This window comes from Bradyrhizobium barranii subsp. barranii (assembly GCF_017565645.3).
GTDB lineage: Bacteria > Pseudomonadota > Alphaproteobacteria > Rhizobiales > Xanthobacteraceae > Bradyrhizobium > Bradyrhizobium barranii.
In genome coordinates, this window is record NZ_CP086139.1 from 1 (window position 1) to 56125 (window position 56125).

Annotated in this window: 50 protein-coding genes and 11 pseudogenes (1 of these 61 cut by a window edge); 34 read left to right on the top strand and 27 right to left on the bottom strand. The window is 61.8% G+C overall.

Annotated elements, in window-relative coordinates; all coding sequences use genetic code 11:
- Complete coding sequence (istB, locus tag J4G43_RS54445; protein WP_011090937.1) at positions 1–762, top strand: IS21-like element ISFK1 family helper ATPase IstB; 762 nt, start codon at positions 1–3, stop codon at positions 760–762.
- 96 nt (positions 763–858) lie between these two features.
- Here the strand turns inward: istB and J4G43_RS54450 are convergent.
- Positions 859–1002, bottom strand: a pseudogene (locus J4G43_RS54450) (WGR domain-containing protein); the annotation flags it as partial.
- A 493-nt stretch (positions 1003–1495) separates the two neighbouring features.
- Positions 1496–2875: pseudogene (gene istA, locus J4G43_RS54455) on the bottom strand (IS21-like element IS1631 family transposase); the annotation flags it as partial.
- Positions 2876–4168: 1293 nt separating this feature from the next.
- On the opposite strand from istA (J4G43_RS54455), the gene J4G43_RS54460 reads away from it, so the two are divergent.
- The 4 genes from J4G43_RS54460 to J4G43_RS54475 all read left to right on the top strand — a co-directional run bounded on the left by J4G43_RS54460 (position 4169) and on the right by J4G43_RS54475 (position 6142).
- Complete coding sequence (locus J4G43_RS54460) at positions 4169–4312, top strand: hypothetical protein (protein ID WP_155258293.1); 144 nt, start codon at positions 4169–4171, stop codon at positions 4310–4312.
- A gap of 119 nt (positions 4313–4431) precedes the next feature.
- A complete protein-coding gene (locus J4G43_RS54465) occupies positions 4432–4581 on the top strand; it encodes an integrase core domain-containing protein (RefSeq protein ID WP_370167449.1) in 150 nt (49 codons plus the stop codon).
- A 217-nt stretch (positions 4582–4798) separates the two neighbouring features.
- Positions 4799–5155 carry an RNA-dependent RNA polymerase family protein gene (locus J4G43_RS54470; RefSeq protein ID WP_028154558.1) on the top strand — a complete coding sequence of 119 codons (357 nt, stop codon included), beginning with the start codon at positions 4799–4801 and terminating at the stop codon, positions 5153–5155.
- A gap of 303 nt (positions 5156–5458) precedes the next feature.
- Positions 5459–6142 carry a C48 family peptidase gene (locus J4G43_RS54475; RefSeq protein WP_208089831.1) on the top strand — a complete coding sequence of 228 codons (684 nt, stop codon included), beginning with the start codon at positions 5459–5461 and terminating at the stop codon, positions 6140–6142.
- Between the two features lie 82 nt (positions 6143–6224).
- On the opposite strand, the pseudogene J4G43_RS54480 reads toward J4G43_RS54475, so the two are convergent.
- The 4 genes and pseudogenes from J4G43_RS54480 to J4G43_RS54495 all read right to left on the bottom strand — a co-directional run.
- Positions 6225–6476 (bottom strand): annotated as a pseudogene (locus J4G43_RS54480) (IS5/IS1182 family transposase); the annotation flags it as partial.
- Positions 6477–7010: 534 nt separating this feature from the next.
- Positions 7011–7496, bottom strand: a complete 486-nt coding sequence (locus J4G43_RS54485) for a hypothetical protein (protein ID WP_028154266.1) — start codon at positions 7494–7496, stop codon at positions 7011–7013.
- A 311-nt stretch (positions 7497–7807) separates the two neighbouring features.
- The gene (locus J4G43_RS55815; protein ID WP_309249060.1) at positions 7808–8260 is read right to left on the bottom strand and encodes a DUF2188 domain-containing protein; all 453 of its coding nucleotides are present in this window, start codon (positions 8258–8260) and stop codon (positions 7808–7810) included.
- A gap of 354 nt (positions 8261–8614) precedes the next feature.
- Positions 8615–9526 (bottom strand): hypothetical protein, encoded by a 912-nt coding sequence (locus J4G43_RS54495; protein WP_049807992.1) that lies wholly within the window; start codon positions 9524–9526, stop codon positions 8615–8617.
- Positions 9527–10024: 498 nt separating this feature from the next.
- Here J4G43_RS54495 and J4G43_RS56475 point away from each other — a divergent pair.
- The 4 genes and pseudogenes from J4G43_RS56475 to J4G43_RS54505 all read left to right on the top strand — a co-directional run.
- Positions 10025–10189, top strand: a pseudogene (locus tag J4G43_RS56475) (AAA family ATPase); the annotation flags it as partial.
- A gap of 67 nt (positions 10190–10256) precedes the next feature.
- Positions 10257–10634: pseudogene (locus J4G43_RS55235) on the top strand (hypothetical protein); the annotation flags it as partial.
- Positions 10635–10663: 29 nt separating this feature from the next.
- Complete coding sequence (locus J4G43_RS56480; RefSeq protein ID WP_353558832.1) at positions 10664–10927, top strand: AAA family ATPase; 264 nt, start codon at positions 10664–10666, stop codon at positions 10925–10927.
- Positions 10906–11157, top strand: a complete 252-nt coding sequence (locus tag J4G43_RS54505) for a hypothetical protein (protein WP_028154263.1) — start codon at positions 10906–10908, stop codon at positions 11155–11157. Before J4G43_RS56480 ends, J4G43_RS54505 begins: the two co-directional genes overlap by 22 nt.
- Here the strand turns inward: J4G43_RS54505 and J4G43_RS54510 are convergent.
- Positions 11142–11603: pseudogene (locus J4G43_RS54510) on the bottom strand (hypothetical protein); the annotation flags it as partial. The gene J4G43_RS54505 and the pseudogene J4G43_RS54510 overlap by 16 nt on opposite strands.
- A gap of 893 nt (positions 11604–12496) precedes the next feature.
- A complete protein-coding gene (locus tag J4G43_RS56485) occupies positions 12497–12910 on the bottom strand; it encodes a ParB/Srx family N-terminal domain-containing protein (RefSeq protein WP_049807993.1) in 414 nt (137 codons plus the stop codon).
- An 896-nt stretch (positions 12911–13806) separates the two neighbouring features.
- Here J4G43_RS56485 and J4G43_RS54520 point away from each other — a divergent pair.
- From J4G43_RS54520 to J4G43_RS54540, 5 genes and pseudogenes are all read left to right on the top strand, one after another.
- On the top strand, positions 13807–13995 hold the full coding sequence (locus tag J4G43_RS54520; protein ID WP_060913273.1) for a hypothetical protein: 189 nt from the start codon (positions 13807–13809) through the stop codon (positions 13993–13995).
- A gap of 21 nt (positions 13996–14016) precedes the next feature.
- Positions 14017–14607, top strand: a complete 591-nt coding sequence (locus tag J4G43_RS54525) for a hypothetical protein (RefSeq protein ID WP_038975248.1) — start codon at positions 14017–14019, stop codon at positions 14605–14607.
- A gap of 353 nt (positions 14608–14960) precedes the next feature.
- On the top strand, positions 14961–16193 hold the full coding sequence (locus J4G43_RS54530; protein ID WP_028154428.1) for an ABC transporter substrate-binding protein: 1233 nt from the start codon (positions 14961–14963) through the stop codon (positions 16191–16193).
- A 304-nt stretch (positions 16194–16497) separates the two neighbouring features.
- Entirely contained in the window at positions 16498–17559 is a 1062-nt protein-coding gene (locus J4G43_RS54535) for an IS110 family RNA-guided transposase (RefSeq protein WP_373565453.1), read from the top strand.
- A pseudogene (locus J4G43_RS54540) lies at positions 17451–18199 on the top strand (tRNA-uridine aminocarboxypropyltransferase). Before J4G43_RS54535 ends, J4G43_RS54540 begins: the two are co-directional and overlap by 109 nt.
- On the opposite strand, the pseudogene J4G43_RS54545 reads toward J4G43_RS54540, so the two are convergent.
- Positions 18081–18581: pseudogene (locus J4G43_RS54545) on the bottom strand (transposase); the annotation flags it as partial. The pseudogenes J4G43_RS54540 and J4G43_RS54545 overlap by 119 nt on opposite strands.
- 41 nt (positions 18582–18622) lie before the next feature.
- Between J4G43_RS54545 and J4G43_RS54550 the strand changes: the two are divergent.
- Positions 18623–18931 (top strand): hypothetical protein, encoded by a 309-nt coding sequence (locus tag J4G43_RS54550; protein WP_028154658.1) that lies wholly within the window; start codon positions 18623–18625, stop codon positions 18929–18931.
- A 33-nt stretch (positions 18932–18964) separates the two neighbouring features.
- On the opposite strand, the gene J4G43_RS54555 is transcribed toward J4G43_RS54550, so the two are convergent.
- From J4G43_RS54555 to tnpA (J4G43_RS54580), 6 genes and pseudogenes are all read right to left on the bottom strand, one after another.
- Entirely contained in the window at positions 18965–19732 is a 768-nt protein-coding gene (locus tag J4G43_RS54555) for a tetratricopeptide repeat protein (RefSeq protein ID WP_038945163.1), read from the bottom strand.
- 89 nt (positions 19733–19821) lie between these two features.
- Positions 19822–21006 (bottom strand): annotated as a pseudogene (gene istA, locus J4G43_RS54560) (IS21-like element IS1631 family transposase); the annotation flags it as partial.
- 156 nt (positions 21007–21162) lie between these two features.
- A complete protein-coding gene (locus J4G43_RS54565) occupies positions 21163–22227 on the bottom strand; it encodes an IS630-like element ISRj1 family transposase (RefSeq protein WP_225006049.1) in 1065 nt (354 codons plus the stop codon).
- Positions 22228–22246: 19 nt separating this feature from the next.
- Positions 22247–22840 carry a YecA family protein gene (locus J4G43_RS54570; protein WP_080587093.1) on the bottom strand — a complete coding sequence of 198 codons (594 nt, stop codon included), beginning with the start codon at positions 22838–22840 and terminating at the stop codon, positions 22247–22249.
- 205 nt (positions 22841–23045) lie between these two features.
- A pseudogene (locus tag J4G43_RS54575) lies at positions 23046–24244 on the bottom strand (IS1380-like element ISBdi2 family transposase); the annotation flags it as partial.
- A gap of 312 nt (positions 24245–24556) precedes the next feature.
- Positions 24557–24985: an IS66-like element accessory protein TnpA gene (gene tnpA / locus J4G43_RS54580; protein ID WP_035680217.1), complete on the bottom strand. Its 429-nt coding sequence runs from the start codon at positions 24983–24985 to the stop codon at positions 24557–24559.
- A 181-nt stretch (positions 24986–25166) separates the two neighbouring features.
- Here tnpA (J4G43_RS54580) and J4G43_RS54585 point away from each other — a divergent pair, with 181 nt between their 5' ends.
- On the top strand, positions 25167–25493 hold the full coding sequence (locus J4G43_RS54585; protein ID WP_225006052.1) for a hypothetical protein: 327 nt from the start codon (positions 25167–25169) through the stop codon (positions 25491–25493).
- Between the two features lie 1415 nt (positions 25494–26908).
- Here J4G43_RS54585 and J4G43_RS54590 read toward each other — a convergent pair.
- The 5 genes from J4G43_RS54590 to tnpC (J4G43_RS54610) form a co-directional block, all read right to left on the bottom strand.
- On the bottom strand, positions 26909–27559 hold the full coding sequence (locus J4G43_RS54590) for a UPF0149 family protein (RefSeq protein ID WP_063712394.1): 651 nt from the start codon (positions 27557–27559) through the stop codon (positions 26909–26911).
- Positions 27556–29106 (bottom strand): IS66 family transposase, encoded by a 1551-nt coding sequence (gene tnpC, locus J4G43_RS54595; RefSeq protein ID WP_035681142.1) that lies wholly within the window; start codon positions 29104–29106, stop codon positions 27556–27558. The genes J4G43_RS54590 and tnpC (J4G43_RS54595) overlap by 4 nt, the downstream gene beginning before the upstream one ends.
- Positions 29107–29156: 50 nt before the next feature.
- Positions 29157–29513 (bottom strand): IS66 family insertion sequence element accessory protein TnpB, encoded by a 357-nt coding sequence (gene tnpB, locus J4G43_RS54600; protein ID WP_018273742.1) that lies wholly within the window; start codon positions 29511–29513, stop codon positions 29157–29159.
- On the bottom strand, positions 29510–29932 hold the full coding sequence (tnpA, locus tag J4G43_RS55565; RefSeq protein WP_018273743.1) for an IS66-like element accessory protein TnpA: 423 nt from the start codon (positions 29930–29932) through the stop codon (positions 29510–29512). The genes tnpB (J4G43_RS54600) and tnpA (J4G43_RS55565) overlap by 4 nt, the downstream gene beginning before the upstream one ends.
- Positions 29933–30391: 459 nt before the next feature.
- Complete coding sequence (tnpC, locus tag J4G43_RS54610) at positions 30392–31936, bottom strand: IS66 family transposase (protein WP_224517700.1); 1545 nt, start codon at positions 31934–31936, stop codon at positions 30392–30394.
- A 588-nt stretch (positions 31937–32524) separates the two neighbouring features.
- Between tnpC (J4G43_RS54610) and J4G43_RS54615 the strand changes: the two genes are divergently transcribed.
- On the top strand, positions 32525–34612 hold the full coding sequence (locus J4G43_RS54615) for a recombinase family protein (protein ID WP_049810452.1): 2088 nt from the start codon (positions 32525–32527) through the stop codon (positions 34610–34612).
- Here the strand turns inward: J4G43_RS54615 and tnpB (J4G43_RS54620) are convergent.
- The 4 genes from tnpB (J4G43_RS54620) to J4G43_RS54635 all read right to left on the bottom strand — a co-directional run bounded on the left by tnpB (J4G43_RS54620) (position 34600) and on the right by J4G43_RS54635 (position 37105).
- Positions 34600–34908, bottom strand: coding sequence for an IS66 family insertion sequence element accessory protein TnpB (tnpB, locus tag J4G43_RS54620; RefSeq protein WP_060907863.1), 309 nt, complete (start codon positions 34906–34908; stop codon positions 34600–34602). The genes J4G43_RS54615 and tnpB (J4G43_RS54620) overlap by 13 nt on opposite strands.
- On the bottom strand, positions 34905–35303 hold the full coding sequence (locus tag J4G43_RS54625) for a transposase (protein ID WP_026192391.1): 399 nt from the start codon (positions 35301–35303) through the stop codon (positions 34905–34907). Before J4G43_RS54625 ends, tnpB (J4G43_RS54620) begins: the two co-directional genes overlap by 4 nt.
- A 177-nt stretch (positions 35304–35480) precedes the next feature.
- A complete protein-coding gene (gene scpB, locus J4G43_RS54630) occupies positions 35481–36167 on the bottom strand; it encodes an SMC-Scp complex subunit ScpB (RefSeq protein WP_038946061.1) in 687 nt (228 codons plus the stop codon).
- A 17-nt stretch (positions 36168–36184) separates the two neighbouring features.
- Positions 36185–37105 (bottom strand): DUF1403 family protein, encoded by a 921-nt coding sequence (locus J4G43_RS54635; RefSeq protein WP_225006054.1) that lies wholly within the window; start codon positions 37103–37105, stop codon positions 36185–36187.
- A gap of 329 nt (positions 37106–37434) precedes the next feature.
- Here J4G43_RS54635 and J4G43_RS54640 point away from each other — a divergent pair, with 329 nt between their 5' ends.
- The 5 genes from J4G43_RS54640 (at position 37435) to J4G43_RS54660 (ending at position 40020) form a co-directional block, all read left to right on the top strand.
- Entirely contained in the window at positions 37435–37689 is a 255-nt protein-coding gene (locus J4G43_RS54640; protein WP_208089682.1) for a type II toxin-antitoxin system Phd/YefM family antitoxin, read from the top strand.
- Positions 37689–38096, top strand: a complete 408-nt coding sequence (locus J4G43_RS54645; RefSeq protein ID WP_208089683.1) for a type II toxin-antitoxin system VapC family toxin — start codon at positions 37689–37691, stop codon at positions 38094–38096. Before J4G43_RS54640 ends, J4G43_RS54645 begins: the two co-directional genes overlap by 1 nt.
- Positions 38093–39190, top strand: coding sequence for a tyrosine-type recombinase/integrase (locus tag J4G43_RS54650; protein WP_208089684.1), 1098 nt, complete (start codon positions 38093–38095; stop codon positions 39188–39190). The genes J4G43_RS54645 and J4G43_RS54650 overlap by 4 nt, the downstream gene beginning before the upstream one ends.
- A 141-nt stretch (positions 39191–39331) precedes the next feature.
- Entirely contained in the window at positions 39332–39598 is a 267-nt protein-coding gene (locus J4G43_RS54655; RefSeq protein WP_035679268.1) for a type II toxin-antitoxin system VapB family antitoxin, read from the top strand.
- Entirely contained in the window at positions 39598–40020 is a 423-nt protein-coding gene (locus J4G43_RS54660; protein WP_035679271.1) for a type II toxin-antitoxin system VapC family toxin, read from the top strand. The genes J4G43_RS54655 and J4G43_RS54660 overlap by 1 nt, the downstream gene beginning before the upstream one ends.
- A gap of 209 nt (positions 40021–40229) precedes the next feature.
- Here J4G43_RS54660 and repC read toward each other — a convergent pair whose 3' ends face one another.
- The 3 genes from repC to repA form a co-directional block, all read right to left on the bottom strand.
- Positions 40230–41549, bottom strand: coding sequence for a plasmid replication protein RepC (gene repC, locus J4G43_RS54665; protein ID WP_038381010.1), 1320 nt, complete (start codon positions 41547–41549; stop codon positions 40230–40232).
- 169 nt (positions 41550–41718) lie between these two features.
- Positions 41719–42738: a plasmid partitioning protein RepB gene (gene repB / locus J4G43_RS54670; RefSeq protein WP_208089685.1), complete on the bottom strand. Its 1020-nt coding sequence runs from the start codon at positions 42736–42738 to the stop codon at positions 41719–41721.
- A gap of 72 nt (positions 42739–42810) precedes the next feature.
- Entirely contained in the window at positions 42811–43998 is a 1188-nt protein-coding gene (gene repA, locus J4G43_RS54675; RefSeq protein WP_035679254.1) for a plasmid partitioning protein RepA, read from the bottom strand.
- Positions 43999–44410: 412 nt separating this feature from the next.
- On the opposite strand from repA, the gene traI reads away from it, so the two are divergent.
- The 12 genes and pseudogenes from traI to J4G43_RS54735 all read left to right on the top strand — a co-directional run.
- Positions 44411–45037 carry an acyl-homoserine-lactone synthase gene (traI, locus tag J4G43_RS54680; RefSeq protein ID WP_208089669.1) on the top strand — a complete coding sequence of 209 codons (627 nt, stop codon included), beginning with the start codon at positions 44411–44413 and terminating at the stop codon, positions 45035–45037.
- 5 nt (positions 45038–45042) lie between these two features.
- A pseudogene (gene trbB / locus J4G43_RS54685) lies at positions 45043–46015 on the top strand (P-type conjugative transfer ATPase TrbB).
- Positions 46005–46385, top strand: a complete 381-nt coding sequence (locus J4G43_RS54690) for a TrbC/VirB2 family protein (RefSeq protein ID WP_028152998.1) — start codon at positions 46005–46007, stop codon at positions 46383–46385. Before trbB ends, J4G43_RS54690 begins: the two are co-directional and overlap by 11 nt.
- On the top strand, positions 46378–46677 hold the full coding sequence (locus tag J4G43_RS54695) for a conjugal transfer protein TrbD (protein ID WP_028152997.1): 300 nt from the start codon (positions 46378–46380) through the stop codon (positions 46675–46677). The genes J4G43_RS54690 and J4G43_RS54695 overlap by 8 nt, the downstream gene beginning before the upstream one ends.
- 9 nt (positions 46678–46686) lie before the next feature.
- Positions 46687–49140 carry a conjugal transfer protein TrbE gene (locus J4G43_RS54700; protein WP_208089668.1) on the top strand — a complete coding sequence of 818 codons (2454 nt, stop codon included), beginning with the start codon at positions 46687–46689 and terminating at the stop codon, positions 49138–49140.
- Positions 49112–49909 carry a P-type conjugative transfer protein TrbJ gene (gene trbJ / locus J4G43_RS54705; RefSeq protein ID WP_028152995.1) on the top strand — a complete coding sequence of 266 codons (798 nt, stop codon included), beginning with the start codon at positions 49112–49114 and terminating at the stop codon, positions 49907–49909. The genes J4G43_RS54700 and trbJ overlap by 29 nt, the downstream gene beginning before the upstream one ends.
- Entirely contained in the window at positions 49906–50091 is a 186-nt protein-coding gene (locus J4G43_RS54710) for a DUF2749 domain-containing protein (protein WP_208089667.1), read from the top strand. Before trbJ ends, J4G43_RS54710 begins: the two co-directional genes overlap by 4 nt.
- Positions 50092–50107: 16 nt before the next feature.
- A complete protein-coding gene (gene trbL / locus J4G43_RS54715; RefSeq protein WP_208089686.1) occupies positions 50108–51370 on the top strand; it encodes a P-type conjugative transfer protein TrbL in 1263 nt (420 codons plus the stop codon).
- 434 nt (positions 51371–51804) lie between these two features.
- Complete coding sequence (locus J4G43_RS54720) at positions 51805–52257, top strand: multiubiquitin domain-containing protein (protein ID WP_060913253.1); 453 nt, start codon at positions 51805–51807, stop codon at positions 52255–52257.
- Positions 52217–53401: a ThiF family adenylyltransferase gene (locus tag J4G43_RS54725; RefSeq protein ID WP_208089687.1), complete on the top strand. Its 1185-nt coding sequence runs from the start codon at positions 52217–52219 to the stop codon at positions 53399–53401. The genes J4G43_RS54720 and J4G43_RS54725 overlap by 41 nt, the downstream gene beginning before the upstream one ends.
- Positions 53402–53406: 5 nt before the next feature.
- Positions 53407–53817, top strand: coding sequence for a ubiquitination-like system serine protease family protein (locus tag J4G43_RS54730; RefSeq protein ID WP_060913255.1), 411 nt, complete (start codon positions 53407–53409; stop codon positions 53815–53817).
- 228 nt (positions 53818–54045) lie between these two features.
- Positions 54046–56125, top strand: the 5' portion of a protein-coding gene (locus tag J4G43_RS54735) for a DEAD/DEAH box helicase (RefSeq protein WP_060913256.1). 938 nt of this gene lie beyond the right edge of the window; the window shows 2080 of its 3018 coding nt (coding positions 1–2080); its start codon is at positions 54046–54048; its stop codon lies beyond the right edge, outside the window.

The window sequence follows — 56125 nt, forward strand, 5'->3', positions numbered from 1 at the left end:
ATGCTTAACCACCCAACCCACGAACGGCTGATCGAGCTTGGCCTGACCGGAATGGCCAAGGCCTTCGAGGAGCAGCGCCGATCGCCCGATCTCGAAGCCCTGCCGTTCGAAGATCGCATCGGCCTGTTGGTCGACCGCGAAGCCGCCGAACGCGACACCAGGCGGCTCACCACGCGCCTCAAGATCGCCGCACTGCGCCAGACTGCTTGCGTCGAGGACGTCGATCTGCGCACCCCGCGGGGCATCGACCGCGCCGTTTTCGCCAAACTCGTCGAAGGTCGCTGGATCGATCGCCACGAGAATTTGCTCGTCACCGGGGCAACCGGCCTGGGCAAAAGTTGGTTAGCCTGCGCGCTCGGCCACAAGGCCTGCCGCGACAACCGATCAGTCCTCTATCATCGCGTTCCAAGGCTGTTCGAGGCGCTCGCGCTCGCGCGCGGAGACGGACGTTACGCTCGGCTCCTCAAAAGCCTCGGCCGCGCTCAGCTTCTGATTTTGGATGATTGGGGACTATCGGTGCTCACCGCCGCGGAACGCCGCGATCTGCTCGAAATCCTCGAGGACCGCCATGGCCGCGCATCCACCATCGTCACAAGTCAGCTCCCCGTGGACACCTGGCATGGAGCCATTGGGGACCCCACGGTCGCCGACGCCATTCTCGATCGCCTCGTCCACAACGCCCACCGCCTCCAGCTCACCGGAGAAAGCATGCGAAAACGCAGCGCCAAAACCATCACCCTTGACGGCCAACCAGAACACTGACTCTATCTCCCATCGGCCGTAGCGGGCTGCTCACGATCGTCTGAATTCAGTGCTCACGATCGCGCGAAATCGATGCTCACGATCCGTGAAATCCGCAGTCGTGCCGATCCGGCCCCAGTTGCGGATCAGCGAGACCCCGCCGAACAAGGTCGGTTGGATCGAAAGCAAGTAAAACCGCCGCATGTTGCGGGTGGTGTCGATGCGGCGAAGGTGAAGCGGCCCTAGCTTGAGGTTCGGCATGCATGGATTCTCGCTTCCTGTGGAAGCGAGGTCCAATGCTTTCTATGAATCGATCAGGGCCAAACGATTCATTCTCTCGCTACATCAATTGCACCAGGCGGGTGTCTTCGGACTGTGGCGATGATGTGGAGGCTCCACGGCCCGATTTGAACCCCACCGTCTCGCGGCAAAACCGAGACCGCAGTCTGAACTGATCGAGAAGCTCACTGAATCGCGCCGGAGCTCGGTCCAAGCATTGTCGATCCAGCAGCCTCAGCAAGGTTTGAAAGCTGACTAGGTGACATCGGTGCAGCCGTTGAGGCGATCGACGGAGCAATTGCGGACGAACGGGAAATCGAAGTCCGGACACGGGTGAATTATGGAATGACACCCGGGCACTTCTTTGCCGGTGCTGCTGCAGAAAATCAAGCGCGCGATGTGGTCGGACATCGCCGACCTGCGTCTGGCAGCCCGACCAACCTTATGGGGTGTTGAAGAAGCGCGCGGCCTCTTAAACCAGCCGCGCCGAATACTTCCGGCCCAGCCCGACAATGCCCCACATCGCGCGCTGTCCGGGGCGCCCTTCGGTGTCGAACACCTGCTGGCACAAGGCCCTGGTCTGCGGTCCGATGCGCTCGGCGCTCGCCAGCAGCACGGCGGTTTGCCGCGACGGGTTGAACGGCCGTTCGCTGGTCGGCAGGACGACAGAACCGGGGTGCGCCATCCGGGAATGAACACGCAGCAGCGCACGGGTGTGGCGATCACGGATCTCGATCGTGGTGGTGTAGATGCGCACGACGACCTGGCTGCCGATCGGCGCGGGCCGCGCGGCGTAATAGCTGTTGTCGACGCGTACGGTGGTGTCGTCGCAGACAGTCCGGACGACTTCGGTGAAGATGCGGAAGGGAGCGACAGGCAGCGGCCGCAGGTGCGGCTTCTCTTCCTGGAACATCGCCTCGACCTGACGGCGCGTGCTGCCGTGGATGCGTTTGGAAGCCCAGTTCTCCTCCCAGTGCCTCAAGAACTCGTTTTGCGCCTCCAGCGTCTCGAAGCGCCGTCCGGCCAGCGCAGTGCCCTGGGTATGTTGAATCGCATTCTCGACGCATCCTTTCCGATTTGGATCGGCCACGCGCGCGGGATCGGCGACCACGGCGTAATGAGCCAGCATCGCGCTGTAAATCGGGTTGAGCTGGGGCTCGTACAAATCCGGCTTGAGGACGCCTTCCTTCAGGTTGTCGAGCACGACATAGCTGGGGACCCCGCCAAAATACCGGAACGCCTCTTCGTGGAGCTGCGCCCAGACTTGTTGGCTGGACTTCCAGACTACCCGCCGGAAGCTGCGCCGCGAGTAGCGTAGCGTCATCACGAACAGGCGGGGACGACGGTACCGCCCGTTCTTCGGATCAACCGTCGGCGCGCCCTCGCCATAGTCGACCTGAGCTTCCTCGCCGGGGAGAAACTCAAGACGATCAAACTGCTCAGGATCAGCGTGCCGCAACCGGCGCACAAACCGCTTGACACTCTGGTAGCTGGACGGAAAGCCAAATTGATCAACCAGGTCCTGGTAAATCGCCTGCGCGTTCCGCTTCAGCCGGACCTGTTCTTCGATCCACGTCCGATGCGCTTCGCAAGCCGAACGGGCCAGGCTGCTGGTGACCGTCGCTTCCGATGTCCCAAAAGCCGGTGGTCGGGGTGGAGGAATTTGGCCGTCCGCGCTCACCGAGCCGGTGGTCACTTCCCCGGGGGAATTTGCCTCCGCACCGGCCCGCAGCGCCTGATAACGCCGGATCGTCTTGCGATCGACACCCGTCAGCCGGTGAATCTCGCGCTGGCTGGTGTTGCGATCAAGTAATGTAAGTACGGTGCTTTGCAGATGTCGCTTCAAGACGTTCAACTCCCCGGCCCCTTGCTGGCTAAAGGGGTCGAACATAAACGTCCTGCCTGACCGGCTACTGCTGTTCAGCGGCGCTGACGGCGATCATCAGGTGGGGGAGTTTCAAGTGACCATACCCGGGGGATTTTGACCGACCCACGGGGCGTAGGTGCCGGACACAAATCTTCGTCGGACACCCCGCCACGACGGAGAGCCAGTGTCAGGTCAAGTGCATACTTTTACAGCGTAGCCAAATATGCCGATGGCCTGCCGCTTGACGGCCCCGGATCTCCCTCTCGATCGCGCAGAATGCGCCAACTTGCTTGATCACCTCGCTCGCCATCGCTCGCTAGGACGGCACCTGCGAGTTTGTAGACGTTGCATCGCATATTCAGCCAGGAGAATGCGAGCTCGATCTCGCCACGTTTCGGCAAGCTCAGGGTATCGCCCGTCGTCGGGTCAATCCCGACACCCAGGTCAGGTTCGCTCCGGCGCGCTGCTAGTGGAGATAGCGGACGGAATATTCCTGTTTGTTGCAGTAACAGGTTACGTGAAACTGATCATCCAAAGTTAGGCTGATCCGCAAATGCCAAGAACATTTCCCTTAATATGCCCCTTGCTTGCGGTGAGGCGCCTGGCAACTATCCCGCCGAAGCCTGGACGGCGGACGAGGCCTTCGACCTCGTCACCGCCGCCCGCGATGATGCACCGAACGCCGTCCCCTTGCCCGGCTTATTGTGATAGACTCAGTCCGCGACCTGCCCACGCGACAGCACCCGCTCGACCACGAACTGGAATGTTCAGGAGGAGGCAACAATGGCATTTTCCCTCATCGAGAGTATCGCAACGAGGTACCTTGCTTGATTGTCAGTTTAGAACGCTCTCCGCTTAGGCGTTTGTGTCGGACGAACGAAGTTGCGGCTGCGCGGGCGGCGGGAGAGCCATGCGCTGACGGTGTAAATTGTGCCGAAGACAGCGAAAGCGATCGACAGCAAAAAGAAGAATAGCATCGTTTGAACCCCTTAGTTGTTGAAGGTTGGTCTGGCTGCATGTGTGGACCGACGCGCGCAGCGCCGAATTGTAAGCCCAGAGGCCATTCTCCATACGACGTGACGTAACGTCAGGTTCAAGCGCCGGGCGAGGGAAACGACGTCCTGGCGGTTCGTCGTCACCTGATCGCCCGACTTCCTTGGAATCAGCGATGGCGCGTCGCTGGCGATCTGATGACGAGCCACAGAGCTGGCCCAGCCCTATGCGGCGATTTGCTGACCTTTGAGGTTTGCGCTCTGGATGGGAGCTTCCGCTGGCATTTTGATGCCAGTCGATGGCGCGCCGGAGCAGATCGACCGCATGACGCAGCATTTGCAAATTTTGTTACGTGGTGTCATGGCCGATGCGAGGCAGTCGGTCGGCCGCATCGACATTCTGCCGGCGACTGACCGCACGTATCTGCTGTAACGGCGGCCTTGAGATTATCTCGCAGATCACGAACTTCGGCACGGCGCCGAGATACCTGAACAGGTTGACATGCATGCCGATCCAGTCGGACAGGCTCCAGTGCGGCCTTCACCGGCGCGTTGGCGGGCGCAGGGATCAATATCTCCATGGATGGCCGCGGTCGCCGGATGGACAACGTCTTCATCGAGCGGCTGTGGCGGTCGCTCAAGCATGAGGACATCTATCTCAAGGGCTATACCGACGGCCGCGAGGCCAAGGCAGGGTTGTGAGCTGGATCGCCTTCTACGACGATCATCGCCTTCATCAGGCGCACGGGTATCGCACGCCGATGGCGGTCTGGCGCGAACGGATGCGGGCCGCGAAGGCTGTGGCAGACAGAGTCTGTGGCAGCGTGATAGAAAGGGATCAGGTGCAGTCAGTTTTCAACTAACGAACCGGTTCAAGCTGCGACGCCCATTCCCGCGCTATGCCGCGCTGGAACGGCGCGTGCTCCGTCTCCGCCGTAAAATTGAACGGCTCCGTGCCGAAGGCGCGGATCAGGCCGAGATCCACGCTGCACTCGCAGAGATCAAAGCCGTCAACAAGGAGAGACGGAAGGTGCCTTCCGTCGGTCCGATAAACCCCAACTTCAAAGGGCTCCACTCCTGCCGCTACGCGGACGACTTCCTCATCGGCGTGATCGGGAGCAAGCGGGAAGCGTGTGAGATCATGGCTGGCGTCGGACGGTTCTTGACGGACGCCTTGAAGCTCGCCGTGTCGCCCGAAAACAGTGGAGTTCACGCCGCTTCAAAGGGAGTGCCCTTCCTCAGCTATCGCATCTCGACATACACATCCTTGTACTAGACCCTATGTTCGCCCTCTGAGGTGACGGGCGGCCCGCCCCGCGGCAAGCTCCTATCGAGGGTTGCGCCGGATGGTCCGGCGCCGAGCCTCAAGCATGGGGAGCGGGCCTGATGAACGGTAGCATTTTCGTGGGGCTGGATGTGCACAAGGCGACGATTTCGGTTGCAGTGGCCGAAGCGATGCGCGGCGGAGAAGTTCGTAACTTGGGGATCATCCCCAATCGCGCCGATCAGATCGACAAGCTGGCAAAGAAGCTTGGCAAGGGTGACCGGCAGGTAAGTTTTTGCTACGAAGCCGGCCCCTGTGCCGGTGTTTCCGAGCACATCCGCCGATGCTCAGATCGTGGCGTTGAATCCGACAGCCTCGTCCCGCGGGCTGGTGCTCGACGACGAGCAATGGCTGGGCGACGAGCAATGGCTGGGCGACGAGCATATCCTCAGGGATTACCAGCTTCTGGAGCAGGATTTGCTGAGGCACCCTCTGGATATCCCCACCCTGGATATCGCCGCCCGGACGCGGTTGGTGGATCCTACTGTGGCCCATAATCTGCTGCGCTCTCCCAACGATACCGTCGTGGAACTCGCATTGCAGCGCATCGTCTATGATGACAACGGTAATGATACAGCCGACTTCCTGTTCCTGCCAGTGAACGACGCCGATCCTACAGATCCTCGTTGCCAAGGGAATCATTGGTCGCTGCTGTTCGTTGATCGTCGCGACCGGAACTCGCCGATTGCCTATCACTACGATTCCTTCTGGGGATTCAACGAGACGTCTGCAGACCATCTGGCAGGAAGGCTGGGCCTCCCCGGCGACTCGGTGCAAGCCGGCATGGCCCAGCAGCAGAACGGCTGGGATTGCGGCGTCTTTGTCGTGGACGGCACGCGAGCGCTGGTTAGGGGGTTGGTGGCAGGCCAGCGAGGCCTGCAGAACCTTAGCAACCTCAGCGTCAGTCGGCCGGCACTGCAAACCCGACTGAGGGGCTGATAAGGGGTCAACTGCTCCTATGAGAGCTATGCGGGAAACTGGGTGATGACGGATTGAGATAGGCGGCGTATCGAGTCGTCCGTTAAGAAGCCGGATTGATCGAGGCTGGCCGGGCGAGCGTGCGCCATAGCTGGGCCAGGAACAGGCACAAGAGATATCTCAGCCAGGCGAGGATGCGGCGGAAGTTGTGTCCGACGGCTGAGAGGACGACGTTGGCGGCATCGCCGGCGCGGCCTTTGAGGTAGCAGCGCCCGAGGTCCCATCTTCCATGCCACCGGAGGTGGAGTGCATCGGCAAGGCCAGCGCGCCTTACGAGTTCGGCGTGAAGGCCTCCACGCGCCGCCGCCGTCAGATTACTGCCTCCGATGGCGCTGCGTGCATGTCATTGGAGGTCGTCGTCGCTCATGAGCACCTAATCGCGACCACCGCCCGTATTGCCCAGTTGCAAGATCCCTGCATGGACATCGCTCGGATCTTATTCCCCGCCGGTTGCGCTCGACGATAGCTATAATCAATTCTTCGGTGGCAATCAGAGCCAGCTCCATTTTTTCCTCAACAATGGTCGACGTATCTCGACCGATACTGTCGAGGTGGTTCAGGGCCATCGCTTTGAAACTATGGGCTAGGCGCTCCTCGGCATCGTCGCGAGCATAGTCTATAATAGTATCCAGGTGGGCGACGATTTCAGCCCGTTGCTCGGTCGGTTTTGGTCCGTCAAGCAACGTTATCGCTCGAATAAAGGACTCCTCAATAGGGATCATATCAGGTTCCTTTGACTGTGATTGGAAGCAGTGATTCCAGCTCGCACCGTTGGTGCAGATACAGCGGATTGAAAGGCGGGGGACTTCAAGCGGCTTGCCGCTCCTCTTTAAGAAGTACCAGGCAGAGGGTATCTGTAGATTTCTTCGAATTTTCCGTCGACGACATGCCCCACGGCCCATTCCGTGAACAACACCGCGTCATCTAAAGCCACCTTTTCGGCTTTGCCCGTATCGATGTTGAAGTATTCACGGTGATGCCGATCTTGTTGACCTGCGACGAACGCCTTGTTCCCCACGCAGACCAAGGGCACGCCCGCTGCAGAACCTGGCACGGCAGCGCTCGACAGGGCCGGCCTCAGAAGCGCGGTCGGAAAGTGGATAAGTGTTCGGTGTGATATTCCGCCCTGCTGATGCCACGCGATTTGGTCTTGTGGGGCGGGCGTGGCGGGAACGGTAACGATGCCCTGATTGCCGTGGCCGTCCTCTACAAAAATGCCGAATGATCCGCCTTCAATTGAGATATCGAGCTTGATAAATGCACCGGGCGAGATGTTCTGAAACTTGGTAAGCACCGCCGCGAGATCGATGTTCATTGGCAATGCTCCATTCTTTTGGTGCTCACAGGGGAGTTTATGCTCAACCTATGCGGGCGCGATAGCTACCCGAAGGCCAATCGACTACTTCGGGGCTAGCCCGGGGCTCGCCAAAGGGCGCGGCTGATCCTCGATGTATGGACGGCCGCGCCATCAAAGCTGAGAAAAACGGCCAGCGCGGACGTGATTCGGCGCTCACGCCCCCGAAAGCACTTTCCCTACCACCAGCCGTCGCCCTCGGAGTTAGCAAGGCTGGCCACGTCGGCCCCCGGAGCCAGGATTGGTCGGCGCCGATCTCATGTGGTCCGCGATTAGCCGGCTGGTGGGTATGGGTCGTGGCCATATGTCCACTCCATTCTAAATTGGTGGTTTTCCCTTTGAACGAGAACCTGAGCGTCGTGCCCTGCCTTTCCGTCCGCGTGGGCGGCATCGACCGCGGCGCGGATTGCCTCCTTTTGAGTAGCGTATGGGGCGGAGTGCTTGCCATTTACGACGACCGTCCATTCGTCATTGTGGAGTGTGACGATATGTTGAATACGAGCCATAAGGTCCTTCTCCCCAGGTTGGAAACGCGTGTCCACGCCGGGAGGGAGTTTGCAACCTGACGCGGTCGCCTCAACTACCGGATTGGGTGGGAGCCGAGCTGGCCTCTTGCAGTACACATTTGTGTAGCAGGCTGAGCGCTCGATGATGGACCTGAAGCGCGCCCGAGATCGGGGGAATCGGCCGATGGATAAGGCGCTAGCAATCGCGTGGGCGTGCATTCTAATCGTCCTGGTGCTGTTCGCCGCGCTGTATCTTCCGTGGTCGTGAGTTCAAGGAAGCAGCCGATTGCCGCGCCGCGCCTGCTTGCCGCAGGCAAGCCGGCGGCAAGCGTTCGTATCAGGCCATCGCGAGTTGGCGCGGCGTCTCAGTCTCATTCCATTTGACGCCGCTTGGCGCGCCGAGAGCACCCGGCGCCTTAATCCGCTGCCGTCGTTGATGCGTCCTCTTGCCGAACACGGGCGTGTTTCCAGGCCAACCCGCCCCGGCGGCCACCAAATATACTTCGGGGATATCGAAATCGCCCTCTTGCGATCTAGATCGTCGGCGAAGTCTATCCAAGCGGTCTTGCCCACTCACAGAGAGCAGTAGGCGCCGGCCATGGCGGCGAACCCTTTCAGTACGATAAGCATGTCGTCGACGAAACCCGACAACTGGTTCGGTACGGAGGTCCCATAGGCGAGGTAGATGGCGTCCCGGTAGTTCGCCTTCCCGCGATAGCGCGACGCCTGGTGAAGGAAACTGATGCCGCGACGGGCGTACGAGATGTCGCGCAGTTCACGCGCCGCCTTCGTCCGGAAATCGGAAACTCCCAGCGCCTTGAACTGGGCCGTTTCCCTCACCCTCTCCTCGACGTTCGATCGCTCCCAGCCCGCCGTCCCGGAAAGATACTCCGCGCAACAGCCCCAGGCTTCCTGCGCAGTCGTGGGTTTGTTGACCAACGAGTGCTGCCCCCTTACCTTCACTGTCGCGAGTTCGGTCTCGACAGTTGCCGGAATGACGCTCGACAGGCAATCCGCGAAGGGATGCATCGCCAGGTTGTTGGCAGGGAAGCGCTCCTGCCACTTCCTGGCGGTCTCCGCGTGATTGTCCTGGAAGGAAGCGTCCATCGCTGCCGTCATGGCGGAAGCTGCGCTGTAGACACCGTAGTACCAGGCAACAATAGCCGTTCGCGCCACGTCCGCCTTGCTCGTCGTAGCCGTCAGCGCCTGCAGCGCAGCTATCTGGTTAAGGACGAACAAAAGCTGCTCACGCACGGTGTTGAGCTGGCGATCTGGCATCCCGCGCGCGTGAACATTCGCGTAGAACCTTCGACCGGCAGCGAAGTCGAGCTTTTGGTCGACAGTTAGGATCGCGAGCGCGCGCATCCAGTGGACAGTCGCCGGCAGCGCGAAGCGCGCGTCTGGCACGTCGCGCGGCGCTTCGGTCAGGGTGCCGTAGCTCTGCATTCGCGAGTAGAGGGATGCGGTTTTCGGATCGGCGGCCATGACGCGTTCGTCTCAAGTGTTACTTAGTCGGCCCCGATTTCTGCGCAAACAGGAGCACGCGCCTATCAAGATTTTCGAATCTGGTCCTGCATTATTTCTAATACTCTGTCGAATTGTATCCTCGGAGAGACCCGGCAGGCACCTACCAGGCTTGGTCGGTCACGCAGACGAACCGTGGCTAGTCGAGCACGCCGATCCAGGTCAGCACGAGATGCCGCATTGCCAGCGTCTGCTCCAAAGCCCCGGTACTACACCACCTCCGCGACGCCATGACCGAGGAAGAGCCGCCAGCAGGTCGGCGGAGACCAAGCGCGAAGGTGGATGACGAACCAATGGATCGACCTGATCCGGCCGCGGTGCAATGGAGATGCCGCCTTTTGGCAGGGTTGCCCCTCGTTACCACCTCAGATTGCGTGCCGGTAATCCTCTCTAGCCATAAGGGAGGCGGAGGCGGCCGTGGCGATCATCGAGAACATTCGTCTGCTCAAGGGCGCAGCCGTGTTGGCGGAGCGTAAAGCCACCACTCCAAGCCTTGATCTCAAGCGATACAATCTTTTCTACGGATTCAATGGCTCGGGAAAGTCAACGCTTTCCCGCATATTAGCGGCGCTTCAACACGGCAAAAAACAGGAGCGACTTCCCGAAGGCTGCACATTCGAAATCGAGTTGTCCAGCGGGGCGAAATTTACCTATCCTAAGGCACTCAGTGGCCTAGTGCGTCTGTGTTTTCAACGGCGATTTCATCGCCGAGAACCTCCGCTGGGAAGCTGGCGTGGCGAACCCTGTCTTTTATATTGGCGCCGACCAAGCCGAGGCAGCGGAGCAGTTGAAAGCGCTCGAAACTACCCTACCAGCGGCGAGAACGAAGCACGAAGGCGAGGCCAAGCTGCTCAAGGAACGCGAGAAGGCGTTCACCGAGTACAGGAAGGTTCTCGCGCGAACGGTCTCCGAGCGTTTACGCCAGCCCACTCGATACGAGGCACCGCAGTTTGTAGCCGACGTTGATAAGCTGGGGACTTTAGCGGGTGGCAAGCTCAGCGATGCGGATCTTGATGCGGCAGCCGCGACCTGTGCGCGATCCGAACCGCCCGCGAAGATCAAGCAATAGAGATTCCGGTCTCGGCGCTGTCGGAAACGATTAAGGCCGCCGTTGAGCTCGCTCCAAAATCCACTGGGAGCATCGCCCTCGAAGGGCTGGATGTGCATCCGCGAATGGTCCCTTGGGTCAAGCAAGGACATGAGTACCATGTCGAACACGATTTAAGGTCGTGCCTGCATTGCGGCCAAGCAATTACCGACCAGCGAAAAGCGCTGCTCACAGCGACTTTTGACGACAAGCTTTCCCAAGTTCGTCATCGAACTGAACACTGCCGCGCAACATGTTTGAAGCTGCCGTCCTAACGTTCACCGCATCATTGGATGATGTCAGCCCGCTGATGGTGACGGTATTAAGCGCGTTGCGGGAGCGAAAGGACACGCCGACCCGTCCAGTAACGATACCGCTCCCCCCGGTGATAGAGGTGATGGCTCGCATTAAGCTGCTCGAAGAGAGCTGTAACGCTCTTAATGCGATCTTCAAGCAGGATGCCAACATGGTCGACAGGTTCAACGAGCATCAGAAAAAGGCTTGAGAAGCAATTCGTCGCCATTTCGTAACTACCAGCGCCGACGAATATGCGAAACACGTCAGCGAGATTTCGAATGCTACAGCGAAGGAAGCTGCGGCTAAGGAGAAAGTCGAGAAGCTGGAAGGGGCCATAGCCGCGCTACGCTCCAAGGTCCAACAACACGGGGCCGCCGCCGACAAAATCAATGCGCTGGTTAAATCGTGTCCATCCTCGTTTGATGATGGTACGACAGACGAAGTCTGGCCATCATCTCGTAGCGCCGCCTCTATCGGCATGAATTGCGTGGCGCCTTTGCTATTCGCCTGGAACAGGCTGAGCGATTCCAGCTGATTTGGGCCAATAATCAGGGCGCAGCGGCTCTGCTCGATCATGAATGATGTACGCGATGCCGGTAACGATGGATCGAGCGGCAGGTATGTTGATCCGGCCTTCAAAATTGCGACGACCGCCGTCGCCCAATCGAGGTCCGCTCACCCCATTAGCCGACGCGCGCCCTGAGCGCCACGCTCTCGTAACGTTTTTACCAGGGCATCCGATCTTGATCGCGGCGCCTTGTAGGTGAGCTCATCTGCGCCGACCCTCAGCGCAACCCTCTCTGGATCCGATCTTGCAAGGCGATCGATCGCCGTGATCGCGTCGATCGGCTGACATTCCACCAACCGATTCTGGCCGGATCGATTCTCCGTAGCCATACGCGTCCCGCCATTCATCGCTCTGTGCTGCCCTTAGATCAGAAAATTGTTGGGAGCCCACCGCGTCCGATGCGACTGTCCGCCGGCAGTGACCGACGCGCGGTGAACTGAACCCACACCAGCTCTCAGCATCACACGTGCCAACTTTGCCAAAGAGACGAATTCGCATGCTTTGCGCCGGCCGGGCGGGGCGCCTCGCGTGTTTATTGTCTGGCCTCGAACATAAGCCGTCTTCAACCGAATGCAGTCATGTCAGGTCATTGCCAATCAATCCTGACTGGATAGGGCGACGGTATGAACACCTCGTCGTTTGCGCCAAAAGCGAATATGGTCGAGGCAGATCGCCAGATCGGCCATCGTCTCCTGGCGGGAAGATGGTCGAGCAGATACTCTCCATCACCTCAGCCGAATTGCGGCGGTGGTCAAAGGAAGGTCGCGTACCAGTTGCTGGCAACGCGTTTTTTAGTAGCGGTCGGAAGCAGGTCGGCGTCTTTTTGTATTCTCCCGATGTAATTAGAGAACTGGCGGCTCGCCCACTAAAAATCGCGGAGTCTGCGCCGCCCAGCAGATCGTGAACATCAGCGACATCCGGCCGTTTGGCGTGGCTAAACTGTCACATGTTGTGTCACTCAGCACTCGATTCACGCCCCTTATGACGGCTGGAAGAAGTCCACCAGCAGGCGCGCCGCGGCGTAGACACGTGCCATCACGCGGGCCGTCTCGACCCCGTCGAAGCGCCCGTATCCGACGAGCCGCCGGACCACCGGCAGCGGGATGCGGTTGTCGGCAAGGGCGAGCGCGCGACACTGCGCTTCGGAAAGACCGGTCAGCTCGATGACCGGCGCCTCGAGGAGACCGAGCTTTCGCGCGGCCAGGTATCGGCCTTCGCCCGCGATGATCGTGCCATCGCTGTCGACGAGCAGCGGATTGAGAAATCCGAATCGGCTGATCGAACGCGCAATCTCGGCGACCTGATTGTCGCTGTGCAGTCGCGCATTACGCGGGTTGAGCTTGAGCGAGCCGAGCAGCCGATACTCGATCTTGATGCGCGCGATCTCGGTCATGGCTCCGGCCAAAAAAGAACCGGCCATCTTGCGAGGCCGGTTCGAAGTCAGTTGCGTCATAAACCACGCCCGATGCCCGACACCAAAGCTGGGGGAGCTTCGGCATCACGCGGGCAAGCGTCAGGATGATTTCAACGCAGGGCGCGCGGCAGTGGTCAATTGCAACTTTTGGGAAAGCCAGTCGGTCCAGTCCAGACTCGGATTCAGTTCGCGTTCACGCTTGAACCTGATCGTCAGCGCGCGACGCTCTGCATTGGCAGCGTCTGGTAGTCGCTCACGATCTTTTGTCCGAGGCGCCGTCGTGTACTTGGTCGTCCCGTCGAAATCGTCACGACATGGCGTCGCCTTCCAGGGCGGAACGCGGATCTGAATACGCCGTCCCACCCCAGTATGCGCGGCTTGTCGAATTCGAGACGCGTGCCGCGATCCTGGGTTACCGGCGCGCCGGCGGAGGGAGGCCGGTCAACGACGGAATCCTGGCCGACTGCCATGCGGGCTACTTCGATCTGCGCGCCGTGGGATTCGGTCGTGAGACGGTCGACATGACCCTATCGTTCTTCCTGCGGCTCGTCGCGGGATCGTCCACCAAGGCGAGCGCGAAGGCGATCACGCTCACTCTACGAGAGGGACCACGACGACGTCGGCGCAGCGATCCCGCTTACGATCGAGAACAAGAGTGCGAAGGAAATGTTCGGGCTCTATCTGGACATGGAATTCACGAGTGCCAATCCGGCGAAATGCTCCGGCCGTATCCTGCACGGTGACGGCCTGCTGAGCGATCCGATCGCGCTGGATGTGACGGCGTTGAGACCCGAGACGAGAACCGAAGGTCTGGTGGTCAAGCTCGTCGGCTTGGGGCCGATGGCGGCGAGCAGGAGGGATTCCTGGAAGCGTCCATGTTGGCGTCGTCCCGGTCGGACCCCGGGCCGCTGCCGACCGCCGACTTCACCTTCGACTGGACCTTCACCGGAAAAGACCAGCCGCCCGAAGCCGCCATTTCCGAATCCGGATTGCGCTCGACGTTCGAGGCGCAGGCGCGACTCATCTACATGTCCGATCCAATCCCGATCGAATCTCTTGCGTGATCTGTCTCGGAGAACGTCCGCATGGCAAGCTTTTCCACTCTCACGCTCGGCACCCGCAAGGATACCGATTGGTGGCGGCGCGGCATGAAGGAAAAGGTCGGCTACACGGAGCGCGTTTGGGTGAAGCAACCCGAACCGACCATGCAGCAAATGAAGGAGGTGTTCAGCGGGCGCTTCTTCGGCGGACATTTCAGCGGTCCCTTTTCGCAATGGCTGCCCTGGCCCTACGATACTGAGAAGCGGCTCTACAACGATCTGGACAATGATCCGGAAACGGCGCCGACGAGAGAAGTTTTGACCCGCAAGGACAATGTTCTGTTGCGATCGAAGAAGGCCAACGGCACTTGGGAGGAGGCGCCTCTGAAGAAAGGCGTCGAGTTCAAACAAACAGGCGCCAATCGGGTGATACTGTGGAATGTGCCCGCGCCGCCAACTACAAGAAATGGTCGGTCTAACATATTGACGTGCGGGATCGGCCGGAGTTTGATCGGGCCGCGCATGCGCACAAACAATCAACGCCGATTCGGGGAAATGCAACGGGTCCTTTTCCGTATGGAAGCGGGTCTTTGCAAAAAATGCCAATTGCCCGCAGCGTGCAACTTTTCTGACTAACCTGTGCAAATTGCGACGAGCGCCCCGCGCTGATATACTCCACCTGCTGAATTAGCCCGACGGCTTTGTCGATCAATGGCATCCTGGCGCCTTCAACTGACGCGAGGACGCTGATCGGCTGAGTGTGGCTGTTTCCACCAGACTTCTCTGGGAGCCCTGTTAGATTTGGGAGGTGTTCAGCGTTCTACCTTGGGACTATCAATCTTGCTGCTGCTTCGCATTGAAGACCAACATGCATTGCCCACCCAAGCTTGATCGCATTTAGCGGAGCACAGACCTCCAGGTTCTATGCCGCCATCATTCGTTACCTCAAGATCCTAGATATCCGCAGGCATCAAGGAGAAAGAAGCATTATGAGACCTTCGGCTGCCTACGTCGCCATCATGGCAATCCTCGTGAGTGCGAAATCTATTGCCGCGCCGACCCTGGTCGTCGCACAGGGAATTTCAGGGGACGTCATCAAGATTGGCGTCATGAACGACCAAAGCGGCCCCTATTCCGACAATTGCGGGCTGGGTTCGGTTATCGCCGCGCGGTTAGCTATAAGCGACTTTGGTAGGGCCATCAACGGTAAGAACATCGAGCTCATCGTGGCGGACGATCAGAACAAGCCGGACATCGGCGTCGCGATCGCGTTGCGCTGGCTGGACAATGAGGGGGTGGACGCAATCGTCGGATGTTCTGCATCGTCAGTCGCACTCGGTGTACAAGACGTCATGAGGAGCCGGAAGAAACCATATCTCTTGGCCGGAACGGCGGCCGCGTTCTTCACCAATGAGAGATGCTCTCCTTTGACGACGCAGTGGGCAATGGATACTTATGCGCTGGCTAAGGCGACGGTCAAATCGCTGCTGGCTCGGAGACTGGATACTTGGTTCTTTGTCACCGTCGATTATTCCTTCGGCAAAGTCTGGCAGGCCGACGCGACGAACTTTATCAAGTCCGCTGGCGGCAAGGTCGTCGGCTCCGTTCTGCATCCGCTCAATTCTTCCGATTTCGCGTCTGTTCTCCTGACGGCCCAGTCGAGCGGTGCAAAGGTCGTCGCTTTGGCCAATTCGGGGGCAGACTTCGCCAATGCCCTGAAGCAGGCTGAGGAGTTCGGGCTTACGCAGAAGCAGCAGCTAGCTCCGCTGGGATTGATGATCAATCAGACGCACAGCATCGGCCTACAGCCGCTGCAGAATGTAGGTCTGACCACCACGTTCTACTGGGACAGGACAGACGAGACGCGCGCTTTCGCGAAGCGCTACGAGGCAGCATTCGATGGCCGGATCCCGAACGAGGCGCAGGCGAGCACCTACAGTGCAGTTATGCACTATCTCAAGGCGATTGCCGCGGCGCAGACGGACGAAGGCGAGGCGGTGGTGCGACAGATGAAGAACACCCCCGTCAATGATTTCGAGATGAAGAATGTTAGCATCCGCGCCGACGGTCAGGTGATGCGACCGCTCTATGCCGCGCGCATAAAGGCGTCGATCGAGTCAAAATATCCTTATGACTACTACGAGATCACGGGGACTATTCCGGCCGAGGATGCTTGGCGCCCGGCCGCGGAGAGCACCTGCAATCTCCTGAAGACGCAGTAAGTCGGACGGGCGGGCCAGACCGATCTGTCTCGGTCGGGTTACAGTCAATCCGCCAACAACAATAGTTCTGCCCGACAACAATGTTCATCAAGAACTAATCCAAAGAGTAGCGCTGCGGTGAAGTGGACCCTTTGCTGAGGACCACCGGGTCCGGTTCTTAAGGAGAGCTGCTGCCGTTCGTTCTTCCCAATACTTTATGCTACTCTTGCTTGCTGCTGTTGTGGCTGTGATGGGGTGGACGCCCCTCGACGGCATCGATGTGCCAAAGTGAAGGGTGTTGAACCGTCAGAAAGAGGAAGCGTCCGTGAACGAAGTTAGCACGATTGGACTAGACCTGGCGAAACATGTTTTTCAGGCACATGGCGCAGACGCTGGCGGCGTTGTTGTTTTCCGCAAACAGCTGCGTCGTGACAATGTGCTGGCTTTCTTTGCTCAGCAGCCTGCGTGCCTGGTAGCGATGGAAGCCTGCGCCAGCGCCCATCACTGGGCTCGTGAGATTGGCAAGCTGGGTCACACAGTGCGTCTGATTCCACCGTCCTATGTAAAGCCCTTTGTGAAACGCCAGAAAAACGATATGGCCGATGCAGAAGCGATTTGCGAAGCAGCCCAACGCCCCACCATGCGCTTTGCCGCCGTGAAGAGTGAGGACCAGCAGGCGAGCGCGGTCGTGTTTCGCGCTCGCGATCTTTTGGTCCGGCAACGTACTCAGATCATAAACGCGTTGCGAGGTCACCTCGCCGAATACGGCCTGGTCGTTGCAAAGGGGGCGTCCAATGTCGCCGCGCTGGTTGAGCACGCGCAAGCTTCCGGGAGCAGCGTGCCAACGGCGGCGCAACCGGCGCTCGATATCCTAGTCAAGATGCTGGCGGTGCTGGAAGAGCAAATCAAGCAACTCGATATTGAGATCGCGCGACGAGCCCGAGAAGAGGAAGTTGCTCGACGGCTTATGACAGTTCCTGGCATCGGCCCAATCACGGCGACAGCTCTGATGGCGCTAGCGCCTGAGCCTGAAAACTTCAAACGTGGCCGGGATTTCGCCGCGTGGTTGGGGTTGACGCCGCTGCAACGTTCCACTGGTGGAAGACAGAAGCTCGACCAAATATCGAAAATGGGTGAGCGAACGCTGCGGCGTCTCCTCATCATCGGGGCGAGTGCGCTGGCTCGCCGACGCGGTCAATCGCAAGGGGCATGGCTGGAGCGCATGCTCGCTCGTAAGCCGCCCATGCTTGTCGCGTCATGTCGAACCCAGCTGAGACGATGGCCACAGGGCCAGAGCCGATTCCCGAATGCCCGCACTGCCAGAAGCCGATGCCGCTCTGCATCTGCGACAGTGTCACGCCGATCGAGAACCGTCTCGGGCTCCTGATCCTCCAGCATCCGCAAGAGCAGGACAGGGCGCTCGGTACCGCGCGGCTGCTTGCGAAACACTTCCCCAAGGCGACTTTGCGGGTCGGCCTATCCTGGCCGAGCCTGTCCAAAGCGCTCGGCCGCCCGATCGAGAACGCCTCGCACTGGGCCATGCTGTATCTCGGCTCGGCGCGCGCTGCTGATCTCGACGCGGAGGGGAAAATCGTCGCGCTCAACGCAAGGGCGAAGTCGCGGAGAACCAGCGCGCCATCCCGGGAAAGCTCGAAGGCGTGCTGCTGCTCGACGGCACCTGGAGTCAGGCGAAGGCGCTGTGGTGGCGCAATCCCTGGATGCTGAAATGTCAGCGCGTGATCCTCAACCCGTCGCGCTATGGCCGCCTGCGTCGCGAACCGCGCAAGGACGGACTGTCGACCATCGAGGCCGCGGCGACGCTGCTGTCGGGGCTCGAGCGGCGGCCGGACATCGCCGAGACGCTGAACGCCAGTTTTGGGTACTGTCCAGAATCTTTCGCACTTTTGATCAGGCGACGGCTCCGGTTTCAGAGAGTTGTGGCTGATAGAGCGGTCGCATGTTCATGTAGCATTTGGTCGACCACGCCGTTCCGGCAATGTGCCGCAGCCGGGCCGCCGCCAAATTGAGACAGGATTGACCGTCGGGGAAGGCGCCGACGACACGGGTTCGTCGCCGGATCTCCTTCATGATGCGCTCGAGCGGATTGTTCGTTCGAATCTTCCGCCAATGGATGTCAGGAAAGGCATAGTAGGCGAGCGTCTCGTGAACCGCCTGCTCGACGAGATCAGCAGCTTTGGCCATACGGCTTGCCCGCAGATCCGCGATGACGGTCCTGGCTTTCTCGTCGGCCGCGGCGCGGCTCTCCTGGGCATGAATGGCCTTGAGCATGTGGCTCACCTCGCGGACCCGGGTCGACGGCACGTGGCTGAAGACATTGCGATAAAAATGCACCATGCAGCGTTGATAGCGGGCCTCCGGCAGATAATCCGCAGCCACTGAGCGATCACCTCCATGACATTCTGCCGGCCTGGTGTACAGACTTCATTTTCATGGGCGCCGAGTTCACCAGGTTATTTGAGGAGTTCGAGCTGCTGGCCGCACTGGCTTACCTGACGCTGTCGACTTCGCTAGAGGATTTGCAGGCCACACTCGGCAAACCCGGTCACGATTTCGCTTGGAGTCCGATAGGACGTGCGGCTTGGCACGAACAAGTCAGGGAGCAGATACTCGAAAGCTGGGCCATGCCCGAAACGAATGCCGCGATCCTGAAGGCGGGTTTCGCGAATAAATCGGCCGAGTACTACAAGCTGGCCATCGAGAGCCTGGGCCGTCTGGCAGGCCGCATGCGCTGGGGATAGTTGGGAAATCGCGGTGTTGCGATTTGGCCCGCATCACTCGGACTTACCAGGCTCGCCCTTGGTCTTCTTTCGGGCGAAATAATCGATCATTGCGTTGAAATTGAACCCAATGCCGGCGATGTTTGGCTTTTGCTCGAAGAAGCCGGCAACCGTCGCCAGCCCGCCTTTGGGCGTGCTGTCTGCCTTCGCCGCACCGGATGCTGTGCCGCTGGCAAGAGTTTCCGTTACCCGGAGCAGCAGGTTCAGGCGACGATCATTGAAAATTGGTTCGGCCGGGGCCAGAGCTTGAAGAAGCGTTTTCGCCTCGGTCAGGCGATCCGCTTTGGCCGACCAAATCGCGATCGCAGCGTAAGCGAACACAAAATCCGCGAACTCATGGCGCGGCAGGGTCTCTCGCTTTACGGTATCGATCTCGGTAGCGGCGGCATCGATTTGCTTGCGATAGAGCAAGCATTCCGCGAGGTGGACCTTATCGTGGTCTGATCCGCCGAGGGCAAGTGCCTCACGATAAGCCGCTTCAGCCTGATCCCATTCGTCAGCATATCGGCAGCTGTCGCCCAACTCGCGTTGAATAGCGGCCCTACCGCTTTGCGTCCAACGCTCCTCAAGCAGCAGCGCATGAAATTGCAATGCCGACTCCTTGAGCATCTGCTTGTCACCCTTCAAGCCGCCGAGAAGTTGAAGGAGCCTAGCATATAGATGCTTCTCGGCCCCCTCCAGCGGCTCATCCGCTTCGGTCTGCCGCACAAAGCCGATGACTTCGACCAACTGTTCCCCGGCGGTTTGTGCGCCGCCAATCATGAAGTATTGAACGGCTTTGGCGCCCCGATACTGCAGCTGGTTCCCCGCGGGTCACTTCAAATTCCTCCGGGTGTGGTCAGTCAAATTCCTGCACGGGTGTGGCGATCACGGATCTCGATCGTGGTGGTGTAGATGCGCACGACGACCTGGCTGCCGATCGGCGCGGGCCGCGCGGCGTAATAGCTGTTGTCGGCGCGTACGGTGGTGTCGTCGCAGACAGTCCGGACGACTTCGGTGAAGATGCGGAAGGGAGCGACAGGCAGCGGCCGCAGGTGCGGCTTCTCTTCCTGGAACATCGCCTCGACCTGACGGCGCGTGCTGCCGTGGATGCGTTTGGAAGCCCAGTTCTCCTCCCAGTGCCTCAAGAACTCGTTTTGCGCCTCCAGCGTCTCGAAGCGCCGTCCGGCCAGCGCAGTGCCCTGGGTATGTTGAATCGCATTCTCGACGCATCCTTTCCGATTTGGATCGGCCACGCGCGCGGGATCGGCGACCACGGCGTAATGAGCCAGCATCGCGCTGTAAATCGGGTTGAGCTGGGGCTCGTACAAATCCGGCTTGAGGACGCCTTCCTTCAGGTTGTCGAGCACGACATAGCTGGGGACCCCGCCAAAATACCGGAACGCCTCTTCGTGGAGCTGCGCCCAGACTTGTTGGCTGGACTTCCAGACTACCCGCCGGAAGCTGCGCCGCGAGTAGCGTAGCGTCATCACGAACAGGCGGGGACGACGGTACCGCCCGCTCTTCGGATCAACCGTCGGCGCGCCCTCGCCATTGTCGACCTGAGCTTCCTCGCCGGGGAGGAACTCAAGACGATCAAACTGCTCAGGATCAGCGTGCCGCAACCGGCGCACAAACCGCTTGACACTCTGGTAGCTGGACGGAAAGCCAAATTGATCAACCAGGTCCTGGTAAATCGCCTGCGCGTTCCGCTTCAGCCGGACCTGTTCTTCGATCCACGTCCGATGCGCTTCGCAAGCCGAACGGGCCAGGCTGCTGGTGACCGTCGCTTCCGATGTCCCAAAAGCCGGTGGTCGGGGTGGAGGAATTTGGCCGTCCGCGCTCACCGAGCCGGTGGTCACTTCCCCGGGGGAATTTGCCTCCGCACCGGCCCGCAGCGCCTGATAACGCCGGATCGTCTTGCGATCGACACCCGTCAGCCGGTGAATCTCGCGCTGGCTGGTGTTGCGATCAAGTAATGTAAGTACGGTGCTTTGCAGATGTCGCTTCAAGACGTTCAACTCCCCGGCCCCTTGCTGGCTAAAGGGGTCGAACATAAACGTCCTGCCTGACCGGCTACTGCTGTTCAGCGGCGCTGACGGCGATCATCAGGTGGGGGAGTTTCAAGTGACCATACCCGGGGGATTTTGACCGACCCACGGGGGGTTTTCGCGATCGTCGTCCAGTTCGAGGATGCGATCTAGTACCCGGAATCAGAGCTGAGTGATACGGCGGCCTTTGAAACGGCGTTGACGGACCTTTTTCTTGGTCCAGACGAAGGGCTCGGCTCTGTCGTTGTATGCGTTGACGTAGGCATCGATGTGTTCCTGAAGCTGCTTGAGGCTCGTGAAGGAGGTGCCGCTGAGCGACTGCCCCTGCAAGATGGAAAACCATACTTCGACCTGATTGAGCCATGACGCACTTGTCGGCGTGAAATGAAATTGCACGTTGGGGTGGGCCTTGAGCCAGTCCTCGTTCTTTTTATGGGTGTTGAGGTTGTCGAGGATGACGTGAAGCTTGCGGTTCGGAAAAGCCGCGGTGACGCTGTTCATGAAATCGAGAAACTCGACGCGGCGCCGGCGTTTTGAATGGGTCGCGATGATCTTTCCGGTGGCGACTTCGAGCGCCGCAAACAATGTTGTGGTGCCATGCCGCTTGTAATCGTGGCTTTGGCCGGTCAAGGCGCGGCCATTGGGCAACTTCAGATAACCCTGCGCTCGCTCCAAAGCCTGGATCGAGGGCTTCTCGTCCACGCACAGCACAATGGCCTTCGCCGGCGGCGCGACATAGAGGCCGACAACATCGGCGGCTTTGGCCGTAAAGTTCGGGTCGTTGCTCTCGCACCAGGACTTGCGAGCCACCAGGTCAATCTTGTGGCTGCGCAGGAACCGCCAGACATATTGGACATCGACATCGCCCAGCGCCTCGGCCAGCAGGGGGCCGGTCCAGCGCGCAAACCCTTGCGGTGGCGGCTTATCCAGCAGCTTCAGAATCCGCTTGTCGGTCGTCTTCGTATAGATCGGCTGCTTGCCAGGCCGCGGCTTGTCTTGCAGCCCTTCAAGGCCATGGTCGGCATAGCGATGCCGCCAAAGGCTGACAATCCGCGGCTGGACCCCAACTTCCTTGGCGATCGACCGGGTGCTGCGCCCATCCGCCGCCAACAGAACTATCCGCGCCCGCTTCAAATCGCGCTGCAACGTCACCGGTGAGCGACAGCACGCCTCAAGCACCTTGCGATCTTTCCTCGAAAGGCGGACTTCTCTTGCTTCGGGTATCATCCCGACCTTGAATCACGACTCACGTTCCAAGAAAAGTGGGTACTAGTATTTCGATACGAGCCGCAAATGGCAGGTCATCAAATTCGAGATCGACATACAGCTGCAAAAGCTCAAGGTCCTCTTCCTTTTTCGTAATCGGGCCTGCTTTCGCCAGCTCTTGCCGGGCCTTTGCACGATCACCGCCGGGGCTGAGGTAATAGAAGGCGAGGTAATACGCGATCTTCCTGTACCAAGCAGGATGCTGGATATTGGTGCGCAGCCGATCCAGCACGGCGGTCCAGTCTTTCCAAAGCCCGAGGTGAAAATACAGCGAGGACAAACGGCCAACGTAAGCACCCAGTGCGTTCACATCGATGCGAAGCAGCTTCAGTCCGTCTCCGACTACCGCCAGCGCTGGCGCGGTATTCGTCTTGTGCCATATCGTGTACTGCGTGACGTCAGCGCGCGTTGCCTGCAGGGCCCGCTCGAAATGCTTTTCCCGTAGGGCTGCCCTGTATGCCTTCCCGATGTCAAAACCCGGCAGGCGCCGCCAGCAGCAATCCTTGAACTTTTTACCGGAGGCGCATGGGCATGGCTCGCTCCATTTTGGCTTCCACATCGGGCGTTTCGGCATCCTGCGGCTCGCCTGCAGCTAACCCGTCCTATTCGTGAGAGTGCGGCTTTTTGGCCCGATTGATGCGGCCGCACATCTTGTCTGACGAGGCGCACAGGATTGCCTTCGGCTTTTCACCGCCTGACCACCTGTACTTTGCAACGCGCTTGAGGGATAGGTTGGGCGAACGGGGGGCGGACGCCCCGCCGGTCAAGGACTGAGCGGCCAGCGCGCCGGGCAAGCCGCGGATCAGGTCGGCTTCGGGACATGCCGCGGCGAACGCAAGGCGAATGCGGCTCGTGGTCTCGACCACACGGGCAGCGAGTTTCAAGAGACGAAGACGCAGCGTCGCGAACTCGGCAGCGGCCAATTCCCGGACTTTGGGAATGGCGTCGCGCACGGTCAGCATCAGCCAATAAGCGGCCGTATGGAGCAGGAGACGGACCTGGTTGGCGAGCGCCGAACGGCAGCTGGTGCGGTCGGAGGCGAGCTGCGTCTTATGCAGCTTGATCAGATTCTCGGCTTGGCCGCGCGCGCAATACAGGCTGTCGTAGATCCACTCGGCCGAGCCGACATCGAGGCTGGTGACGACGAAACGGATGTCGAGGCCGAGCATCGTCGCCTCAATACGGGCGACGGTGCGCCGTTCGCGATCCCAGGACTTTGCCTTGTGGCGGGTCTCGGTATAGCCACGCAGAACCGGCAGGTTCTCGATGGCGCGTCGGGTGCGGATGTCGTCGGCGACCTCGTCGACTTTTCTGGCGAGAGGCTTGGTGCCGGACAGACCGAAGATGTAGTCGATGCCGTTGGTCTCGCACCACGCCATGGCCTCCGGCCGGGCATAGTGCCCGTCGCCACGGAACGTAATTCGCGTGTTGTGCCACCGCGTGCGGATATGCCGTACCAGGCGGCGCAGAAGGGCACGCACCTCGACGCCGCCCGGCGTCTTGCCGGGCCGCAGCACGACGGCCACGGGACGGCTCTTCTCCGTGTCGTAGACGTGGATCGGCAGGAAGCAGCGTTCGTCATAATGAGCGTTGAACAGCGAGAGCTGCTGATGGCCGTGGACGACATCGCAGGTATCATCGATGTCGAGCGTGACGGATGCCGGCTCGCGCGGGTAGCTATCCATCCATGCGTCGACCAAAATGTAGGTCAGTCGGATCACGTCGCGCAGGCGCGGAGCAACTCCAGCCGCGACAGCGTCGGTTGGGAACACAGATCGCGGCCCGTGTCCGGCAGCCGTCCGCAGGCCAGCTTGAATGCGGGATCGGACCGCAGATGATCGAGGTCGTCGGCGTCCTCGTAGCCGCAGCAGATCGCGAACATGCGCGCGCGGAACATATCGACCAGGCTGTGCACGACCCGCGTCGGATCGCGCCGATCCGGGAACACCCGGGCCAAATTGTCGGCCAAACCGAGACGGGTTGCGATCAAGTAATGTAAGTACGGTGCTTTGCAGATGTCGCTTCAAGACGTTCAACTCCCCGGCCCCTTGCTGGCTAAAGGGGTCGAACATAAACGTCCTGCCTGACCGGCTACTGCTGTTCAGCGGCGCTGACGGCGATCATCAGGTGGGGGAGTTTCAAGTGACCATACCCGGGGGATTTTGACCGACCCACGGGGACATACGAGAAAACCGCGGCGGGCAGCAACTTCCTGCCGCGCACTCCGCATAATAGCGGAAGTCTACCGGTTTGGTCGCCACCATCACCCGGACCGCGCCTGACGGACCGATCACCGGCTCGCCTTTAGCGCCTGGACGATCGACGCAATCATCGCGGTGTCCGCTCCACGACCGGCTCGGATCGTGATGCCGTCGACTTCAATCTCGATGATCCCGCTATCTGCCTTGCGCACCGCTTTACGATCCCGGTGAACAGTCGGCGCCGGCACCACGGCGTCAACCACCGCCGGCACAAACTGAACTTCGTCCTCTCGGGAATGACCGCCTGCTGCTTCTCGCAGCTGACGTCGCCAGCCAAACAACTGCTGCGGCGACAATCCATACCGCCGCGCTACCGAACAGACCGAATCGCCGCTTGCCACGATCTCCGCAACGATCCGCGCCTTGTCCTCGTCGCTCCACTTCCGCCGACGGCCGGCTCCGGTGAAGACCTCAAGCCGCCGCACCGGCTCCGTGATAGCAGTATGCACTGTGTCCATTCTAAGCCTACGGTTCAAACAAACCGCAGACTCGCAGATCACCCCGCCATCCGGAAGGTGGCCGCTGAACAGCGCTCTGATGTCCGCTGTCACTCCCATAGCGCCACCAGTGTGAATCTGCGTGGGGTCCGGACGCCGATCGGCGTCCAAGTGCTTGATTGACTTCGCGCGTGCGGGGTCAATGTTCAGCGTCGATTCACAATCCCCCCCCCCGGGCAATTACGGGTGCCGCAACGAGCGCCTTGCAGTTGCGCTGCGGAAGAAGCAAAAGGAGGCAATCTTAGCATCGGCTTTTTCAATGGCGTTACAAAAGCAAAAGATCACCAAAGACCAGCTTCATGAATTTATCCTAGAACGGTTTGGACTGACCAACTTCTTTCAGGTCAGCGAGGACAGGCAGCTCGGGTTTCGCACAACTGTGGTAGCGGCGCCGGAGGATCTCTGTGAGTTACATTCTCGGCTCGAACGTATTTGCTGTGAGTTGCGGCCAAGATTTGAGTTAGAGTAAGTCACGACCTCAGGCGGGATCTTCGAGGGGCTTTCGGCTGATTGGCGTTGGTCGAAGTATCTATATCTGGGCTCCGGTGTGTGTGTGTGTGTGTGTGTGTGTGTGCGTAAGTTCACAGAAGCATCGCAGACCGGGTGCTAGATATTCTTCGCGAATATTATTGCGGTCGTTCATATTGGTGACGGAGTTTACGGTGAATTACATGGCACCGATACAGGCTAGGTTCCTCGTACGAAGAGGAAGCGTCGACTGGATGGTTTATGATCGGGATCGCAAGGGGGCGGCCCAACTGAAGGATTACAGCTTGGCTGAGAAGCTGACGAAGGAACAAGCCGAGCAGATTAAGCAGCGGCTGGAGACGGCTTGACCGACGTTTGCAACGACTACCGGTGCTCGCACAACGTCCAGATGGACGCGGCGAGATGGCCGGACGAGATGCGGCTATCCGGTCTCCAGCCGCGGTTCACTTGCACAGTCTGAGGCAAGCGCAGCTCAATCATTCGTTCGGTCGATGAGCCGCCAAGGATGGGCACGCGCGGCTGACGGGGGCTACCCTGCCCAAGTTTGGCCGACATGGCCCACATGCTGGTACGAGCCATCTAAGGGGCTATCCGTTGACCTTGGCGGTGTCGTCCGGCAACGTCGTCGCCAAGGCTCTCACGCGCACATTCGGTCAATGGGTGCGAAGTGGTGGCGGTCGGAGTGTGCAGGCTAGCTGAAGCATCATTCCAACGGGCCGCGCCAAACTCGCGAGCGTTTGTAATCTTACAAATGTCACAGCCGCTGGCTAGAAACGTATCGACTGATTAGCACGGGCTCTTTCAATTGGCCATATTGCGATGGCGGCGAGCGAAGAGCACGCTCGCGGAATCCGGGGCGGCGGATCGCAAAGGAGTACAGATGTTCAAGAGACAGGTGTCGGGCCGCAAGCTTAAGTGCGCAACCAAGCGACGTCGAGCGAAGCCGAAGCGAACAGCGCGTCGTCAACTTGACGGAGCGTTCAACTTTGCAACGCGCGTATTGTCAGATTTCGACCCAACCACGGGAGTCAAGGGTGAAATACGGGACCGCATGGTCAGGACGGCGGAAGGGCGCTTCTATTTGATAGAAGGTCCAGACATCAAGCCGGGTGCTCTGAAGTCGTAACGCCTTATAGGCTCGAAGATGTCTTTGCGTGGTTGCAGGATTGTCCGGAGCAAATCGAGCGGACAGTGATCGTCGGCAACGCCAACTGCAATCTTTTAGAGCGCTGAGTTCTGCTTTGGGCGACACGGCGCGGGGCGTCAGACGACGCCCTGCGCATTATCGAACTCCCGTGGGTTTCGTCAGCTTTCCGAAAGCTTGCCCGAACAATAAGCTGTTGCAATGTAAACGGTACGAGAGGCCCACGGAGCCACGGACTTGGTGCGGACGGCCTACGCACCGCGCTTGAAGCGTATAGGCATCCAGAACTGCCGGAGGGCCTCGACGGTTGCTGGAATGTTGCGCCAGGCGTTTTGGATGATGGGCTGCGTTCCCAGCGTGCGCCGGGCCGGGGGTAGCAAGGGTCGACCGGCGTCGTCGATGCAATGGACCAAGATCGGCCGCAGCATAAGGTGTTCGGTTCCATTCGGGGGGAGAAGCCGCGACCAGACGAGAAGCCGAAGCTTCATGACGGCGTAGAAGCCCATGCACCAGGGCTGCGGGTCGACTTCGCCGTCCGGTGATCGCACGAACAGCGGCTCGAAGCTCTCCGGTCTCGTCGACAGCGTCTCGCTGATAGCGTTGTGGCGCATCAGCGTGGCGGCGATTGCCGAGAACTCCTCGGTGTCGTGATTGAAGGCGTCGGGATCTACGCCGAGGAGCGGGCACACCCATTCCTCGGACGCCATCGAGACCGGCCCGGCGACGACCGCGGCCACCGCGCCATCGAGCATGGAGAGCGACGTCGCCCGCGGATGCCGAAGCGTCGGCGACCTGGCGCGCTTGCTGATCCATTGCCCGAGCCGTTCGAACGACATGGCATAGTCCGCCATCGTCGTCTTGCGTGCTTTTCGCGTTCCCCGCCCTTGCTTCGGCTTCGTCATGCCACGGCCCGCTTTTCGGCTTCGCGTGCGGCCTTCCAGTTCCAGGCCAGAAGTTCGTGAAGCTGGTTGGTCTTCGTGGCGCCGCTCACCATGCGATCGAGAACGTCGACGAGATACGCCTCGGGGTCGAGGCCATTCAATTTCGCTGTGTTAAGAAGCGAAGCGAGTATCGCCCAGGTCTCGCCCCCGCCTTCGTCACCACTGAACAACGAGTTCTTTTTTCCGATCGCAATTGGCCTGATCGATCGTTCGACCGTGTTGGTGTCCGGCTCGAGCCGCCCGTCATCCAGGAACGTCGTCAGGCCCTGCCAGCGTTCGAGCATGTAGTCGATCGCCTTGATGAGCGTCGAGCGGCGGGAGATCCCGTCCTTCACCGCGATCAGACGGGCCCTCAACGCCTCCATCAGCGGCTTCGTCTCGGCCTGTCGCGTCGCGCGGCGTTCCCCAGCATCGAGACCGCGGATCCTCTCCTCGATCGCGTAGACGGCCGCAATGCGCTCGATGACCTCCGCGGCGAAGGGTGAGTTCGTCGTCTTGTGCACCCTCACGAAGTTGCGGCGCGCGTGAACGAGACAATACGCCAGCTGGATCTGGCCCGACATCATCGCATCGCCCGCCAGCGAGGCGTAGGCGGCATAGCCGTCGACTTGCAGCACGCCTTCGAAGCCGGCTAACTGCGCCACGATCTCCTTTTTGCCGCGACCACCTGCGAACACGTAGGCGACCGCCGGCGGCGCCGGCCCCTTCCACGCCCGATCGTCCGTCGCGTGCGCCCAGAACTGGCAGATCCTCGTGCGGCCGCGTCCCGGATCGAGCACTGGCATCGGCGTCTCGTCGCAGAACAGCCGCTCGAAGCCGTGCATAGTCTTCAGTTGCAGATCGTAGAGGCCCCTGACCAGCCACGCCGCGCTCCCCATCCAGCGCGCCAGCGTCTGACGGTCGACGACGACACCCTGACCCGCCAGGATCTGCGTCTGGCGATAGAGCGTCGATTGCCAGGCATATTTGGCCGCGGCGATATGCGCGATCAGCGCCGTCGTTGCCATGCCGCCCTCGACGAGCCGCGCCGGTGCCGGGGCCTGGACAATCGGGCCCTCACAGGAGCGGCAGGCGTATTTTGGACGGATCGTGCGGAGCACACGCAGCCACGCGGGAACCCGATCGAGCGCTTCGCTGCTCTCCTCGCCGATCCGATGCATCTGACCCGTGCAGCACGGGCACAGCGTGGACGCCGGCTCGATCACCCGCTCGACCCGAGGCAGATGCGCCGGCAGCGCGCCGATGTTGCGCTTCGCTTTGCGCCGCTCCGGCCGCGGCGCGTCCGGTTTGTCGTCATTGGCCGGGAGCTGTGAGCCGGCGGTCCGTTCCAGATCAAACGCGATCTGTTCGGCGCAGACGATCGCCGCGCGCTCCGATCGTGCGCCGAAGATCAGGCTCTTCAACGTGGCGATCTCTGCGCGCAGATCATCGTTCTCGCCTTCGAAAGCCAGCACCATCTCGGCAAGAGCCGCAGGGTCAGAGGGGAGATCTTCGGGGCGAAGCGCCATATCGCAGAGCTACACGAACGCACTCGCAATCGCCAGCAAAACAAGACGCTTCAGGCAACCTTCGTCGGCCGCTTCGTCACCTTCGGGACCACACGCGACCACTCCGCAAGACCTTCAATCAGCATCGCCAGTTGCGCCCCCGTCACCGGCATCGTACCCTCGCGAACAGGTGGCCAGGCAAAGCCCCCATTCTCCAGCCACTTCGTCGCTAGAACCATTCCCGAGCCGTCAAAAACCAGTAGCTTCAAACGATCCGATCGCTTCGATCGGAAGACATAAACGTCACCGCTGTAGGGCTTGCCGCCTAATCCCTCCGCTACCAGCGCGACAAGGCCATGAACGCCTTTACGAAAGTCAATCGGCTGCGTCGCGACGAACACACGGACCATTGGACCGAAAGAGATCATCGCGTCGATCTCACCGCCGCCAGCACGCGCTCCAGCGTCGCGGCGTCGACGCCGACGGGCACGCGCACCGTCGCGCCCGCGATCATCACCTCGATCCGCTCGGCCGGATCCGTCAGAACATGCGCCTTATCGATCGCGTTCGGCTGCGCCTCGACGGCGGCCTCGAGCCTGACTTGCACGAACTGCGGCGCTTCGCTCGACGCGAGCCGCGCCTGGCGCCGCCACACACTGAGCAGTCCCCGGTTCACCCCGTTGCGTCGAGCCACCTCGGAAATGCTCGTCTCCGGATCGGCACTCTCGGCCACGATCCGCGCCTTCTCCGCATCGCTCCAACTGCGCCGTCGCCTCTCCCCTGTGATCACCTCGATCCGCTGATAGGAGGCGGCATCATGCCCGTCTTGATGTCTGTCTTGATGCATGGAACGAGCGTCCCTCGCGTTGTCAAATCCACGCGCGAGTCTCGCTCATCCCGTCCACCTAAACGAGGTGGGGTCGTCGTACCGCTATCGTTGCAATGAGGATCAATTACGACAACGCACCCTCCGACGGGCAGAGTCCGGCCAGCAGCGCGATGCACTGACCGGCGCAGCTATGCTGCTTACGGCCGCTTTAGCTGCTCAAGGACCAGCCTCTTTCGCTGCTGACGAGAAAGGGAGTGCGCCAGTCAGGCGCCCCCGCGCGCGGCCCCAAGGACAAACCCACCGGGAAAATATCTCGTCAATGCATGTAAGCAGCGCCGGCTCGCGTAGTTGCTGCGCATGAAGCGTAAGCGACGTTCGCGTCCCACTCGCAAAGGTTTGGCGTGGGGATTGCAGTCTGTTGATCAACGTGTTTGCAAATCGTTGGCGGGGGGGTATGGAGGCGGCAACGACGGAGAATTACGAGGTGCGGCCGAACGACCAGGGCAGGAGCTCGTCGATCCGGGACTGCGGGTGACCGGTTGCGATCGCTTTGAGCGTCGCTTTCATCCAGACGTAGGGCTCCACGCTGTTGATTTTGCAGGTGGCGATGAGCGAAGCTATGCGCGCCCATGAACGACCACCTTCGTCGTGACCAGCAAATAAACTATTTTTACGCGTCAGAGTCAGCGGCCTGATTTGATTTTCGACGGGATTGGTGTCCATCTCAACGCAACCATCGTCGAGAAACAAGGTGAGGCCATCCCAATGGTTCAGGAGATAGGCGATCGCCTTGCCCATCTCGCTGCCCGGCGACAGGCGAGCGGCTTGCTCGCGCAGAAACCTCTCGAGTTCAGCGACGAGCGGCCGTGATCGCTCGTTACGGGTCGTTTGCCGAGCCGGGGCGTCGGCGCCACGGATCTCCTTCTCGATCGCATAGAGTGCGGCGATGCGCGCGAGAACGGCTTCGGCGATGGGTGAGCCGGCTTTCGGAGTCGCTGCGATGATCTTGCGCCTTGAGTGGGACCAACATGCGGCCAGCCGCAGCGGCACGCCGCCTTTGCGCTTGGGCCGTGCGAGCCGATGATAGCCCTGGTATCCGTCGACCTGAAGGATGCCGTCGAAGCCCTCGAGGATGCGCTCAGCATGGTCACCACCGCGTCCTGGCGCGTAGTGGTAGACCACGATTGGTGGATCAGCGCCGCCGTGGCCGCGATCGTCGCGCAGGACAGCCCACAGATAGCCGGTCTTCGTTCGGCCCCGGCCCGGATCGAGCACAGGCGCCCTGGTCTCGTCTATGAACAAGCGGCCCGATTGCTTCATCACGACGCTCATGCGCTCGACCAGCGGCGCGAGGTGGAAGGCGACCGTTCCCATCCAGTCTGCCAGAACGGCGCGATCGATGAAGATGCCATGCCGAGCCAGAACCTGCGACTGACGATAGAGTGGCATGTGCTCGCTGAACTTGGCGACCGCCACCTGCGCCAGCAGCGCCTCGGTGGGGATGCCACCCTCCACGAGATGGGCGGGCGCCGGCGCCTGAGCAACACCGGTGCAGCCCTTTGCGCAGGCGTAGCGCGGTCGCACCGTCTCGATCACACGATACTGGGCGGCCATGACATCGAGACGGCGGGAGCGATCCTCGCCGATCTGGACCATCCGGCCGCAGCCGCAGGGACACTCGAGGTTCTCGGGTTCGATCACCTGCTCGATGCGCGGCAGGTGCGCGGGAAAGGCACGGGCAGCGCGCCTGGTCCGGCGGCTGGACGGCGCCGTGCCGGCGCGGCGCGCACGATCGTCCTGGCGTTCCTGGACTTCGGCGATGGCAATCTCGATGTCCTCGAGAACCAGTTGCATCTGATCGGGATTGAACTTCTCCGAGCGTTTACCGAAACGTGCGCGCTCGTACTCCTTCACGAGCAGTTCGAGGCGTTCGACGCTCTCTTTGGACGCAGCCAGTTCACTCTCGACATGAAGGCGCGCCGAGCATTCATCGTCTGCGCGACGACGCTCGGCTTCAATCATCGCTTCCTGCGCGCGGAAGAGCGCGCGCACATCGGCGGGCAGCGCTGCAAGACGGGCGGGATCAATGGGGGACGGCGGCACATCCGCAAGCTATCATCCCAAAGCCCCGCGCGAAACAGGTTGTCGGGTCTGAGTCAGTTCGCCGCAGCTGGCGTCGCGACAATCCGTTCGCCCACTCGCTTCCAGTTCAGCCCTTCAAACGAGGGGATTGAGGAATGTCCCTGATAGTGAGTCTGACGAATCATTTCCGGAGGTGGTCGAGGTTGGGGACCCCCACCATCCTTTGTGGGGGCGCTCATATCGAGTGATTAGGAAGATCGGTCAGCGAGGCCGAGGCATTCCCGCTTCGTATGAAGTTGAGTATCGCGCAGGAAGCAGTCTTCTGATTCAAGCAACCGCAATCGAATATTATGAGCAAGAGGCAAATCAGATTAAGCTGAGTATGGAGGCTCTACTCGAGCTTTTATCGACAGCGGATTGTCCCGACGCACATGAGCATGGATCCAGCCGATCTTTGGTCGACGCTGACGCCCGCGCTCCGACGCCAGATCGTCGAAGACGTCGCCGCAATTTTGGCGGAGATCCCTCATGAAGTCCGAGCTGGTCACACCAAGCCACTTGGCGCGCAAAGCCGTAGTCTACATCCGGCAGTCGACGCCCCATCAGGTCGTAAGCAATCAGGAGAGCCTGCGCCTTCAATACGCGCTTCGCCAGCGCGCCCGCGAACTCGGATGGCGTGAGGCGGCCATCGACGTGATTGATGCCGATCTCGGGTTGAGCGGCGCGTCTATAGCACAGCGTAACGGCTTCAAGGAACTCGTTGGCCGTGTTGGCCTGAGTGAAGTGGGACTCATCCTGTCGATCGACGTGACCCGCTTGGCGCGTAATTGTACCGACTGGTATCCGCTCCTGGATATCTGTGGTCTACGTGGCTGCCTGATCGCCGACCGCGATGGTGTCTATGATCCGGGCACTCCCAACGGACGGTTGCTTCTCGGGCTGAAGGGTTCGATCTCCGAGCTTGAGCTACATACGATCCGCAGCCGGCTGACCGCCGGCCTGCTGGCCAAAGCCGAACGCGGCGAACTTGCGGTTATGCTGCCAATCGGGCTGATGCGGGACCCGAGCGGTGTGGTCGTTAAGGATCCCGACATGGCCGTGCAAGGGCGGCTCGGTCTCGTCTTCCAGTTATTCCTGCAGCTGCGCAGCGTTGCCAAGGTCATGCGAGCGTTGAACGAGCGTGACCTGGAACTGCCGCGTCGTGATCGATATGGCGATTTGTGCTGGACGCGCGCGACGCTGGCTGCCGTCGCGGCGATCTTGAAGAACCCCGCATACGCGGGCGCCTTTGTCTATGGACGAACCCGCTTCCGGCCGCCGAAGCGGGAGGGGGCCCTGCCACAAAAGGCTCCGCGGCCGATGGAGGAGTGGCGGATCGTCGTTAAAGATCGATATCCAGCCTATATCGACTGGCCAATTTATGAAAAAATCCGATCCGTCATCAGAGATAACCGAGCCGAATACATGCGCATCAAAACCCGCGGCGCGCCTCGCAATGGCGAGCTCCTGCTCCACGGCATTGCCTGGTGCGCACGATGTGGCCATAAGATGTACGTCCGCTACAAGGGCGGCGGCGAATATGTATGCAATCACCTGCGTACCCAGGAAGGTCAGCCAACCTGCCAACACATCCGCGCCGCCCATATCGATGCAGCCGTTGGCGACGCATTCCTAACCGCACTAGCGCCGGCCGAACTCGATGCCTTGTCGCGCTCCCGCCGGGTGCAGCAGCAGACGAACAATGCGCTACGCTCCAGTGCAGAACGAGAGCTCGAGCGCAAGCGATACACGGCGGCGCTCGCCGAACGGCAGTTCAACCGAGCTGATCCAGATAATCGGTTGGTCGCCTCGGAACTCGAGCGTCGATGGGAAGCGGCGCTAAACGACGTGCGCGCCGCCGAAGAGGCGCTTGCCCGACAGACGCCGCCCAAAGCCATCACACAAGTGGCCATAAGCAAGGAGCTCAACGACAAGGTCATCAGCCTCACCGGCCGCCTCCCGCAGATATGGGGTGACGAGACTATCTCGGATGCGCATCGCAAGGCGTTGTTGCGATGTCTCATCGAAAAGGTCGTTCTCGACCGCGGTGAGCGCGACTTGGCCCTGGCTAGGATCGTCTGGCGGGGAGGCGCCGTGACGGAGCTCGAAGTGAAGATGAGCGTCAACTCCGTCACCAGATTGACGCGAGGCACAGAGATGCGGGAACGCCTTCTGACGCTCGCTCGCGACGGCGTCCCAGACGACAAGATCGCCACAATCCTTACTCGGGAAGGTCACCGCTCTCCCCGTTGCGCCGATAAGGTGCTGCCTATCACCGTTGGGCGGCTCCGTCGTGCCGCCGCCATCAAGGTAACTGCCCAGCGCAGCCGATGGGAGCATGACGACTCATACCTCAGCCCGCCCGAACTGGCCCGAAGGCTCGAGATTCCAGTAAACTGGCTCTATGTTCAGATCCGAACCAAGCGTTTGCTAATTGATCGCCAGCCCAGCGGCGCCTATCTCTTCCCGAATACACCATCCGTTCTTCACGCCATCGGAGACCTTCGAAACCACGTCATCGCGCAACTTGATCTAAGAATCTGTCAGCCTAACAAGGAGGGGCATCAACATGGGTGATCGAACAGCGCTTCGAACTGCACGCGCGTCAGATGCATGACGCCGTCGCTGATCTGCGGCCACTCGAAACGACCATCGCGGCCAAGGCGCTTGTAGACCAAAACGAGGCCCGTGCCGTCCCATAGCAAAATCTTCAGCCGGTCGGCGCGCTTCGAACGAAAAACCACGATCAGGCCCGAATGCGGATCGAGCCCAAGCGTGTTTTGCACAAGACCGGCCAGCGCGTCGTGCCCGCACCGGAAGTCAACAGGACGCACAGCAAGCACAATCCGCAGTCCCTGCGCCGGAATGATCATGCGCCGCGCTCGATCGCAGTCACGATCTCCGCGATCCGCACCGCCGACACGTCCGCATCCAGGCGGACCGAAACCTTGCCAATCGTAATCTCGACGGGCCCCTCGCTCTTGCCTGACGCCACTGGATCGCTCAGCTCGATCGACACGAAATCCGCCGCGTCGTCCGTGACCAATGCGAGCCGGCCAGCACGCGCCAATCTGCGCCACGTCGTCAACTGCTGGGCCTTCACACCATAACGCCGTGCGACATCACATACCCGGGCGTCGGGCTTCATGCTCTCGAAAACAGCGCGCCCCTTGATCTCCGCAGACCATAACCGGCCTCCAGAACGCGTCCGGCGCGTAAGCTTCCCCACAAAGCCATCAGCTTCGGCTTCCTCCCCCGATTGTTCCATCGCCTTCAGTCTCCTCTCGGCTCTCTGACAAGCCAAGGATCGCAGAGCGAAAGCCGAAGCGAAACCAGTCAATCAAATGGGAGAAAAGCTCCGCTTACCATGAAGCGCAAGGAGATCACAGAAAACGAGGCGACTGCTCGTCGGTCAGTGCATTGTCGAAAACTCCTCGGCAGCGATTCAAGTCACATGATCGTCTTCGTCTCGGTCCGCCTCGAGTTGGTCGGCCTCGTCCGACGCCAGCACAGGAAACTCCCCGGCGAGCATTTTGTCCTTGCTGAGCAGGCCAGCCTCCTCGAGCATGTCCATGTCCGGAAGATCGCGCAGCGTCTGAAGGCCGAAGTGCGACAGGAACGCCTTGGTCGTCACATAGGTGTAGGGCGCACCGGGCTGGGGGCTACGCGGCCCGGCAGCGATGAACTCCAGTCCGCGCAGACGGGCGATGGTATCGCGGCTGACCTCTTTGCCGAAGAAGGATGACAATTCGCTGCGATTGATGGGCTGGTAATAGGCAATACAGGCGAGGATCAGCGCTTCGGTCTGCGACAACGCCTTGCCGTCGCCGGGAGCGCCGATCGCAGCCCGGATCGTTTCGGCGAAGTTTTTCCGGGTGCGGTGCTGCCAGCCGCCAGCGACGGATACGAGCTCGTAAGGCCGGCCGCGCAGTTCGTCGCGGATATCGTCGATGATGAGATCGATTTTGCAATCGCGGCCGACGACGCGCGCCAGCACCTCGCGCGTCACCGGCTCGGGCGAGGCGAAGATCACCGCCTCGACGCGGCCCATCCATTCGCGCCAGCGCAGCTCCGGCGGCAGCTCGGCCAGCTCGATGTCGAGATCCTCTTTTGGCCGCGCGCGCCGCCCCAAATCACCCTCCCAAAATGTCAGAGCCCATACAGTCGGAAGGTGGGGCGGCCGGTCAGCTCGCGCACCGCGCCGAGCGAGACCAGCCGCTCGAATAGCCGCCGTGTGCTGCGGTCACTCGCGGTCCTGCCGGCGCCGGCCGCCTGGGCGTCCTCCATCAGCAGGATCGCCACCATCATGTCGGCATCCTTGGCCCGCAACTTCGGCGCGGAGGCAAGTAGCCGATGGGCGCGCCGCACGAGGTCGGCGTAGAGATCGACGGCAGCAGCAGCGGCGCGCGCATAGGCCAGCGCGCAAGTCCTCGCCCAGGTCTCGTCGGGGCCGCCGGCCTTGCCGGCCGCGCGCAGCTCGGCGCGGCGCAGCTGGCCGGCGAGCAGCGGCACCGCCATCGGCCATTTCAAGCGATGGGCGAGCACAATGTCTGCGAGCCACAAGGCGAGCGGTTCGCTGTCGGGGACGACGCGCAGGCTTATCGCCGCGATCTCGGCAGCGGCCGCGACGGCGCTTCTCTGTCCTGCCGCCAATTTCGCCGCGGCGGTGACGACGTCCTCAAGCGCTTCATTGAAGCGCAGCTCGAACAGCGAGGACAAGGTAAGCATCCAGTCCGTCGGCGCCATGGCGGCCTGCTCGCCGAGATACCGCCAGGCCTTGAGGATGCATCCGCCCGGCCCCGGGTCGTCGGTCTCGCGGCGCAGATACCAGGCGTCACGCAGCGCCGCCTCGTCCTCGCTGCGACCGCCGTGGCGCGCCAGTACCGCGGCGTTCGACAGCGACAGACGATGCCGCCACAACGCGCCCAGCGGATGCTCGCTGCGCGCGATCGGATGGATCGCGGCGAGCGCCGCACCGGCGGAAAACATCGCATCGTCAACGCTCTCGGACGTCGTGCCCAGCCGCACCCAGGCCGGAAACGGCGGGAAGGTCGGCGGGGTTTCGGGCATGAGTCGCGCGCGTGAGGCCATGCCCGAGGCTAATCCCGCACGGCGCTTTGTGCCACAGATTTTGCGCAAAACCGCCGCGCCTGTCGGGGGATAACAACGAATGATAATGTTGCATTATCGGTCGTTTTCTTCACTATATAGGGCACGCCCGTTTTTCAACGCCGAGATCCCGGCAAATCGCGCTTCGGAAGCCCCCGCGCCGCCTGAGAGCCGGCGGCCGACGTGAATCTTTCCGGTCGAGGCGTCGGCACCCGAGGCGGCCCATCCTTGACCGCGACGAGGACGCCATTTAGAACATAGCTAGACTGTCTAGTCTAGGAACGCACAAAATGGAATGGCCGCTGCAGGACGCCAAGAACCAGTTTTCCAAGGTGGTGCAGAAGGCCCGCCTGGAAGGCCCGCAGGTCGTCACCCTGCGCGGGATGCGCGCCGCGGTGGTGCTGTCGGCCGCCGATTACGATGCGCTGCGCTCCGGGCGGCCGACCTTGGTCGACGACTTGCTGGCCGGGCCAAGCTGGGATGACGAACTGGCCGAAGAAGCGATGCGGCGCATCAAGCCCCCCAGCCGCGACGCGGCCTTCTGATGTATCTCATTGATACCAACGTCGTTTCCGAGGCTCGGCGCGGCTCTCCGCAGGCAACCGGCTGGCTGCGCTCGGTGGATCCGGCCAGCGTCTACCTGAGCACCCTCACCCTCGGCGAGATCATGCGCGGCATCGCGCTGAAGCAGAAGTCGGACCCGAAGGTGGCCGGCCACCTTGCCGAATGGTTGCGCAAGTTGCGCCACGACCACGCCAACCGCATCCTGGCGGTGACCGACCAGATCTCCGTCGAGTGGGGTCGCATCGCCGCGATCCGGCCGTGTGGCGATATCGACGGGCTGATCGCCGCAACCGCGATCGTCCACGACCTCATCCTCGTCACCCGCAATGTGGGGGATTTCGAGGATACGGGTGCAACGGTAATCAATCCCTGGGAGGACTCGGCATGAGCAGCCCACCAGCAACCGGTTCGGAACCGCTGGCGGCCGCGGAGATCGACACAGATCCTGCCGCCGCATCAGTCCCCTCCCCTCTTCCGGCACCCAAAACCGGCCTGCCGGCGCATCTCGAACGGCTTGCCGATCGCGCCCGCGACTACGTCGACGCGGCGAACTCGGCCAACACGCGCCGGGCCTATGCCTCCGATTGGAAGCACTTTTCCGGGTGGTGCCGGCGTCAGGGTCTCGAGGTGCTTCCGCCCTCCCCGCAGACGGTCGGGCTTTACATCACTGCCTGCGCCTCCGGCGCCGCGACGGCCGATCGCCAGGCGAATTCGGTCGCGACGATCGAGCGCCGGCTCTCGGCCCTGACCTGGAACTATGCCCAGCGCGGCACGCCACTCGACCGCGCGGACCGGCATATCGCAACGGTCCTCGCGGGCATCCGCAACACCCATGGCGCGCCGCCCCGGCAAAAGGAAGCCGTGCTGCCGGAAGATGTCATCGCCATGCTCGAGACGCTTAATCGCGGCACCCTGCGCGGCTTGCGCGACCGGGCCATGCTGCTGCTCGGCTTTGCGGGTGGCCTGCGGCGCTCCGAGATCGTCGGCCTCGACCTCCATCGCGACGACACCGAAGACGGCCAAGGCTGGGTCGAGATCCTCGACAAGGGCATGATCGTCACCCTGCGCGGCAAAACCGGCTGGCGCGAGATCGAGATCGGCCGGGGCTCGTCCGACGCGACCTGCCCGCTCGTTGCCTTGCAGATCTGGCTGAAGCTCGCGCGGATCGGCCATGGACCGATCTTCCGCCGGGTGACCGGCCAGGGCAAAGACGTCGGACCGGATCGCCTGAATGATCAACAGGTCGCCCGGCTGGTCAAACGCGCGGCGCTGGCCGCCGGGGTGCGCGCCGACCTGACCGAAGGCGAACGGGTCGATAAATTCGCCGGACATTCGCTGCGCGCCGGCCTCGCCTCCTCGGCCGAGGTCGACGAGCGCTACGTGCAGAAACAGCTCGGCCACGCCAGCGCCGAGCAGACCCGCCGCTATCAGCGGCGGCGCGACCGCTTCCGGGTCAATCTCACCAAGGCGGCGGGCCTTTGACCGCCGAATACCGGCCTCGCTCGCATCACCGCGCACGGTCCGCGTTCCTCCAGACGGATAGACCGGCCTGACTGGCGACGTGCGGTAATTACCATGGATATCCCAATATGGCCATGATAGATATCCTCAAGGAGATATCTCATGCCCCTCTTCATTCGTGACGATCAGGTCGACGACCTCGCCAGCCGGCTCCAGGCCATGACAGGCTCGCGGACCAAAACAGAAGCCGTGCGTCTCGCGCTCGAGCACGAGATCAAGCGCCAAACTGAAAATATGCTCCCGAGCCAACGAATCGGCAATGCTCTCGCAATCGTCGCTGGCATTCGGACCAACGCTGCGGAGCGCGGCCTCGCTGGCACGGACGATTTCGACATGAAGGCCTTCACCGACGAGATGTGGGGCGGCTGATGTTCCTCGATGCCTCGGCCATTGTCGCGATTCTCGGCGGCGAGCCGGATGGACCCGAACTCGCCGGCCGCTTGAACGGCTCGAAAACGGGCTTCTTCGTTTCACCCCTCGTATTGTTCGAGTCGGCCGCGTCGCTTGCCGCGAAGCTCGCCCGCGAAACCGGCTTACCGCGCGACGCCGCCCTCCTCGCCAAGGCCGAAACCGCGGTGCGGGAATTCGTCATCGCGCTCGGCGCCCAGGAAATTTCCGTCTCGTCGGATATCGGTCGCAAGGCCCTCGAAGCGGCGCAGACCTACAGCCGCCTAGTCGACCACCCCGCGCAGCTCAATTTCGGGGACTGCTTCGCCTATGCCTGCGCCAAGGCTTACCGCATCCCGCTCCTCTATAAGGGCAACGACTTCGCTCAGACCGATCTCCGATAGCGACGGGCCTCTTTGCGGAAAGAGGCGGGCTGGCGTACCGCCCCGCTCACGAATTCAGGCTTGGTCGACGCGCCAACTCAGGCAAAGCGCGCACCTTGTTCATCACCTCCCCATCGCCGTTCGGAGTTCGTCCAGGGCGTCATCCAGTCCGACGCGGCCGGTAGCCGAGTCGTCTGCGATGACGGAGTCCTTCCTGGCGCCGTTTCGGGTCATTTCGGCCGCCTGGCCAATGAGGCGCGCAATTCGGCACTGGCATGGTAGCCGCCGGACTGCGTGGGTTTGCCCTGCTCGGCGGGACCACCCGCGGGCGGCGGGGTTGGCTTCGATCCGTCCAGCTTGGCGCGCAGCAAGGCCATAATCATCGGCCAAACGGAGAATTTGCCCGCCTTGGCGCGGTCGGTCAGGCTTCGCAGATAGCCGCCGGCGCTGTTGATCTGGTCGGCTTTCTGGTAGATCGCGGCCAGCGTAATCGCGGCCTGTTGGTCACTCAGCACTTCCCTGGCCTCGCGCCAGGCGCTCGGGCTGATCCCCAGCATCGGCCGGGCAAGCTCCGCCGCAGCCACCAAATCCTTCCAGTGCCGGATTTCGCCCTCTTTGATCAGCCAGCGTATGTTGGGGCAGGCATCCAGAACAATCCCCAAGGGGAGCTCACGCTTCGGCAAGCTCCGCAGGTTGTGGTTAGCCGCGGCGTCGCCGCCCGCTTCATGTTTGGTCGCCAAGCCTCGTTCAGATTCAGATGAAAGATCTGGATTTGAATTCTGTATGTGGCAACCAGAGTGGGACTCATTGGCGTCCAGATTCTGTGTTTTGGCGAACGTTTCCAACAGCTCACGAATCTCACACCAGAGTTCTTCCATTTCGCCGCCGAGGCTCTCCAAAAGCTGCCGTGGGGCAGTCCGCGGAATCCGCCCGGCGATCTCCTGGTAGGCGTGCTGAAACCGCTTCCAATTTCCCGGGACGCCCTCGTCAAGCCCGGCTTCGATCATCTTGACGATGTCCCGGCGCAGGATGGTGAGCCGCTCCTTGGCAACGCGGAACGCCTTCTTCTCGGCCTGCACTGCGCCGGCGAGCGTCTTGTACTCCTCGGCGCGGGCCACGATCGGAGCCAGGTCAAAGCCGTAAGCCTGCTCGATCTCTCCGCCCTGCCCCTTGCGGGCGTAGCGTTTGCCGTTGGGGCTGTCTCTGCGAATGATCAGGCCGCAGTCGACCAGGACGGAAAGATGCCGGCGCAGCGTCGTCGGCGGCATCCCGTTGGCCCGCGCCATCAACTGCTCGTTGGAAGGCCAGACGATCAACTCGCCGTCGGCCTCGAGCGCGGTCTCGGGATGGAACGACAACAGTGCGTGCAGGATCGTCAGCGCACGGTCGGTCGCGCCGAGAACCTGGCGCACTTCCTTGATGTGCTGAAAAACGTGCCATTTGTGAACAATGGCTGTCTCTGGTTTTGCCTTTGCGGCCAGCTGGCTTGAAATCATGCCAAGCGTCATCGGCCGCCGCCCAAAGGGCGTCGTTGATAAGGGTGTCTGCATTGTTCTTCACCTATCGCTAGGCAAAAGAAGTCCGCCCTCCAAAACGAGCGCATGACTGCGGCCGGTTGGGCTTGACACCGATTCGCGGAAGTGGGATTCTGTCAGTCGCCAAACGTAACAGAGAAGGGCTTCCGGAACCTCGTTTCGGGGGCCTTTTTCTTTTGCTGGGTTAGTCTCCCGTCTCCTGTGGAATCGATCCTCTGCGGAACGCCTCATAGAGTTGATCGAGGTTCTCCGAGAGATACTCGCCGAACGCACGGGCGTCAGACGTCTTGGCCTTGAGTGCCAGTGTGAACTTCTTCCCTTCGGCGGAAATCTCCGCCGAGAGGGCGCTGTCCGGGGGTGTCCAGTTTCGCCTGCTCGGCTGGTTCTGCTTGCGTGTCGGCTTCGACCTCAATTTGCGGACCAGAAAGTCGAACCGCGCATCGCTCGACAGCCGGGAGAAGGCCTCGTCCCGAATGGTCTGGAGCGCGCGCTCCTGGATTGCCGGACTATCGAGCAGCAGCTTCAACTCATACCAGCGATCGCGGCCGACGTTCTTCGCTTGGCCGATGGCCTCCAAGATGGGGGAGGGCAGGCCTGCGACCGACAGCATCTTTGAGAGAGTCGTTCGGTCGATCGAGAGCGCGCTCAGAATGATTGCATTGTCGTCGTCGTAACGGAGACGCACGACGTCAGCGGCGAAGAGCGCGCGATCGATAAACGGGACGTCCGCACGCGCGGCGTTCTCCTGACCGAGCGCAAGCACATGCTCTCGATCCTCGATGTCCTTGACGACGGCGCGTACCTTCCGGCCGAGCGCCTGAGCGACTTTCCAGCGGCGATGTCCGAAGACCACCATGTACCGGCCGGCCGACTTCGGATTCGGCCTGACCAGAATAGGGGAGTCCTGGCCGCGCTCGCGGATCCGCTCCAGCAGCTGGTTGAACTCGGCCTCATCGTCAGCACGACGATCGCGGACGAACGAGGCGTCGATCAAGTCGGGCTCAAGCTCGACGACCGTTTCCCCCTCTACGAGCTTGTCGGCCCTAGCCGCAAGCTCGTCGAGCGACTTAAGGAGCGAGCGAGACGCGCCCTTGGCCGCATAGTCGGACACTGGACGGGACGGCCGTTTGTGATCGGCGGCGACGTCGTCAACCGCGGGCCGCTGATCGTCAAGAATGTTGGCGAAGGGGTTTTTACGAGCCATGACCAAACCTCCCATTTCGCCTTAGGCTCTTGAAGTCGCAGAGATTTTCGGCGGTTTTGACTGCGGTCAACACTACAGACGCCCCCACGCCCGGTGGATGAGCGCCTGAATCTCGAAATTCACCGCGTCCAGTGCCTCAATGGCACGATCGTAGGTGTCCCGATTGAAGCTGCCGCGTTCGACCTCATACAAGGTCTGCTTCGTCAGCCCTGCGTCCGAGATGGCAGTCGACTTCAGCATGGGGTTCTTGAGGATCTCCTCAGCGAGCATCGACTGCATGAAGCCCAGCATTTGGGTTTGCGGAATATCCGTCGGCTCGAATCGGGTGATCAAATATCGAAGCCAGTCGATTTTGACGGGCGCGCCCTTCTCCCGGATTGCCCTAACGAAGTTTCCGAGCATCAGCAGGAACTGGCTCATGGACATAAGGTCCAGCATCTGCGGATGGACGGTAATCAGAACAGAGCTGGAAGCGGTCAGCGCTGTCAGCGTCAGGAAGCCCAGTTGCGGCGGGCAATCAACTACGACGACATCGAATCGATCGTCTACTTCCTCAAGCGCGCGGCCGAGGCGTTCATAGAACCGCTTCCCCTCGTTCGAGCCCTGCATCGAGAGCGGCGTGTCGTACTCGTATTCCTGAAGCTCGAGGTTTGCCGGGATGATCTCAAGCAAAGGGAAATTGGTCCGCAGAATGACGTCGGCAACCGGCCGACGCTTTTCGTCGTACCTGATCGCGTCGTACAGCGACGGATTCCGATCGAGCTCCGGCTGAAAGCCGTGAAGCGCCGAGAGCGAGGCCTGCGGATCAAGGTCAATTGCGAGCACACGATGCCCGGTCAGGGCGAGATGCTGGCTCAGATGGGCGGCCGTCGTGGTCTTCCCAGAGCCCCCCTTGAAATTAACGACAGCGATAACCTGGAGCTTCTCCCCGGGCTTGCGGGAGGGGACGTATTTCTTCGCGTCTGACCGTCCGTTTTTGTCGAGATAGTGCCGCAGCTCCATCATCTGTTCCGCAGTATAGAAGCGCCTTCCACTACCTGCGATAGTGGGCTCCGGACCTTTCTTTTCGAGATGTAGTCTTTTGAGGTTGTTCGGGCTGACGCCGAGATAGTGGGCGACTTCCGACATCGGGAACAGACGGAGCGTCTTCTTCGCGTCCGGAGGAAATTTCTCCAGGCGAAGCTGATCGAGCTTCCTTGAGATCTCGTCTCCCTGTGCGAGGATTTTCTCGTCAAACTCGAATGTCGGGAGCAGGCCCATCCTAATCCACCCTACCTAGAAAATGGCGCCACAAACAGCAAAACGTGCCGGTCAGGCGCCAGTATGGGAGATTCGGCCCGTGTGGCAAGTCCTTTAAGGTTAACAACATCTTAACGGCTATTCTCAGCCGCGCGGAACGAGCAAGTGATTCGTTCCGATTCGTCTAATCTTATCGAGGGCTTACAAAGCGCTCGTGGAGCGAGGCCGCATCGTTTTCTGCCCCGTTAATTCTACAGTCAAAGCGACCCTTTTGGCCTCGACTAGAGCTGCAACCCGACCAAATCCGACGCCGAAGGCGCGACTCATCGCGAATCGGAGCTCGCCGGGGCCCCGTTAATTCACCAGAGCGTACGAGCCGCCGCGCCGTGCTGACTTGCCTCCGTTCACGCGAACGCGACGGAGGATTCGACGAATGCGGGCAATTGCGATCGATGCCAACGAACACGGCGGATTGGGGTCTCTGGTCGATGAGATGCATCAGTTGCGCGCCCGGATGTTCGCCCACCGGCTCGGTTGCCAGGTCAGGATCGAGTACGGCCGCGAGCGCGATGAATACGACGCGCTCAACCCGACCTACATCCTGGCCCTGACGAACCACGGCGGCGTCGCCGGCTGTGCCCGTCTGCTTCCGACCACGGGCCCGACCATGCTGTCGCGGACCTGCCCGCAACTGCTCCCGGGCGGCGGGTTACGAAGCAAATCGACCAGGATCGAGAGCTCGCGCGTTTGCCTCCTCGACACGCGCGTCGGGAGGAGGGGAGGCCGGTTCCTGCACGAGGCCACGCTGACAATGTTCGCGGGGATCATCGAGTGGTCGATGTCGAATGGCTTCGGCGAGATCGCCACGGCAACGGACGTGCGCTTCGAACGCATCCTCCAACGGGCGGGCTGGCCCATGACGCGCTTTGGCGGCGTAAAGCTCATCGGCGAGACCATGAGCGTCGCCGGCATCCTACCGGCCGGCCAGGCAAGCTTCGATCGGGTCTGCCCGCCTGGCTATCGGTCCGACCTGCGGCACCTTCAGCGCGTCGCTGCGTGAGCGATATGGCCGAACTTCGTTCTCATCCGCGGCTCGTCCGCAAACTCCAGGATGCGCTTGGCGACCAGATATGCGCCGCGCTCAATGATCCGGCGGTCGTCGAAGTGATGCTCAATCCGGATGGCCGGTTGTTCATTGAACGACTAGGCCAAGGGATGACCGCTGCCGGGACCATGCTGGAGGCGACCGCCGAGATCATTATCGGCAGTGTCGCCCATGCGCTGCAATCGGAGGCCGACGACGAGCGTCCGATCATTTCGGGGGAGCTGCCGATCGGCGGTCATCGCTTCGAAGGCTTGCTGCCGCCCGTCGTCGGCGCCCCCGCGTTCACAATCCGAAAGCGGGCTTCGCGTCTCTTCAATCTCGAGGACTACGTGACGCAGGGCGTGATGACGACCGACCATCTTGCGGTCATCCGCAACGCCATCGCTTCGCGCCTGAACATCGTGGTGTCGGGCGGCACGGGCTCGGGCAAGACAACACTCGCCAATGCCGTGATCGCGGCGATCGTGGCGCACGCGCCTGAACACCGCCTGGTCATTCTCGAAGATACGGCCGAGATCCAGTGCGCGGCCGACAACACCGTCTCGCTTCACACCAGCGACACGGTCGACATGGCGCGCCTGCTCAAGAGCACGATGCGGCTACGGCCCGATCGCATCATCGTCGGAGAAGTACGCGACGGCGCGGCGCTCACGCTGCTCAAGGCTTGGAATACCGGCCATCCCGGCGGCATCACCACCATCCACGCCAATAGCGCCGTTTCGGCGCTGCGCCGTCTCGAGCAGCTCACAGCCGAAGCCAGTCAACAGCCCATGCGCGAGGTCATCGGCGAGGCGGTCAATCTGATCGTCTCGATCGAACGAACGAACGGATCGCGGCCGCCAGGTCCGCGACGTGCTCCATGTCGAGAGCTTCTCAGCGGGCCAATACCGAACCCAGTCCTATGCCCCGAAGGAGGAACGCCATGTCGCATAACCGCATGATGATTGTCGGCACGAGCGCCGCATTGCTCGCGCTCCTGATACTCGACCCCGCCTTTGCGTCGACCAGCGGCGGCGGCAATCTGCCTTGGGAGAGCCCGCTTCAGCAGATCCAGCAATCGATCACGGGTCCGGTGGCTGGCTTCATCGCGCTTGCAGCTGTGGCCGTTGCAGGCGGCATGCTGATCTTCGGTGGCGAGCTCAACGATTTCGCGCGACGCCTCATGTATGTCGTGCTTGTCGCCGGCATTCTGCTCGGCGCCACACAGATCGTGGCTCTATTCGGTGCAAGCGGCGCGTCGATCGGTGATGTCACGCGTGCAGCGGCCAGCGCCGATGGGGCAGGGGAGCCCGGTCATGGCTGAGGTCGGGGCCAATCTGCGACGCAATCGCATTCACCGCGCGCTGTCGCGGCCGAACCTGCTATTCGGCGCCGATCGCGAGCTTGTGCTATTGACAGGCCTTGCCGCCGTCATCCTGATCTTCGTCGTGCTCACCTGGTATGCGGCGATCCTCGGCGCAGCTATCTGGATCGTTGTCGTCGCGGCGCTGCGGATAATGGCGAAGGCCGACCCGATGATGCGGCGGGTCTATGCCCGTCACATCTCCTATCGGCCTCACTACCGGGCGACCTCGACGCCCTGGCGTCGTTACTGAGGTCCGCTCATGGTCGCGCTGCGTACATTCCGTCATTCTGGCCCGTCCTTCGCCGATCTCGTGCCCTATGCCGGGCTCGTTGCGAACGGAATCGTGCTGCTGAAGGACGGCTCGCTGATGGCGGGCTGGTATTTTGCTGGGCCGGACTCCGAGAGCTCGACCGACGCCGAGCGCAACGGGGTCTCGCGCCAGATCAACACGATTCTGGCGCGCCTCGGCTCCGGCTGGATGATCCAGGTCGAGGCGGTGCGGGTGCCGACCACGGATTATCCGGTGCGGCAGGATTGCTACTTTCCCGATCCGGTGACGCGGGCGATCGACGACGAACGTCGCAGCCGCTTCGAGCAGGAGAGGGGACACTTCGAGAGCCGCCACGCGATCATCCTGTCCTGGCGGCCGCCCGAGCGGCGGCGCGCGGGTCTCGCGCGCTACATCTATTCCGATGCCGAGAGCCGATCGGCCTCCTATGCCGACACGGCGATCGAGAGCTTCCGCACCTCGGTCCGCGAGGTCGAGCAGTACCTCGCCAGCGTCCTGTCCATCCGGCGCATAGAAACGCGCGAGGTTGAGGAGCGCGACGGCACGCGCATGGCGCGTTACGATGAACTGTTCCAGTTCATCCGCTTCTGCATCACCGGCGAGAATCATCCGATCCGCTTGCCGGATATCCCGATGTATCTCGACTGGCTGGCGACGGCCGAGCTCCAGCATGGCCTGTCGCCGATGGTCGAGAACCGCTTTCTCGGCGTCGTGGCGATCGACGGTTTCCCGGCCGAGAGCTGGCCGGGAATCCTCAACTCCCTCGATCTGATGCCGCTGACCTATCGCTGGTCCTCGCGTTTCATGTTCCTCGACGACCAGGACGCGCGGCAGAAGCTCGAGCGCACCCGCAAGAAATGGCAGCAGAAGGTCCGCCCCTTCATCGACCAGCTCTTCCAGACGCAAAGCCGCTCGATCGATCAGGATGCGGCCGCCATGGTGGCCGAGACCGAGGATGCGATCGCACAAGCCTCTTCGCAACTCGTCGCCTATGGCTATTACACGCCGGTCATCGTGCTGTTCGACGAGAGCAGCGCGCGCCTGCAGGAGAAGGCCGAGGCGGTCCGTCGCCTGATCCAGGCCGAGGGTTTTGGCGCGCGCATCGAAACGCTGAACGCGACGGAAGCCTTCCTCGGCAGTCTGCCGGGCAATTGGTACGCCAACATCCGCGAGCCGCTCATTAACACGCGTAACCTCGCCGACCTGATCCCGCTCAATTCGGTGTGGTCGGGCAATCCGACCGCGCCATGCCCGTTCTATCCGCCTAGCTCCCCGCCATTGATGCAGGTCGCATCCGGTTCAACACCCTTCCGGCTGAACCTGCATGTCGACGACGTCGGTCATACCTTGGTGTTCGGGCCGACGGGCTCCGGCAAGTCGACGCTGCTCGCGCTGATCGCAGCGCAGTTTCGCCGTTATGCCGGTGCGCAGATCTTCGCCTTCGACAAGGGCCGCTCGATGCTACCGCTGACGCTGGCCGCCGGCGGCGATCATTACGAGATCGGCGGCGATGACGCCGACGGTGCGGCAGCGCTCGCGTTTTGTCCGTTATCGGATTTATCGACGGACAACGATCGCGCCTGGGCGGCGGAATGGGTGGAGACGCTCGTCGCCGTGCAAGGCGTCTTGATCACGCCCGATCATCGCAACGCCATCTCGCGGCAGATCGGCCTGATGGCCGAGGCCCGCGGACGATCGCTGTCGGACTTCGTGTCGGGTGTGCAGATGCGCGAGATCAAGGACGCGCTGCACCACTACACGGTCGACGGTCCGATGGGCCAACTGCTCGATGCCGAGAGGGACGGCTTGCAACTCGGGTCGTTCCAGACCTTCGAAATCGAGCAGCTGATGAATATGGGCGAGCGCAACCTTGTCCCGGTCCTGACCTATCTGTTTCGACGAATCGAGAAAAGGCTGACCGGCAGCCCCAGCCTGATCATTCTCGACGAGGCCTGGCTGATGCTCGGCCATCCCGTCTTCCGCGACAAGATTCGCGAATGGCTGAAGGTGCTGCGCAAGGCCAATTGCGCAGTGCTGCTCGCCACGCAGTCGATCTCTGATGCTGAGCGCTCCGGCATCATCGACGTGCTGAAAGAGAGCTGCCCGACCAAGATCTGTCTGCCGAATGGTGCCGCGCGGGAGCCCGGTACGCGCGAGTTCTACGAGCGTATCGGCTTCAACGAACGGCAGATCGAGATCGTCGCGGCAGCTAGCCCCAAGCGCGAATACTACGTCGCCTCGCCCGAGGGTCGCCGTCTCTTCAACATGGCGCTCGGACCCGTCGCGCTCTCCTTCGTCGGTGCGTCCGGCAAGGAGGACCTGAAGCGCATCCTGGCGCTGAAGGCGGCCGAGGCCAATTGGCCCGTTCACTGGCTCAAGGAAAGGGGGATCGGCCATGCCGAGACGCTTCTCGCCGATTTGTAGGACGCTCATCATCGCCACGATCATCGGATCGCCGGCGGCCGGTCCAGCCTTCGCCGGAGCCGCGGCCGGCGGCGCGACCGAGTTCACGCAAATTCTCAATAACGGCGAACTGGTCAGCCTCGTCGGTCAATCGACGACGCAGATCAACAACCAGATTCAACAAATCTCCCAGCTCGCCCAGCAGATCCAGAACCAGCTGAGGATCTACGAGAACATGCTGCAGAACACCGCGCAGTTGCCCTCGCATGTCTGGGGGCAGGCCGAGAACGACCTCAAGCAGCTGCAGAACATCGTCAACCAAGGCCAGGGCATGGCGTTCTCGATGGGAAACATCGATGACGTGCTCATGCAGCGCTTCCAGAGCTACGCGCAGTTCAAGACCAATCTGCCGAACGCCGCGAGCTTCGCCTCGACCTATCAGACCTGGTCGGCGACCAACCGCGACACGATCTCGGGCACGCTGCAGGCGGCGGGTCTCACCTCGCAGCAGTTCGCGACCGAGAACTCGACGATGACGCAACTCAAGACCGCTTCGGAGAGCGCCGACGGCCAGATGAAAGCTCTGCAGGTCGGCCATGAGATCGCCGCGCAGGAAGTCGCCCAGATGCAGAAGCTGCGCGGTCTGATCGCGCAGCAGACGACGATGATGGCGACCTGGTTTCAGTCCTCGCAGGCGAGCAAGGACCTGTCGCAGGCGCGCCGGGAGCAGTTCTTCAACGCGACCTCGCCCGCGACCTCCGGCGGCCAGACCATGGAGCCGCGCTGGTGAGACCGTCTACCATCATCATCGTCGTCATCGCCATTGGCGCCTGCGCTGCAGGAGCTTGGCTGTTCCTCGCGCCGCACACGCCAAGGCCGGGACAAGGGACTGCGTCGGCTGCCGGTGACGTCTTTAACCCCCCGCAGGACTACAAGACGTCCGGCGGCCAGCAGATGAAACCGCGTTGGTAGAGAAAGGGAGCAGGGGGTGCGTGGGATTAAACCGGGGCTCGTTCTGATCATTGTGTTCGGCATTGTCGTTGCTGCGCATCCTGCCTTGGCGCAGCAGGACGGCAGCGTTCTCACGACGCTGGAAAATTCGGTGACGACGGCCGCCAAGGGCTGGCAGACCGTCATGCAGGCGGCCAAGTCGTTGTTTTGGATCCTCGCTGGCATCGAGGTCGGGCTTGCCGCGGTCTGGCTCGCCATTCAGACCGCAACGCTTGACGCTTGGTTCGCCGAGATGGTGCGGCGGATCATGTTCATCGGCTTCTTCGCCTTCGTGCTCGACCAGGGACCGAGTTTCGCGAAAGCGGTCGTCGACAGCCTCTATCAGATCGGTGCTGGCGGCGGCTCGGCTTCGCCGGCGGATGTGTTCAACGCGGGTCTCAAGGTCGCCTCCGCGATGTCGCAGAACGCACAGTTCGGCCTATTCCACGACAATGCACTGGCGATCGCCTCGGTGTTCGCCATGGTGATCGTGGTGATCGCCTTCTCGCTGGTCGCGGCGATCTTCGTGGCTGTCATGGTCGAGATGTATGTTGGCCTGCTCGCCGGCATGATCATGCTCGGCCTCGGCGGCTCCTCCTTCACCAAGGATTTTGCCATTCGCTACCTAGTCTATGCTTTCTCGGTCGGCATGAAGCTCATGGCGCTGGTGATGATCGCCAAGATCGGCTCCGACGCCTTGCTAAACCTCGCCAACCAGACCGGCACCAGCAACGACGCGTTCGTCGGGACATTGGCGATCGGAGGCATCTCCGTCGTCGTCTTCATTATCTCGATGTACGTGCCGAGCATCGTCCAAGGCGTCGTGCAGGGCGTCTCCGTCGGTAGCGGCATGGAAGTGGTGAAGCATGGGGGACAGGCGGCGAGCTTCGCGGCCGGCAGCGCCGCCCTCGTCATGGGAGGCGCGCGGGCCGGGGCGGCCGGCTTCAGTTCCGCGCGTGCTGACGGCGCCTCGTTTGGCGCGGCCGCCCTCAAGGCGATGACGCAAGGCATCGGCACGGCGGGCGGCGCGCTCGCCTCCGCCACACGCGACCAGGCGATCGGCGCGCCGGGCTCCTTCGGCACCTCAACGCTTGGCCTCGCCAACGCCAAGCTCGATCAGCGGGTCGCCCAGCATCGCCTTGCCGATCTCGTTGTAGCCGAGCCGTCCCGCGCGGCCGGCCATGTTCTTGTACTCGGCGATCGTGAAGGGGCGGCCGTCCTCGCCGACGAACTCGTTCTCGAGAAGATGCTTGATTCTTAAACGGGGGCTGACTGACACTCTCTCCGCTCCTCGCCAGGTCGTCGATCCTCTTGTCCACGCGGCAGCGTAGTTGCCAGGCACGGATTTCCTGTCGGATTGCCTTCGTCGCGGCATTGCTGACACCGGGGCTGAAGTTGACGAAGTGCTTTCCCCAACGGTTCTTCGACCGGCGGGCGCGGAACGGGTGAGTAGGCCGGTGGGATTTCGCCACCAGCACCGGGTCACCGGAGGCGGTCGCCCGCCCCCCGGTCGGGTAGGATCGAGGCGCGTAGCGGGCTTCGCTGAACTGAGCGTAGGCGTCGAGGAAGGCGTTGGCGGCGCAATAGTCGACCTGTCCCACGTCGCTTTTCGAGGCCGAACTGTTGTCTGGCTAGACACCGGTTTACATCGACTCGAAAAAAACGCAAGCGCCGAAAGGCGGAAAGGTACTGGATATGTCTGTCGAAGTCGCCGCACACCTTGTGCGCATCCACATCAACCGGGAGGCCTTCGAATCGCCGGACCCGACCACCGGCGAGGCGCTCTATGCCTTGGCGGAAATCCCGGCGCATCAACGTCTCTACCGCGAGGTCGACGGCGACAAGGAGGACAAGCTGGTGCCGCGCGACGGCGAGCCCATCCACTTGAAGGAAGACGAGCATTTCTACAGTCAGAAGGTGTTCGACATCTTCGTCAACACGGACGAGCACCAGGTCGAGAAGAAGCACATCACCTACGCGCAGGTCGTCGAGCTCTATCTCGGCAGCGGCGGCAGTCCGTCGAACGAATACCTGGTGAAGTATTCCCACGGCCCGGCGGAAAACCCGAGCGGCACTTTGGCTCCTGGACAAAAGGTGGCGGTGAAAGATGGCATGCGCTTTAGGGTTGCCGGAACTGGCGAGTCGTAACCCCTTCGTCAGGGACCTCGAGGAGCTCGGTTACCACCTCGACTTCGTCGGCGGCTACTTCGTCATCTACCGCCTGCCCTACCTCGACGAGGAGGGCAGACTGAAGTACGGCGACTTGGCCAGCACCCTCGATCTCAATGGAGCGGTGATCGATCCGCCGACCAACAACCACCAGGTTTGGTGGCGGGGCACCCGGCCATTCGACCAGCAGAAGCGGCAGATCAGGCTCGGCGGCGGCGTCCATCAAGTAACGGTCGCCCCGGATCTGATCACCGATCAGTCGTTCTCATTCAAGCTGCAGGAGAACGGCACGAACCGAGACTACCGCTCGTTCGAGGAGAAGGTTCAGACCTATCTCGACGCGATCACGGCGCCGGCGATGGCGGCGTATCCGGAGGCGACGCCGCTAGGCGGGATCGCGGTGAAGGCCGCGGCCCAGGGCAGTCCGTTGCGCTTTCCCGACATGATGTCCTCGAGGTATCACATGAACGACGTCTCCTCGCTGCTCCGCGGCAAGCGCGTCGCCGTCATCGGCCTGGGCGGTACCGGCTCTTACATCCTCGATTTCGTCGCACGGACGCATCTCGATCGCATCTCGCTTTTCGACGACGACAAGGTGCACGTGCACACGATCTTCCGGATTCCAGGATTCATTCTTGATGCGATTGGCAGCTTCAAGGTGGACGCGCTGGCGCGCCAGTACGGCAACTGGCATTCGGGCATCGAGCCAGTGCCCGAGCGCATCACCTCGGCGAACATCGACTGCCTGGCCGGGTTCGATTTCGTGTTCGTGTCGGTCGACGACGGTCCGGCGCGCAAGCTGATCGTCGATTGGCTGAGCGCGCGGGGAATTCCCTACGTCGACTGCGGCATGGGGCTGGACCGGTCTCTGGTGGGTCTGAGCGGGTTCGTTCGCATCACCGGCACCGATCGCAATGCCTACGACGGCAACGTCGGAAGCGCGCGGCTGCCCATCGAGAACGCCAAGGAGAACGAGTATCGCAAGCAGGCGCAGATCACGGAGTTGAACGCGATGAACGCCGTCATGGCCGTGATCAGGTTCAAGCAGCATTTCAAGCTGCTCGATCGTCTCGACGAGGCGACGTCGTACATCTTCGATACTGCGACGATGGAGATGGAATAGAACGTATGGTCAGCTTCTCATACCGGGCCGTCGAGCGCCTGCCCAAGCAACTCGAACAGGGCGTCCTCTATCACTCTCCCGAATTCGAGGTCGCGGCGCTTTCCTGCGCCTGCGGCTGCGGGCATCGCGTCATGCTCCTGGTGCCCGACAGTCACCAGGTGTCGCAGCAGAACGGTTTCGCGACCGTGCGGCCGTCGATCTCGGTCTGTGACGCGCCCTGCAAGTCCCATTACATCATATCGTCCGGCCAAGTGCAGTGGCTCGCTGCGTTCTCGGACGCGATGGCCTCCACGACAATGCGCAGGCAGATCGCCCGCCATGTCGACCGCGAAGCCAGGCTGCAGACTTGGACGAGTTGGATCTGTATGGCCATTGCGAGGATGTTCGCGAAGGTCAGAGAGACGCTGGGTCTGTGAGATCGGGGCGCAGCCGCGATCTCACATCACGCCTAGGCTCGACCGAGGCGCCCTTGGTCGGCGGCGCCCGCCGACACCTGCACGGCTTTGTGCCCCGGTTGATGCTTGCCGACCGATTGGCGACAGGCACCTTGGCGAGTCGTCGAATTCTCTGGTCGCTCCTATATTGGGTCACGACCAATTCGATTTTCAGCGAGAGAACTCGCTGCAGGGCCGAGGAGGAGTTGTATGTCGGTAAAGGCGGTCTTTGTCGGCATTGATCGACATCGCAGTCTGGAAGTACCGGAGCTCGGCGGCGCGAAGCGCGACGCCACCGCGCTGTGGGCGCTGTTCACGGATTCAGTGCCGGGGCTCGCTTCCCGCCTCCTGCTCGACGAACAGGCCACGCTCCCAGATGTGCGGGATGCGATCGTCGGCACCCTGAATGCCGCTGACGTCGACGACATCGTGATCGTGAGCTTCGCCGGACACGGTTCTCCGGACGGCAGTCTGGTCCTGTATGACACCGAACCTTCCGATCTCGCCGGCACCGCGCTGTCGATGACCATGCTGGCCGAGGCGTTCCGGACGACGAAAGCCAAAGTCGTCCTCTGCATTCTGGATTGCTGCTTCAGCGGCCACGCTCCGGCCCGCGTGCTCGAGACCGCGGCCAGGCCACGCAGCGCCTTCGCCCTGACCGGCATCTTCGGCGAGGGCCGGATACTGCTCGCAGCCTGCGCGCCGACCGAGGCCGCATGGGAGCAGCCGGGCACCGGCCACGGACTTCTCACCTACGCCACCATCCAAGCGATGACCGGAAGCGCCGGCGCGCCCGTGAGCTTTCCCGCGGTGGCCGACGAAATCATACGCCTCGCACGCGTCGAGGCGACGCGGATCGGCGTGACGCAAACGCCGGCGTTTCTGGGTACCGTCCAAGGGGGACTTGCCTTCCCGGCGCTGGTGCGCGGAGCGAACTACGCTGCGGCGTTTCCGGCCGTACCGGTGCACCGGATCACGGGCTCGTTCGCGGAGCTCGCCGGCGCCGGTCTGCCGCAGGAGATCGTCGACCAGTGGACCGCGACGTTCCCGGCCGGCTTGAACGCGCTGCAGATCAAGGCGGTGAACGAATTCGGCGTGCTGGACGGCAAATCGCTGCTCGTCGTCGCTCCGACCAGCAGCGGCAAGACCCTCGTCGGCGAACTTGCCGCCATCCGCGCGGTCGCCGGCGGCAAGAAGGCCGTCTTTCTGCTGCCGTACCGCGCGCTGGTGAACGAAAAGTTCGAGGACTTCAGCGCACGCTTCGCGCCGGCCGGCCTTCGGGTCGTCCGCTGCAGCGGCGACGCCTCCGACGGCGTCGCACCGGTACTGAGCGGTCGGTACGACCTCGGCTTCTTCACCTATGAGATGTTCCTGAACCTTGCGCTTTCCTCGCCGCGCCTGCTCAACCAGCTCGGTCTGGTCGTGCTGGACGAAGGGCAGTTCATCACGGATCCCACGCGCGGCATCACCGTCGAACTGATCTTCGCACTGCTGCTCCGCGCGCGGCAACGAGGCGTCGATCCCCAATTGGTGGTCCTGTCCGCGGTCATCGGCAACCTCAACAGTTTCGACCGCTGGCTCGATCTACCATTGCTGACCTCGCGCAACCGTCCCGTTCCGCTGATCGAGGGCGTACTGGATCGGCGCGGCACTTTCCAGTTCGTCGATGTCGACGGCACCACGAAGACGGAGACCTTGATCCCGCCCGGGCACATCGTCCAACGCCGCGACAAGCCGAGTTCGCAGGACGTGATCGTGCCTCTCGCCAAGCAGTTGGTCGCCAAGGGCGAGAAGATCATCGTCTTCCGCAACACGCGTGGTCCGGCACAGGGGTGCGCGCGCTATCTGTCGAAGGAGCTTGGTCTCCGGCCCGCGACCGACGTCCTCTCCGCGTTGCCGACGCAGGATCTGACGGCCGCGTCGCAGGATTTGCGCAACTGCCTCGCAGGAGGCACCGCCTTCCACAACACGAATCTGCTACGGGCCGAACGCGAAGCCGTGGAGCGTGGATACCGCGCCTTGAACGGGCAGATCCACGTGCTCGCCGCCACCACCACGCTCGCCGCCGGCATCAACAGCCCGGCCTCGACGGTCATTCTCGCGGAGAACGAGTTCGTCGGCGAGGACGGCCGCCCCTTCACGATCGCCGAGTACAAGAACATGGCCGGCCGCGCGGGACGGCTCGGCTACAACGAGATCGGCAAGGCGATCATCCTCGCGGATACGCCGGTCGAGCGGGCGCAGCTATTCCAGAAATACGTGCTCGGCAGGCCGGAAGACGTCACTTCTT

What these genes read in the sequence shown, in the direction of transcription:
- J4G43_RS54525 (WP_038975248.1), top strand. Translation starts at nt 14,017, where the DNA reads ATGGCAAGCTTTTCCACTCTCACGCTCGGCACCCGCAAGGATACCGAT.
- J4G43_RS54505 (WP_028154263.1), top strand. Translation starts at nt 10,906, where the DNA reads ATGTTTGAAGCTGCCGTCCTAACGTTCACCGCATCATTGGATGATGTC.
- J4G43_RS55815 (WP_309249060.1), bottom strand. Translation starts at nt 8,260, where the DNA reads ATGCACGCCCACGCGATTGCTAGCGCCTTATCCATCGGCCGATTCCCC.
- tnpA (WP_035680217.1), bottom strand. Translation starts at nt 24,985, where the DNA reads ATGGACACAGTGCATACTGCTATCACGGAGCCGGTGCGGCGGCTTGAG.
- repB (WP_208089685.1), bottom strand. Translation starts at nt 42,738, where the DNA reads ATGGCTCGTAAAAACCCCTTCGCCAACATTCTTGACGATCAGCGGCCC.
- J4G43_RS54700 (WP_208089668.1), top strand. Translation starts at nt 46,687, where the DNA reads ATGGTCGCGCTGCGTACATTCCGTCATTCTGGCCCGTCCTTCGCCGAT.
- J4G43_RS54585 (WP_225006052.1), top strand. Translation starts at nt 25,167, where the DNA reads ATGTTCAGCGTCGATTCACAATCCCCCCCCCCGGGCAATTACGGGTGC.
- traI (WP_208089669.1), top strand. Translation starts at nt 44,411, where the DNA reads ATGCGGGCAATTGCGATCGATGCCAACGAACACGGCGGATTGGGGTCT.
- J4G43_RS54530 (WP_028154428.1), top strand. Translation starts at nt 14,961, where the DNA reads ATGAGACCTTCGGCTGCCTACGTCGCCATCATGGCAATCCTCGTGAGT.
- J4G43_RS54690 (WP_028152998.1), top strand. Translation starts at nt 46,005, where the DNA reads ATGTCGCATAACCGCATGATGATTGTCGGCACGAGCGCCGCATTGCTC.
- tnpC (WP_224517700.1), bottom strand. Translation starts at nt 31,936, where the DNA reads ATGATTGAAGCCGAGCGTCGTCGCGCAGACGATGAATGCTCGGCGCGC.
- J4G43_RS54565 (WP_225006049.1), bottom strand. Translation starts at nt 22,227, where the DNA reads ATGATACCCGAAGCAAGAGAAGTCCGCCTTTCGAGGAAAGATCGCAAG.
- J4G43_RS54645 (WP_208089683.1), top strand. Translation starts at nt 37,689, where the DNA reads ATGTATCTCATTGATACCAACGTCGTTTCCGAGGCTCGGCGCGGCTCT.
- J4G43_RS54460 (WP_155258293.1), top strand. Translation starts at nt 4,169, where the DNA reads ATGCCAGTCGATGGCGCGCCGGAGCAGATCGACCGCATGACGCAGCAT.
- tnpB (WP_060907863.1), bottom strand. Translation starts at nt 34,908, where the DNA reads ATGATCATTCCGGCGCAGGGACTGCGGATTGTGCTTGCTGTGCGTCCT.
- tnpB (WP_018273742.1), bottom strand. Translation starts at nt 29,513, where the DNA reads ATGATCTCTTTCGGTCCAATGGTCCGTGTGTTCGTCGCGACGCAGCCG.
- tnpA (WP_018273743.1), bottom strand. Translation starts at nt 29,932, where the DNA reads ATGCATCAAGACAGACATCAAGACGGGCATGATGCCGCCTCCTATCAG.
- J4G43_RS54570 (WP_080587093.1), bottom strand. Translation starts at nt 22,840, where the DNA reads ATGCCGAAACGCCCGATGTGGAAGCCAAAATGGAGCGAGCCATGCCCA.
- J4G43_RS56485 (WP_049807993.1), bottom strand. Translation starts at nt 12,910, where the DNA reads ATGACCGAGATCGCGCGCATCAAGATCGAGTATCGGCTGCTCGGCTCG.
- J4G43_RS54650 (WP_208089684.1), top strand. Translation starts at nt 38,093, where the DNA reads ATGAGCAGCCCACCAGCAACCGGTTCGGAACCGCTGGCGGCCGCGGAG.
- J4G43_RS54695 (WP_028152997.1), top strand. Translation starts at nt 46,378, where the DNA reads ATGGCTGAGGTCGGGGCCAATCTGCGACGCAATCGCATTCACCGCGCG.
- J4G43_RS54660 (WP_035679271.1), top strand. Translation starts at nt 39,598, where the DNA reads ATGTTCCTCGATGCCTCGGCCATTGTCGCGATTCTCGGCGGCGAGCCG.
- J4G43_RS54725 (WP_208089687.1), top strand. Translation starts at nt 52,217, where the DNA reads ATGGCATGCGCTTTAGGGTTGCCGGAACTGGCGAGTCGTAACCCCTTC.
- J4G43_RS54655 (WP_035679268.1), top strand. Translation starts at nt 39,332, where the DNA reads ATGCCCCTCTTCATTCGTGACGATCAGGTCGACGACCTCGCCAGCCGG.
- trbJ (WP_028152995.1), top strand. Translation starts at nt 49,112, where the DNA reads ATGCCGAGACGCTTCTCGCCGATTTGTAGGACGCTCATCATCGCCACG.
- J4G43_RS54730 (WP_060913255.1), top strand. Translation starts at nt 53,407, where the DNA reads ATGGTCAGCTTCTCATACCGGGCCGTCGAGCGCCTGCCCAAGCAACTC.
- J4G43_RS54520 (WP_060913273.1), top strand. Translation starts at nt 13,807, where the DNA reads ATGTTGGCGTCGTCCCGGTCGGACCCCGGGCCGCTGCCGACCGCCGAC.
- repA (WP_035679254.1), bottom strand. Translation starts at nt 43,998, where the DNA reads ATGGGCCTGCTCCCGACATTCGAGTTTGACGAGAAAATCCTCGCACAG.
- J4G43_RS54615 (WP_049810452.1), top strand. Translation starts at nt 32,525, where the DNA reads ATGAAGTCCGAGCTGGTCACACCAAGCCACTTGGCGCGCAAAGCCGTA.
- tnpC (WP_035681142.1), bottom strand. Translation starts at nt 29,106, where the DNA reads ATGGCGCTTCGCCCCGAAGATCTCCCCTCTGACCCTGCGGCTCTTGCC.
- J4G43_RS54635 (WP_225006054.1), bottom strand. Translation starts at nt 37,105, where the DNA reads ATGCCCGAAACCCCGCCGACCTTCCCGCCGTTTCCGGCCTGGGTGCGG.
- J4G43_RS54550 (WP_028154658.1), top strand. Translation starts at nt 18,623, where the DNA reads ATGGGCGCCGAGTTCACCAGGTTATTTGAGGAGTTCGAGCTGCTGGCC.
- J4G43_RS54485 (WP_028154266.1), bottom strand. Translation starts at nt 7,496, where the DNA reads ATGAACATCGATCTCGCGGCGGTGCTTACCAAGTTTCAGAACATCTCG.
- J4G43_RS54720 (WP_060913253.1), top strand. Translation starts at nt 51,805, where the DNA reads ATGTCTGTCGAAGTCGCCGCACACCTTGTGCGCATCCACATCAACCGG.
- J4G43_RS54625 (WP_026192391.1), bottom strand. Translation starts at nt 35,303, where the DNA reads ATGGAACAATCGGGGGAGGAAGCCGAAGCTGATGGCTTTGTGGGGAAG.
- istB (WP_011090937.1), top strand. Translation starts at nt 1, where the DNA reads ATGCTTAACCACCCAACCCACGAACGGCTGATCGAGCTTGGCCTGACC.
- J4G43_RS54640 (WP_208089682.1), top strand. Translation starts at nt 37,435, where the DNA reads ATGGAATGGCCGCTGCAGGACGCCAAGAACCAGTTTTCCAAGGTGGTG.
- J4G43_RS54555 (WP_038945163.1), bottom strand. Translation starts at nt 19,732, where the DNA reads ATGATTGGCGGCGCACAAACCGCCGGGGAACAGTTGGTCGAAGTCATC.
- J4G43_RS54495 (WP_049807992.1), bottom strand. Translation starts at nt 9,526, where the DNA reads ATGGCCGCCGATCCGAAAACCGCATCCCTCTACTCGCGAATGCAGAGC.
- repC (WP_038381010.1), bottom strand. Translation starts at nt 41,549, where the DNA reads ATGCAGACACCCTTATCAACGACGCCCTTTGGGCGGCGGCCGATGACG.
- J4G43_RS54590 (WP_063712394.1), bottom strand. Translation starts at nt 27,559, where the DNA reads ATGACGAAGCCGAAGCAAGGGCGGGGAACGCGAAAAGCACGCAAGACG.